Consider the following 41,804-nt stretch of genomic DNA (forward strand, 5'->3'; position numbering starts at 1 on the left):
GAGGCTTCCACGCTCCCCGCGGAAAGCAAGTTCCTGCAGCGGAAAGGAACGGGAAGCCTTATTAATCAACAGCAACAATCGATGCGAAAACAGCCATTAGAAAAGCGGAATCGCCTGGGCAGCGACAGATATCAAAACACAGAAATGTTTTGCCTGCATAAAACTTAAAAAACGACGAGTGCCCCCGTCGTTTATTCTATGTCTTCCAAATCTTCATCAATAATGCATTTTTCGAGTAAATAATCGAATGCGATATCTGCTATTGTATCCAGTTCTAGTTCTGAGGGAATGAATCCCCTTTTCGTCAGCTCATTGTAAAAGAATTCTGCCATTTCTTCTGTATCAATAATAACTTCAATTTCTTTCACAACATCGCCCCCTTAGTAATTGTTTATATGTCCCATTTTTCAAAACTATGTCTGGAATGAAAAAGCTTTCGATAAATTTTCCTGTTCATAATCTGTCCCTTCCTGCATACCATGAAAGTAAATGGACAAGCCAAAGAGGAGATGAATAAAATGAAGAACTTACAAGCGGTTACAAAAAAAGAAAATGAAAACAGCGTCCTTCAATTTATAGACGGTGAAGGCTTTGATCATTTGCTTTTGCAAACGATTAAATTCCTGCAGGGGGTCATGATATTTGGGTGTGTGCCGTATTTTATTTATTTGCTGATTTCATTGCTTTCTTAATGATCTTTTGTATATTTATTTAAACTATCGATGATAAAATCCATCATTTCTTTATACTCAGCATCGCCAAATATTTCGTACAATGATAAATAATCGTTATAAATATCAAGAAGTTCATCAACAATATCCCGTTTGCTGCGCTTTGCTTTGCGTGCAGCCGGTTCTTGCTTAGGCAGCTTTTCTTTGGCAAGGAGCTGTTCCATCGCTTTGCTTTCTGGAGAAACAATATGCATCAGGCTCAGCTGCTGCACAAATGTGCCTGCCTGTTTTTTCCCCATAACGAACACAAGCTCTTCCTCTGATGCTTCAAGCCATTCCCCGTCGTTGATGCGCATGAGTTCATAAATAATATCTTCCCAGCCATCCTCTGTATATCTCCAGATTTCTGTCCGGAATCCGACGACCTTGAACAATTCTTCATCATAGCCCTTTACTTGTACAATATCTCCAATATGATATTGAAATTCAATTTCTATTTTTTCGGAATCAATGACTTTTCCGTTGTATTCTGAGTATAGCTGGATCGCGTTTTCAAAGTATAAAATCTCGCTGTGATTCACCTCATATAGATAATGCTGATCGATCTGATGAACGTTTGTGACCGTTCCGACCGTACTATACATAACAATCACGACAATATCACCGACTTTATACTTCGGAATTTTTTTGTTCACTAAAAGATCCTCCTCTGCCGCGATTCATAAAAGTTAAAATAGTATATGCCGTTAAACACCAATGCGTAATAGGCAAATCAACAAAGGATTTTCTAAAATAATATCCAATTTCAACTCTGGGTGAGTCATTTTTTCACGTCAGTTGGAGACAGTAAAAATAAGCAATTATTAAAAGGAGGTCATTTTTATGGAAAACACATCTGATTTCGTTAAGGACTTACACGAAAAACAGCAAAAAGACGAACAAAACAGACAGCACCAGGGCAAAGGAAACCCGGGAAAGAAAAAGCCTAATAAGACGAATAAGTGATAAGAAAAGCGGAGCCGACTGTTTAGCCCCGACAGGCAGATAAGAATTCACCGGAAAAGTCCGGTTTTGACTTTTTCGGGGAATTTGTTCTGGCCGAGGGGTTAGGAGGCGGAGCTGGACAATGTGTATTACGAAATCCCCGTTTAGCTCAGGCAGACAGATAAGGATCCGGCTGGAAAAACGCTTTTTGCCTTTACAGACGGAGCCGTTCTGGCCGAGGAGTTGGGTGATGGAGCTGGACAATGAGAAAAGCGGAGCCGACTGTTTAGCCCCGACAGGCAGATAAGAATTCACCGGAAAAGTCCGGTTTTGACTCTTTCAGGGAATTTGTTCTGACCGAGGGGTTAGGAGGCGGAGCTGGACAATGTGTATTACGAAATCCCCGTTTACCGCAGGCAGCCGGAACCGGAAAAAAGCAAATCCCCCAAAAAGTCTGTTTTGACTTTTTAGGGGATTTTGTTTTAACTGAATCATCTAGGAGGTTCCTGGAAAAAAGAAAGTATTTCCACTAAATCGGCAAGTAACTTACCAAAACCGGCAAGTAAAAGATGCAATGTGGAAAGTATTTCACCCATTTCAGCAAGTAAATCAAACAAACGTCCTGAATCATTGTTTTAAATCCACACCTGAAATAGATATTGAACCAGTATGCCTTCAATCCATCAAGTTCTTTGTTCCTTAAATTTAATACACCCATATAAAAAGAGAAAACACACAATCATAATAGCCTCCATCCAAAGCAAATACCACGGCCAATCCCCGAGAAAATCTAAAAGTGAGGCATTTTCAGGTTTTTTCATGATATATAAATAATTTGAGCCGATTATTTTGTTAAAAAGATAAATGAATCCGGCATATAAATTGACGATAAGCACTGAAATCCACAAAGAGCGCCAGGATGGAAGAAAGTGATAGGCCACGATCATAAACAAGCATGCGAGAATCACCCCTCCGTGTGATAAGAAGAAAACGATATATTGAAAATGCGGAAAAGAAAACGGTCCAAGGTCCGGTGTAAGTATGGCCTGAATGGAGCTTGCAATTCCTGCGAAATACAGAAACTGAAACATCCTGAAGCTTTTCGCCATCAGCATGATGATGGCCAGAAGAACAGCAAGATCACTGAGCTGAAGCGGAAGTGAAGATTTAAGTGACCATGCCCTTTCGCTTATCAGCCACAGCTGCTGCACAAACATGGAAAGAAACAGAAGCACTGCTAATGCAATACGGACGGGGCCGCTTACTAATTTTACCCTTTCCTTAAAAACAACCAGAAGCACTGTCAAACATAGAATAATAACAAGTGTCCATATATGTTCCGCTGAAAACAAACGGAAATCTTCAAGCCTGGGGTCGTGCTGAAAGTATTCGTTCATTCATGCCACTCCGTTTTTCTGATTAGTTTGCGGCTATAGCGACAAGTCTATGCCGAAAAAAAGGGCAAAAAAAACGAGCTGACCCCAAAGTCAGCTCAGAATCCACTATTACGTTCCTGTACTCGCATATGCCCGAAGACCGTACAGCCAGAAAACATAAGCAAGCGCAATGCTCCCCGCTCCAACCAAAGGCGAGACTGCACCGACAAATGTGTATCCATTTCGGTCCAAAAACCACGCTGCCGGATAAAAGGCGGTAAAACCATAAGGAATGATCCATGTCAAAAATACGCGAATAGTTTTGTTATATATGGTAAGCGGGTATTTCGCAAATTCACTTAAATTAAAGACCGCATATACAACAGGAAGACTATCAACCATCCAAAACGAAAACGTCGCAAAAAATAAATTAATGGCGATGTAGATCAGACCGCTTGAGATAATCATTACAACAAGCATGACCCAGTCCATCACCCCGAATACAAGGTCCAAATGCGGAAAAGCAGTTGCCAAAATAATGATTCCAATCGCGAGCTGTCCAAGGCCATCCTGCTGCAGTCTGTCAGCACATACATGGAACAGCGGATTGATTGGTCTGATCAGCAGACGGTCCATTTGCCCCGGGCGGACGTACTGCCACCCAAGGGTCCATAAATTATCAAAGAAAATATGATGCAGGGATCTTCCCGCAGCTGCAATGCCATAGATAAATAAGATCTCATAAAACGTCCACCCATTGATTTGTTCGATATGGTCGAAGACAACTTTTACAAAAAAGATGCTTGCAAACTGCTGCAGCATAACACTGATTACACCTATAAAAAAATCCACTCTGTACTCCATCATGACTTTTATATGATTTTTTGCAAAAATATAATATAGTTTTGCGTAGCGTTTCAGCATAAATCCGCCCCCTTTACCCGCCAAAAATCGTTACCATTTTAATTGCCTGAGCCCAAATCAGCTTCATGACAAGGAACATTCCAAGGCACCATCCAAGCTGGATGAGCACGGCCAGATAGGCATCTTGCCCATCAATAATCCCTGTATATATAGACACAGGCGTGAATACCATCGCCTGAAACGGCAAATAAGAACTGATTGTCTCAAGCCAACCTGGAAAAAGAGTAATCGGTACGAGCGCTCCTGAGAAAAATGTAATAACCCCTTCTTTCAAAACCCGAAGACCCCATACGTTTACTGTCCAAAATGCAACAATTCCGATCATCAGATCAAAAAATGTTCCAATCCAAATGCCAAGCCCGGCACTAATCACAAATAATATCGCTGCTTCAGGCGAAGCAGGCATTGTAATATGTATAAAGATAAATGCGATGACCATAAGCGGAAGGGTTTCTCTGAATAAGTGAGTAATTTTTCCTCCAAAGTCCATAAAAATCAATTTAAAAATCACATCATAAGGCCTCATTAATTCAATGGCAATGTTGCCATGCCTAATTTCTTGTGCAAGCTCATTGCCGGCACCTGATACGTAACCTTGAATGAACATCGCAACAACGATGTAAGTCAGCATATCCTGAAGCGTCAAATGTTGAATTGTGTCTTTGCCGGCATATACGGCATGCCAGAAATAAAACATAATCATCAGGCGCATGACAGATGAGATCGTCCCGGCCCAATACCATGCAGAATAAGCTGTATTGATCTGCATTTGGGATTTGGCGAACATTAAGTATTTTGTCAACTCTCACACCCCCTAAAGTCCGCGATTATATATTTCTTCCACAATCGTCTCTATTTTTGGATCATTTAATGAAAGATCGATAATCTCATTTTCAGCCAGTACGGCAGAAATCACTTCTGATGCAGAAATTTGTTTTTGAGAAAAAGCAAGTATCACCTTCTGCTGCTGTTCTTCATCAATCATGCTCATTTCCACACGTTCTTTTATAGACTCTGGGTATGAAAACGATTGCACATTTTTCACTTCAAAATGGATTTCTCTTTTTGCAGCAAACTTTTCTTTAATGGCATGCAAATCCCCATCATATAAAATTGCGCCATTATCGATGATAATGATTCGATTGCAGATTTCTTCAATATCCTGCATGTCATGTGTGGTAAGCAGAACTGTCGTCCCAAAACGCGCATTCATTTCTTTAATAAATTTGCGGATTCTCACCTTTACGGCAACATCAAGACCAATTGTCGGCTCATCTAAATAAACGACATCAGGTCTGTGCAAAAATGCAGCAGCAAGCTCACATCTCATTTTCTGTCCCAGTGACAGCTGTCTCACCGGAATGGAAAGCAGCGGCTTTAGCTGAAGTACCTCCGTAAATAGCCTCAGTGTCTCTTGGAACTGCTCTTCCGGAACTTCATAAATGTGCTTCAGCAAATCAAATGACTCGGATACAGGAATATCCCAAAACAGCTGAGTCCTTTGGCCGAATACGGCCCCAATCTGCTTTGCATTTTGTTTTCTGTTTTTATAGGGAACAATTCCTCCTACCTTTACTTCACCGGATGAAGGTGTCAGAATGCCTGTCAGCATTTTTATCGTTGTCGACTTTCCTGCTCCATTTGCACCGATATAGCCAATCATTTCCCCTTTTTCTATCTTGAAATTGACCCCTTTTACAGCTGTCTTCGTCACATACGTCCGTTTGAAAAGAGATTTCATCGCGCCTCTAAGACCCGGATCCCGCTTCACCAGCTTGTATTCCTTCTTTAAATTTCTCACTTCAATCACCGTTAGATTCCCCCTTTCAGAATTAAAATTATAGAGTGATTTGAAATTTTTGTAAATCATTTTTTTATACGCTTACATTGAATAATCGAATTGAAATTAATAGATATATAGATGGACGCTCTTTTTTCTCCTGCCAATAACACCTGTGCAAAATCCTACTATAGTAGAATGCAGCAAAATTTTCTAAATGGTAAAATTCACTATATATACTAACAGTGAATGTGAGGAGTGAAAGGTATGAATAGGCGGATTTGTATAATTGGCAGCGGTACAGCAGGTCTTCATCTGGCATATGCTCTAAAAAATGATTTTGATGTGACAGTGATCTCTCATCGCACAGCCGAACAGATCAAACATGGCAGAATTCAGTCTACACAAGTGCATTTTGGCTCAACACTTGAAAGAGAAACTCGCTTTTCTATGCCAAAATGGAGTGCAGAAACACTCATTGAAAGCATCCATATAACGATTGGGCAGCAAAAACTGTTTGCTGGAATGCTGACTGAACCCGCACTTTCTGTAGATCAGCGCTTCTATTTTTCACAATGCATGGAGGAACTAGAAGCAAGTAAAGTAGATATTCTATGTAAAAAAATGAATGATGAAAATATCCATGAATTAATGGAAGAATTTGATTTGGTTATTGACTGTACTGGTAAAAAAGGTCCCCTTTTCCCCTTTCCTGTTGAAAGAGATTTAACCCCCTTTCATGTACCTCAGAGAAAATGCATCGTTGGATACTTTAAAGGCATAGAGCCGGTTACACCTCATGGAATAAATGTAGCTATTTTGCCCGGAGAAGGCGAAATGTTTGAAATACCTGCATTAACAGTTCAAGGACCGGTAACAATCTTATTTGTTATGGCCATTCAAGACAGGAAATTAGATGTATTTAAAGCAATCCGGTCATCAGCAGAATTCACACTAAAAATGTCGGCGGTTTTAGATGAATTTTTCCCGGCAATTGCAAGCCGCTTGGACAAGGAAAGCTTTGCTTTAAATGACGAAAAAGGGTATCTTCAAACAGCGGTCACACCTGTTGTTCGAAAGCCTTATACCCTGATTAACAATAAATTGGCAGTTGGGTGCGGAGACAGCGTGTTTCTGAATGACCCAATTACGGGACAAGGATGCAATCTTTCTTCTTATTGCGCTGAAAAACTTTATGAGACACTGATTGAATTCAAAAATGAGCCTTGGAATTCACAGCTTGGGGAATCATACTGGAAGAGAACGAAACCATTTGTCAAGCAAGTAACCGAATGGACAAATGCCATGACAATGCCGATGCCTGAGCATGTTATCGAACAGCTCCTTCAAGGTTCAGAGGATCAGACAAAAGCCGATCGAATTGCCGGCTGGTTTGCTGATCCAAGCACTGCTTATCAGGATATTTTTCAAGCAGCAAAATCAAGTTCTTAAAGATGAAGAAGGGTGAACCTCCGGGATTCACCCTTCTTACAAGTTAGCGGCATTACGAAAGCGAATAATGGAAAAATCCAAGGAAGATGAAAGAACATGATTGCAAATTGGATATAAGTTTGGAGTGAACCTCAGCTAGGTGTTTTCTTTCACTATCTTCTCCAATAAATCTCCTGCTGGCTGAACATGAACCGGCACAGATTCTTTAAAAGATACATAGTATCCGGCTGTTTTCGCTTCTTCAAACAGCTGGAATGAATCCGGATCAAAAGAATATATATATAAATTTGTCCTGCGGATCATTTCAAGCCAGGAGGTTTCAACAACAATAATCTTAGCTGCACTGCTATCCGCAAAGAATCTGGCTGAATCCTCTTCGCTCGTGTCTTCACCCTTCCAATAAATAACTCTTGGGCAATCACGCGGAAAATAATAATGAAGTGCATGCTTCTGATCTATCGCCCAGACAACCGGATGAAGGCCTGGATAAGCGGCTGATTGACGCGGTATAAATCGTTCAATATAGGGATCTTCACTAAAATGGTACAGCATTTATTTTAAACTCCTATTCTTTTTATTAAGGCTGGGCTTCCTACTCAAACATCATCACCCCAGGATCCTTGTGATAACAATGTACAAGAATCGCATGCAGCTGGCCTCGATGGTGATATAAATGGACGGCAATTTCTAAAAGCCATTCAAACCTGGTATAAACAGTACCCCAATAAGAAGTCATTTCCTGATGAAGTTCGGTTTCGTTAAATTGACTGAACCGTTCTGATAATAGACTGTAATTCTTCTTCAATTCTTCTTTTAAATCTTGCAGGTTATTTAAAGCAGCAGAAGAATAAAAGCTCTCCATCTCTTCCCTGCTTGCTCCTTCAGAAATCAGCAGATCTGCTTGACAGATCATTGCTATGTGTTCGAGCAGTTCTCCGATTGAATGCTTGTCTGCTGTAGGCCTTTTCAACAAATCATGATCTTCTAGCGAATCGATGATCTTAATAATCGTTTCAATGGCCACATCAATTTGGTTCAAAGCATGTTTAACATATGGATTCAAGCGTCATCTTCCCCCCCATCGATTTCACTCTTTTGATTAATTATCGGCTAATTTCCATTTCTTCACAAGAAAAAAGCCGCTCTATTCATTCGAATAAAGCAGCTGATTTAAAAGGTTAATATAGTTTGTTAATTAAATCATTTTCCAAAAACATCGTAGATAATTCGATGTCTTTATATAACTTATTATAATTCTCTCTGCATGCCTCAATGTCTGTTTCTTTTTGAGTTTGATTATCAATGCATGTACCGGATGAAAAGACCCCTTCATGTGAAGCGATGTAATCATAGTCATCCGAGTAGAAAGAATAGCGGGTCGTCTCATACGCAAAGCCCGCGAAGCCCTCATGTTCAGCATCAAGCGGTTTCCCGAACTGAATCAGCTTCTGATCAATGCCAAGCAATGACGTAATCGTTGGAAAGATATCCATCTGGCTTGCCGTTACTTCATTCACGATCCCCTCTGTCTGCTCTGGATGATGAATGATCAGCGGGATGTTGAATTGTTCTTTTTCATTAAAATCAACACCAAGCAGCGTCTTGATTTCGTCTTTATCCATTGGGAGCGGTCCATAGTGATCACCATACACAACAAAAATTGTATCATCCCACAGGTTTTTCTTTTTCAAATCTTCGATAAATAGACCGATTGTCTCATCAAAGTATTTTGTAGCCTGCAAATAATGACCTGTATTTGTACCTTCAAATCTTTTGGGAAGATTTAAATATTGATAATCTTTTGGCATAACAAACGGACGATGGTTTGTCAGCGAGACAATGAAGTTATAGAAAGGCTTTTTGTCTTCCGTATAAATCTCAGCCATTTGTTTAAAGATGCTTTCATCTGATATACCAAGCCCAATTATTTCATCGGCTTTGATTTTCGGATGATTCTTATGATAAAACGTTTGATATCCCTGTTCGGGATAAGCCTGATGACGATTCCAGAAATCAGGATTATTGCCATGTGTTGCACTTGTTGAATAGCCTTCACGCTTTAAAACATTCGCAAGTGACATGTATTCGTTAAATGGATAGGCATTATATACACCTTTAGGCGCCATCGGATACAAAGAATTATTGGAAACAAATTCAGCATCAGACGTGTTTCCGCGGCCTATTTGCAAATAGGCGTTAGGATAATAATGACTCTCTCCAATCAATTTATTCAGATTTGGTGTAATCTCTTCCCCATTCACTTTCATTCCAACCGGGAACGTGTTTAAAGATTCAGCTTGAACAACGACAACGTTTTTCCCTTTAAATTTACCGTAATAAGGCGACTCTTTTTGCAGCTCCTGATTTTCACTAAAATATGCCTGAAGTTCTTTTATTTGTTTTTTGTCATTCAGAAAAGACTCTCTGGCAAAAGCCTGTTTCAGCATATTTTGCTTTAAATCGTAAATGTGCGCAGGAAGAATACCTGTCAGGGAAACTTTATATTGATCGGAAAATGTGTCTTTCAAAGGATAAAAAGACGTGAACAATAGTGCTGCAGCCCCTGCTGCAAAAGCAAATCTGCTGAAAGCTTTTCTCGGTTCATCCTGTTTGATCACATAATAGACGATTAATAAAACAGCAAAGAGCACAACATCAATCCAGTAATAATAATCGGCCGGATAGATAAGGGATATAATCGAATCTTTCACATGCCCTAACTGATCAGCCTGTCCAAGAAGCTTTACATTTAAAATAGCATCATAATACCGTTCATACACAGCGTCTGCATATAGGAGAAATGACAGAATGAAATAGATAATGAAAGCGGTGAGAAATTTAAATTTGGATCTTCCTGTTACTAAGAGGCTCGTTAAACATAATGCAAAACCGGCAGAGGCAAGCAGGATATATTTCTTATGCGGTGATAATTCCAATTCGTTTACGAAGTATAGGGTTTTGAACATCCAAAAAATCGTAATAACCCCTATTGTCACAAGAAAAAGCACCATATTCTTTCTGTTGATCGATGACAATCTATATTCACACCTTTACGTAGATTAATAAGTAAATAGATCTTTATATTCAGTTAATCATAGCAAATCAAGTTACCTTTATAAAGACAATTTTAACAAAAACTTAATATACCTTTACAAATAGGTAAAGTGTGTGAAATCTATTTTTTACATAAACTCTTTAACTGTATAGGGATTCATGCTTATACAAAAACTTCACAAAACTTTAACACATTCAGGAATGAAAAATGAATAAATTTTATGATATAGTTTCCTTAGTCAAATTTGACCAAAGAATAAGGAGGACACCATTTATGTTCGAAAGTTTTCTCAAACGGGGAAAATTAATCATTATTTTATTTTTCGTCATTATTTTAGTTGGAGGATATTTATTTTATCAGCTTCCAAAACGGGAATTGCCGGAGTTTTCCGCTAATATTGTATCCATTTCAACTGTTTATCCGGGTGCGGATGCAGAGGCTGTTGAAATGGATGTGACGGAGGTTTTAGAAGATGCTCTCAAAAATTCAGAAGGCATTGAAAACATAAACTCCGTTTCCGCACAAGAATTTTCAACTGTCATCATTGAAGTGGATGACAGCGGGGATTTTGAAAAAATATCAAGTGAGATTAAACAAAAAGTCTCAGACAATGTTTCAAAACTTCCAGAGGATTCGCTGGATCCGCAAGTGAAAAAGGCTGCCACTGGTCTGCCAGTCGGTTCCTATATGGTTACTGCAGATAATGCGGACTCATTAAAAGAAAGCCAAGAGGAAATTCTTAATTTAAAAGAAAAGGTTCAGGATCTTGACGGTGTATCAGGTGTGACGATTAAAGGCTTTAAAGAAAAAGAAGCCATCTTAAAGCTTGACAGTGAAAAGCTTGCTGAAAACGGGCTGAATGCATCAGCGATTATTGAGGCCATTAATAATGAATATAAAACAACGCCTCTCGGTGAAACGAAACAAGACGGAGAAAATGTCCGCCTTTCTCTGAATCAGTATAAAGATATCGAACAAATAAAAGAACTGGCCCTTCAATCTCCGAACACGAAAGAGCTAATAAAAGTCGGTGATCTCGCGGACCTTGCTTTTGAGGAAAAAGACCAGGAAGATATCATTTCTTACAACGGTAAACCTGCTTATTCGTTTACAGTCACGATTGACGCAGGACTTGATATTCCCGCTGCTTTTACTAAAGTAGATAAAGAAATCAAGGATGAACTGAATTTGCCTGAAGGAGTAGAGCTCGAAACGTATTACTCGCAAAAAGCAGATGTTGATACGATTTTTGATGATTTGATCAAAGAGGCAGTCATTGCGGTGCTTGCCGTTATTTTGATTACAACTCTTGGATTAACATTAAGCGGGGCGTTTATCGTTTCTCTCGCCATCCCCTTATCCATTACCCTGGGGACACTGCCGCTGCCGTTTCTTGATGTTGATTTGAACCAAATCTCTGTGATAGGTCTGATTATCGCACTTGGTATTTTGGTAGACGATGCCATTGTTGTCAATGATAATATTTTGCGGCAATATAAGCTTCAGAAAAATGGAAATGCCCTGCAGGCAACGAAAGATGGCGTGAAAGAAGTGTGGGGATCGATTGTCACGTCAACGCTTGCAGTCGTATTTGCCTTCTTGCCGCTTACCTTGCTGTCAGGTTCTAACGGTTCCTTTATCCGGTCGCTTCCATCCGTTCTTATCTTAACGGTTGTGGCTTCTATGATTATCTCGCTGACACTTGTTCCGGTATATCAGTATGCGGTAAATAAGAAGAGAATACGGTTAAGCGAGAAAGAGCCTGGCTTTTTAGGAAAACCGCTTAAAAAGCTATCTGACTTTTACGCAAATACTCTCCTTGCGAAAATTGTAAAGCGTCCAGTCATAATAGGCGCGGGCGGAATTGCCGCCACATCTTTGATCTTTTTGCTGGCGTTCTACGTTCCGTTTGAGTTTTTCCCATCAGCAAATAAAAAAGAAGTAACGGTTACTGTTACAATGCCAACAGACTACACGCTCGAAGAAACAAACCGTGTTTTAGTAGAACTGGAAAAAGATTTGATTGAGATTAAAGAAACTGAAGAAACAGCGATTTTCACCGGTACCGGCGTTCCTGGCCTCTTTAGTGAAACGGTTGAAAATGCTGGTCCAAACACAGGTCAAATTGTTGCACGGATTGATAATGAAGCCGTGACGGCAGATCAATATATAGAAGAAAACACAGACGGCCTCAGGGAAAAATATCCTGATGCAGAAATTTTCTTAACCACAATTGTCCAGGGTCCTCCGACAGGCGCACCTGTTACCGTGAAATTAAGCGGTGAGGACTTTAACAAGCTGAATGATATTAAAAATGAGCTTGCGAGTGAAATTCAGAAAGCTGACAACGGGTTGATTATTGATAATGTAAAAGCACCCCTGTCATCTATTCAATATACTCTTGACCGAGATGCTTTAACTGAAAATGGTTTAGATCCAAAATTCATCAGTGATCAAATTCGTTTAGTAACAGAAGGTATTCCTATGGGCACGTTCAAGTCCAGCAATGAAAACTTTGATTTAGTGCTGAAGCAGGATACGGACATTCATCAGGAAGGCATACAGCTTGATGAAATCGAGGTTCCTCTTCAAACGGAAGGTCCTGTTCCGCAAACAGCGCCGATCAGTGACTTTGTGGATACAGATACAATTGAACAATATCAAACGATTCCCCATGAAAATGGCGAACGGACCATTACACTAAAAGCATATCCTGGTGAGTCGGAAACGTTTAAAGAAGACGTTTCTGCGATTGTGGATGAGTTTAAAGATCGATATACAGATGAAGGCTACAGCCTGACACTTGGCGGAGAAAATGACGATCAGACTCAGTTCTTTATAGAAATCAGTCTGCTCTTCCTCGTCGTACTCGTCCTGATTTACATTACGATTGCGTTCCAGTTCAATTCTCTTTCCCTGCCGCTGCTTGTCCTTGGAACGGTTTACTTAGCGGTAGCCGGAGCTGTAGCGGGACTGTTTGTGACACAGACTCCATTCAGCTTCATGGCAACAATGGGCATCGTATCGCTTGCAGGTATTGTAGTCCGAAACTCTGTCGTCCTGTTTGAATTTATTGAACAGCGGATCAAAGCGGGCTATGCCCCTGCTGAAGCTGTAATGGAAGCCGGAAGAGCAAGAATACGACCTATCCTTCTGACGGCATTCACTGCATTAGTGGCTCTTTTGCCTGTAGCATTCAGCAACGACCCATTATTTAAGCCGCTTGCAATCAGCATCGTATCCGGGGTCCTCTTCTCAACGATTCTGACGCTGCTGATCGTTCCTGCATTATATATAGTAGTTGATAAGCTTCGTGCGAAAAGAAGAAAAGGTTAAATAAAAAGGCTGCCTATTATTGGCAGCCTTTTTATTTCATAGTATAGTAAAATAATAGAAAAATCAGATTGGGGGATCTACTTTGTTCGTACATAAAATAGATAAGGAAGTTTCATTAAAATTAATGGATGTAAACGATGCAGAAAAGCTGTTCAGCCTCACCGATCAATCAAGACAGCACCTGCGTGAGTGGCTTCCGTGGCTGGATTTCACGACAAAAAAGGAGAATACAAAATCTTTTATTGAAGGCTGCCTGCGAGCTTATGCAGAAAATAAAAGTCTGAATGCAGTTATTCTATTTAAAGGCGAACTCGCCGGAACAGCAGGGTTCAACCAAATCAACTGGTCGAACAAAACAGCTTATATCGGCTATTGGCTCGGGTCAGAGTTTCAGGGCAAAGGCATCATGACAAAAGTTGCCGGAGCATTGACCGATATAGCCTTTCAGGAATACAGCTTGAACAAAGTTGAAATCCGGGCGGCTGTTTTGAACGGTAAAAGCAGAAGCATTCCTGAACGGCTTGGCTTTGTGCATGAAGGAACAATCAGACAAGCTGAATGGCTCTATGATCATTTTGTCGATCATGCGGTTTATGGCATGCTTGCTGAAGAATGGAAACAGAATTAAATCATCACGCACCTTTTTGGAGCAATACAATTAGCACTTAATAAATTGATAAAGACTCGTCATTGTTGACGAGTCTTTTTCTGCTGGCTAAGGTGGTCTGAGGATCATGTACTAATTAAATTTGTGTTTTTCTTAGAGTTTATTAAGTAGAAGCGGCTGTCTGTTTTTTTTGCACCCTTCTTCCCTTTCCTTCTAAAAGAGTTAGAATCATAGGCACAATCAGAAAAATGCTTGAAATCTGAAAAAGAACGGCTGTTTCAAGAAATTGAGCCAGCAAACCAAATACAATTCCGCTTAAACCAATCCCAAAATCAATCGCAGAGAAAAACATTCCGTTTGCCACACCCCTGCGGTTATCAGGCGTTTTGGAAAGTGTCCATGACTGCAGAGTCGGAAGCAGGGAACCGAAACCTATTCCAAATAAGATCCCGGCAATGGCAATACCTGCATTGGTGTGAGAGAAAGAAAGAGCCCACATACCAGCAAAGGTCAAAGCGCTGCAGACAACAATCAGCCCCTTAGGCCCTCTTTCGTCAAACCACTTGCCTGCAATTGGCCTTGAAAGTGAAGCCATAACCGCATTAAACAAGTAGAAAATAAAAATCTGGTCAATGCCGCGTTCTTCACCGAAAATCACAATGAATGTCACAACAGAACCATATCCGAACGTTGCTATCATTGTAATAAAAGCAGGATACCAGCTTGTTTTTTCAACGAGCGACCCAAGATAAGAGAATTTCAAATCTTCTTTTTTGGTCAGTCTGACTGATTCCGGCGTATAGTAGCGAACAGCTGCTAAAAGAATAATCGCAACGATCCCAAGAACACAGGAAATATAGATTAAATTGTTAAACGTTGTAACACCGAATAAAAAGATGCCGAGACTTGGCGCAATAATCATGCCGAGTGTTACAGAAAGACCAAAATAACCCATTCCTTCGCCAAGACGGGATTTTGGTATCACATCCACGGCTGCCGTCCCATTTACAGTTGTTGAAAAACCCCAGGCAAGACCATGGATAAACCTGAACATCAGGAAGATAAGAATCACATTTGAAAGCGGGTAAAAAATGGTGATCACAAGAAGCGCAACAGCTCCAATTAATACTAGCGGCTTTCGTGCTTTATATTCAAGCATGTATCCGATAAACGGACGGCTGAGAACCGCTCCTATTGAAAATAAAGCTGTTACTAATCCAATCTCAAGACCCGTAGCGCCCAAAGATTTAATATACGGCGGAAGTGTGGGAATCAGCATCTGAAACGACATAAAAGTAAATAAGTTTCCAAGCATAAGCATAACAAACGACTTCGTCCAAAGAGGTGCTTTCGTTAATTGATTCACTGTATCTCTCCTAAGTTAACTGAATACCTTATAAATTTATTTCGGATTACTAAATAATATCACAATCAAAGAAGCTATGAAATCAAAAAGTTTTAACTGTTCATCTGGCTATTGATACCAATAAAAAGGATTTTTGAACTTTGAGAAAGAAATAACCTAATAAAATATGGTTTTCACGGGAGAAGATGAGATTGAGATTGAAGATTCTTATTCTATTATTTTTACTATCATTGCTTATTGGATGTTCTGCTGATGAAGATCACTTGAAATGGTTTGCTGCGAAAGAAGATGCCATAATAAATGGTCTACAAGAAGAAGACTTATCAGCAGGCAATCTTTTAGGGGAAATACAATCAAATGGGGAACTGTTTATTTTTTTCAAAAGAGAAATGAAAGACGGAGAAGCAGCAGGCGTTGTCCACTTAAGAGAATCTAATGGTAAATACGCGTGGTATAAAACCAATGCTGAGGTACAGGTCAAGTATAAAAATAGAAAAAAGGCACCCCATGTCTCATTTGAATTAAGAACTCATTCAGACAAAGCTTATAAAGCCTATTTTGGAAGCGCTGATTCAGCTGACATGTCCATTTTTACAGATTATGGACCAAAGGTTACACCAGAATTTGATCAAAAAAGTCAACTTTATTTTTGCATTGTGCCAATGAATAATTACTAAAGAAAGGTTTTTTAAATTCATCAAAAACGGATACCAATCGCTCTGTGCAATCTGGTATCCGTTTCCCTCTGTTTTTTGATTTTACTTCATTATCTATCATTTATTAAAATGATAAACATCCCAAATATCCGAAGTTTCTGAGCCTATATACCAGGCAGCCGCTCCGCCTAAGTGATTTTCCTTCATCATCTTCATTCTAAGCTCAATGGATTTCTTGTCTTCTATCCAGAGTTGATGTTTTTCGCCCTTTTCAGTGAACTCGACATAGTATTGTGAAGCCTTTGGGTCCCATATTTTTTTAAGTCCTTTAGAAGAAAGGATCCGATTGACTTCCGGCATCGTGCGGTCGATGCTTCTCAATTTGTTAGAAGATAAGTCTGTCACCCATTCTCTTGTGTAAAATGGGACAGCGAGAATAATTTTATGTGTGGGAATGTCTTTCATTAAGAGCTTAATGCCTTCTTCCACCCACGGCAGGGAAGCAACTGAACCTGCTTTCGGCCCCCCGCCCCAATGCTCATCATACCCCATCATCACAATATAATCGGCAATTTTCCCGAGTTCTTTGCGGTCTAAGCTTCCAGACCAGAATGGGTCATCGCTCGTTCTTGTCACATCGACAGAAACAATGATTCCATGAGGCTTCAGGGCTGTTTTTAATTCCCGGATAAACGATACGTAATCCTGCTTGTTTTTTATATCAATGTTTTCGAAATCAACATTAATTCCATCACTTTTGCTTTTGATTAATGCAGTCTGAAGCGCAGAAATTAATTTTTGTCTTTTTTGCGGTTTGCCTATGATGGAATCTGTCAGAATGGGATCAAAGCTGTTGCCAAGGAGCGGCCAGACCTTTTTCCCGGCAGCATGTGCTGCATCTGAATAGGCGGAATCCATTTTAATAGAAACACCTGTTTCCGATTGATTTAACGTAAACCATCGCGGTGAGACAACATTTAGATTGGGTTTGTTTTTCATCTGCTGAATGTACGTATTGGCTGTTCCATTAAAACTCCAGCCCATCACGACACGTTTGCTGTTTTTAACTTGAATCTGAGATTTTTTGATCCAGCCTTTTTTCCCGCCGAGCAGCTGTACTTCATAATAATAAACGGGGATTTTTAATTTTTGCCCAATTTTAAGCTGAGTTGTTTTTAAACCATTAAACTTGGTCATATCATTGACAGTTACTCTATATTTGTTCGAAATTTTCCACAGTGTATCCCCTGAAGTCACTTGGTGTACTTGGACGGTCTGAGGAATCTTCAGTAGTTGCCCAAGAGAAAGCGCATCATTTTTTAAACCATTCAATTGTTTCAGTTCATGAACGGTTGTGCCATATTGATTGGCAATTTTCCATAATGTATTTCCGCTGCTAACTTTATGTGTAATCGGATCGGCAGAGTCACCCGCTGCAGTTTGAATAAGAGGATATTCATCTCCTTTTTGGAGAACAGCTGCCACCTCCGAGCTCAATTTCGGAGAAGAATAAACATTGACGCTGTTTCCTATTACAGATCCGATTTGCTGAATATTGGACTCAGCTTTGACTGTATGAGGCATCTGATTTAAAACCAGGAATAAAACTAGTAAACTGCTTAAAACCTTTCTCACTGCTTCATCTTCCTTCTATCATCTTTTACATAAAAGTAATCATACTCCCAGAAGATAGGAAATGAATAGTGGGATTTAGTGGGGATTTTTATAAAAAAACAAGATCCTTTTTCGGAATCTTGTTTTTATCATTTCTCGGTCATTAAAAACCTTTTCTAAAGTAAATCAGTGTAGTGCGGTCATTCAGCTTTTTCATGACTCCAGTTTCTTTGTAGCCTAATTTTTTGTACAAATAACCATTTCCTTCTTCCTCAAGAATGGTTGCAAGCTCGAAGCTTGAGGCCTGAGGAAACAGGGTTTCTGCAGCAATCATAGCTTTTTGGGCAATCCCCCGGCCCTGAAATTCAGGAAAAATAAAGATTGGACTTATCCAATATTTCGATGCCTCGCTTTTAAAATACAACCGTATTGCTCCTGCAAATGTTCCTTCAAAAATGATTTTGTAGAAACCTCCATTTGGCTCATTGATCCTGGAGAGGATTTTTTCAAGAGTCTCATTTGCAGGATTTGTATCAACATCTAAATACTTTTCAAGAAGCGGCGTGAAAGCACGCACTTGACCATCTAAAATAGCTGCTGCATCTGATTCTATGGCTTTTACTAAATGTACGGTCATATCATTCTCCTTTGTTATTGATCCTTATTTAATATTCTGCAAAACTTAAGATCCTCCTTCTTTCGGGATAGTGGTAATACAATTGGACTGACGCCACTCTTGATGATTTAATGCGTTCATTTTGGCAGCACTACGGCGAATGACGCCACTCTTTAGGATTTAATCCGTTTATTGTGGCTGCACTATGGCGAATGACTCCACTCTTTAGGTTTTAATCCGTTTATTGTGGCAGCACTATGGCGAATGACGCCACTCTTTAGGCTTTAATCTGTTAATTGTGGCAGCACTATGAGGATTGACGCCACTCTTTAAGTTTTAATCCGTTAATTGTGGCAGCACTATGGCGAATGGAGCAGCTTGTTCCACGTTAATCCTTTAAAAATGGTTTCATTATGAGACTGACTCCACTAAATATTTTCATACAAAAAGCAGGCTGAAAAACCGCTCTTTTTCCAGCCTGCTTCATTTTTAATCTAATCTCTCATTTTGGATCAATCTCTCTCCCGGTTTTTATGTCAATGACCTTAGTTGCATTCTTTGGAACAGGAATTGATCGGCTCTCAGGTGCTTTTCTGCCGTTTTCTACCCAATCTACCAGCATGTCGAATGACTGGTGAGCGTATGGAAGCAGAGGCTGCAGCTTCTTATTTGAGTCTGTCGATGTATTCCATACCAGACTGTCCACATGATTTCCATTTTCAATCGAATACATGCGGTGAAGTTTTTCCTTGCCTGCTTTTTTCACAAGTTTTTCATAGCCTTTGGCATGAACATTCGGGAAAATCAGCGCGTCCAGAGTTCCGGTAAAGCTGATAAGCGGAACGTCTATGTCCCCCGTATTGGCGATTTCTTTTATATTTTCTTTCACGCTTTTCGGACGGCTTTGATACTTGTAGTTTTCAAAAATAGAATCATAGCTTCTGTCCCTCACTCCGCTTGATGTGAAATTCAAGTAGTTTCTCCAGTCTATTCTGTTTGGGGCATTAGGATCGAAATGATCTCTGTAAATGTTCGCTGATATGAACCAATATATCTGATCATGATACGGCCACAATTCCTCTGACCCTTTTGGAAGGCCTGCTTTATACATTTCTTTCACGGCTTTCTCTTTTTCTTTTCCTGTGCCGTAAATGGCAGCTTCAGCATGGTTGACGACTGCAGTGAGAGAGGAAATTAAGTTTGGCTGCTTTTCTGTCCACAGAACACCTTCCCAGTCTACGCCTCCATCAAAAAGACGATTCTCTTTTCTCGCCCGGCCGTCATGTTCAAGGGCATACCTGACTACATATCCCCCATTTGAAATGCCCATCGCATAAGTTGGCACGCGGTGATGTTTCCTCACCAAATGATGGGCTGAATTTGATTTATCTTTTGCAGAAATAAGCTGCTCCCGGAAATTGTCTTCTAAATAAGAGTGAGCGGCTATCGTGATCTGCCTGAAACGTTTATGCCATTCTGCGACACTATCATCTTCAAAAGCAAGTGCATTTTTTGCTTTTGCTAATGGGTCATTCGTATCGGCTTCACCTTGTGTTCCTTTATCAATCGCTGCAAACGCATAACCTTTTTCAAGAACAAAATCACTGAACAAAAGATCTGTGGATGTTTCATTTCTAGTTGCAGGAATTCCAGACACTACTAGTTTTCCATTCCAGTTATCCGGGACGCGTATGACAAACTGAGCGTCTTCAAAAGCTCCGTTGATCTGAGTGCCGGTGATGGCGGCTGGTTTATTCATCAGATGCCAGCCTGTACCTTCATTAGCACTCCCCCAATTGGTCGGAGCAAGACCTAAGTTTCCATTCAAAATGGCATTTTGATATTGAATCGGATTTTTAGTAGTTAAATAATTTCCATTCACTCCGTCAAAATAAGTTTCAACAACATTCTGTGCCCCTGGTATGAGAGTTTGCAGCTGCGAGGCTTCTGCACGGACCGCATGATGCGGAATTGGCAGCGCGGATGCAATCATTGCCGCCGATAAAGTAAACGCTATCATTCCTTTTTTCAAAAAAACACGTCCTTTATTTAGAATTTTCTGTAAACTAAACAATTCCAGTTTACTCTTTTATGAAATGATAGACATGGTCCAAATGGCGCGACTAAGAAAACGATCGTTAGACCTATTTAGAATGGGATTATTTTTTTGAAATCATTCGATTTTATGAAAAATTTTTTATTATTAATATAATGAGCAAATAGAGGAATATAGCCATTTATGTCGAATTTGAATAGCATGAAGGGGTTGACCCAATGAATAAGGATAAATTACTGAAAAAAATTCATCATGAGAGCCGCGGAAATTTGTTTTCGATTGAAGTTCAAAAGGCATCAAAAGAAGAAGAACGGCAAATTAATGAATTCGTATCTGAACTAGAAAGAGAAGGAAAAATCAAATTAAGAGAATGTGTGCAGCGCGAATACTCCGTTTTTTTACATGGAATTGTCAAGTATGCATCCGAATAATCGGATGCTATTTTTCATTTATTAAATGTTAGAGCAGAAAAATGGCGCTTCCTTATGTGTAGCTTGCTTTCATTTATTTGCAAAAAAAATAACCTTTACGAAAAGGTTATTCTCATATCCTTATAAATTTGCTTTTTTAAGTCTCGCATCGAGAATCATGTTCCCAAATGGAATAAATGCCACAGCGACAGCACTGAATACCCATGCAAAGGACCATCTGATTTTATACGTTGTGTAGGCAATGATAAGTAAATACGTAATAAAGAAAAAGCCATGAAGCGATCCCACGATGGTTACGGCCATAGGGATTTCGGCCAGATATTTTAGAGGCATGGCAATGAAAAGAAGAATCAGCAAAGATGCTCCTTCAATGAATCCCATCAGTCTGAAGCGGCCAATTGGTGATTGAAGCATAGATGAACCTCCAGTACACTTTTTTCTTTTATTATAAGATAGGAAAGGTCTAAAAACTACTTTTACAGAGCAGACGTCATAGAATGTTCATTTCTATATGTATGTCCGCTAGATCGTTTTATTCTTTTGTTTGACATGAATAATGATTGCCATGTATAAAACTGAACAAAATCCAATGATTCCAAAGATGATTGCCATCATATAAGGGAGCGTGAATTCGAAATAGTAAATGCCTGGAATAAATGAGATTCCCACTAAAATAACCAGGAGCCAATGGCCGTATTTATTCAATGTTCAGGCCCTCTTTCTTTTCATAAAGGTAATATACGTAATCCAAAGGCACACCAGACACTCCCTGCTGCCTAAGCATGGCTGTGACGTTTCCGCGGTGATAGGTTCCGTGGTTTGCTACATGCTGGATCAATTCAAATACATTGGTTTCTAATTTACCATACTGCGGATGTTCAATTGTAAATGGTTTATCTGAATCTGCTTGTTGATTTAAAAATAGTTCATATTCGTTCCCGAGTTTTTCAAACATTCCTTCTAGTTCTTCCAAACTCCTATTCTCTGCTTCTTTCCGACAAATTCCCAGATAAGCCATTATGCTATCAAAAGAATCCTGCTTGATCACTTTCAGCCAAAGGGCATCCGTCAGATACATGTGAACCATAACATGGGACAGCGACGGAAAAACACTGACTATTTCGTTTGTATACAATTCCATAGGCAATTCTTTAAGACGGTTAAACACTCTGGTGTTTGACCACTTGTGAAAATCGTACAGCTGAACAGCATTTGACATTTTGGTCATCCCTTTCCTAGTTACCGAATTCTCCCCTTTTAATTATAGCTTATTTTGGGAAAAATTTCTTTTTGTATTTAAAAAACCAAGGCACTAAATGCGCCTTGGTTTCCATTAATTTTCGCTGCTCTGCAATTTGCCTGTGTTAATCTGCTTTTCTTTGTTTACAGCCGGCTGATCCTTTGCACTTCTCAGCGGAATTTCTTTAATAAAAAATGTTAAGAGAATGGCTATGGCCATCGTGATGGTGACAAAGATGAAAACACCAGATAGTGCATAGCTCAGTGAATCCTGAAGCTGATGAATAACGTTTTCAAAGAAGGGAATCGCCTCTTTAGGCAGTGTATTTTTGAGTCCATCAAGTTTTTCGTGATCCAGCAGCAGCTGCGGGTTTTGGAGAGATTCCAATTTGCCTGCAAGTTCCGGTGAAGCAGCCATTTGACTCGTGTCGCCAGTTTGACTTATGGACGCCATTTTATCCTTCATCCGTGAGTTAAGCAAGGTCCCCATGATGGCAACCCCGACTGTTCCTCCTACAGATCTAAATAGCTGTGACGAAGCAGTGGCTACACCCAGAAGCTTTTGATCAACCGCATTTTGAACGGTTAAGGTAAAGACTGTCATGCCGATTCCGATTCCAAATCCGACTAATGTTAAGTAAAAAACTAATAGATACTGTGATGTGTCAACACTCATTGTAGACAGCAAGTAAAGACCTATAGCTGAAATACACAGACCGACGATGGCCTGCAGCTTGTATTTCCCCGTTTTCGAAATAATCTGGCCGCCAAGCGCACTTGCAAAAACCAAGCCCAGCGTCATCGACATTGTCAGGAAGCTTGAATGCGTAGCAGAATAGCCGAGTACCCCCTGAATGAAGTAAGGAACGTACATAACGCCTCCAAACATGGAAACACCGATGACAAACCCAATTATATTTGAAATCGTAAAGATGCTGTTTTTAAATAAATCGAGTGGCAAGATTGGACTAACCGCTTTTCTTTCAACAAAGACAAAAATAATCAGAGACAGCGCTGTTGCCCCAAACAGGGATAAAATCTGAGCAGAATCCCAGTCGTATTTCGTTCCTGCCCATGAAAAAGCAAGCAATGCCGTTGTGATTGCTGCAGATAAAAAGACCGATCCAAGATAATCGACCTTCTCTCCTGCTTTTTTCACAGTTGAAGGGAAAAGCTTCCAAATTAAGAGGAGGGCTACTATACCAAGAGGCAAGAACACCCAAAAGACCCATTTCCACTCAAGGTTATCTACGATGTACCCGCCAAGAGTCGGACCAAACACACTTGAAATCCCAAACACGGCACTCATGGCACCCTGCCATTTTCCTCGTTCACGCGGTGCGAAGAGATCTCCTACTGCAGTAAAAGCTGTAGACATAATCATCCCTGCACCAAATCCCTGAATACCCCGGTAGATGATCAGCTGAAAGATATCCATTGATGTTCCCGCTAAAAATGCACCGACTGAAAAGATAAGGATCCCGATAATGATGAACGGCTTTCTTCCATAAATATCGGACAGCTTGCCAACAAGGATCGTTGTGATTGCACTTGTCAGCATGTAAATTGTAAATACCCAGCTGTAATAATCAAGTCCGCCAAGGTCTGATATAATCTTCGGCAAAGCATTTCCAACGATTGTTTGATTGACAGCAGCAAAAAACATTGCCGCAATAATGGCGATCATAATCGTGATTTTTTCTTTATGACTTAAATGTTCCATAATTCCACCTCTATTATTCTTCTAGTAATTTCGTTAATAATCGATTAAACATCATGATTTCTTCATCGGATACGTTTTCCAGTTTCTGATGAAAGTATTCTGTAATGGTCGTTTCCACTTCCGTCTTCACTCTTTCACCCGTTTCAGTCAGCTCCAGATAGACCACTCTTCTGTCATCCGCTGCGCGTATGCGGGTTAAAAAGCCCTTTTTGATCAGTTTCTCACTGACAGAAGTGATATGGCTCGCAGACACACTTAATTTCTCGGCAATCTGGCTTACATTTATTTGTTTTTGCTCATGAATCAGGCGAAGGACCATAAATTCATTGAACGGAAGATAAGTTTCAAGCAGTTCATTCAAATGGCTCCTGGTCATTTTATTTAACTTCCGGTAATTAGAGAGAAATGCATACGTAAGTTCCTGTCTTGTTTCCATTTTCCCCTCCCGTGCACTTAATGAAATTAATATTTAACCTGATTAACTATTAACTTTATTAAATATAAGATGATTCAAAGATGTTGTCAAGATTTATAGTTCAGTGTGCTTGTCTAAATGGTGTTCTGAATTATAAATTTCAAGTGCTCTACGTAATGGAGTTTTCAAATGGATTGTTTTAGGTGACCATTTGCTTTTCCAGGAGCTTTTCAGATAGTTTAAACCGTACACAATGTGCGTATTACGACAACAAAAAAACAACCTACATAGTAAGTTGCTTTAGTAAGTTGCTTTTTTAAGGATTTCGGTTTCATATAGGTCCCAGGCTTCATCGAAAACGACGAGGCAGCGGAGGTATGATCCGTTCAGTTCGAGGTAGGAGCTGATTTCATGGTAGTCATAAGAAGCCTTTGGGAAGCTGTGATCATCATAAGCGTCGTTTGCAAATCGGCTTATATCGTCGGCTGGTTTTGGATGTCGGTATTTCATTAAATAGTCGTAAAAAGATTTCAAGGTCAATCCCCCTGTCGCAATTACATATGGAAAGTGACCTTATTATAACGTTTATTGGATAAGAAGAAAACCTCAGAGGGTTATGAGATTTTAGGTGAAATCAAAGTAGTTGCGCTTCAGGTGACGCTTCCACTTCATCAGCTCTTCGTAAGTTACACGGTTTGGCAGCTCTTTTACGGCAATTAGAAGAAGCTGATTTTCGATTTCGTTAATGATCTTTTCGCTTTGATAGCTTATGCCGCAGTCCGGACAAGAGATGCAGGGCGTGTCTGAAATCTCGATGGCTCGGGATCCGTCAGGCAGCTCCCAATGGACAAGATTGGCTGAGTGCTTTGCATGCTGCGATTCACACCATTCACAGCGCTCACTCATTTTCTGCTGCCTTCTTTTCTTCAGATTTTAATAGCTGGGCCCGGTATTTTTTATCTTTTAATTCGTCGCGTTTTTCCCGCTTATCTTTTAATGTGGAGTGAGCAGGGTTTGTTTCAAACGTTTTTCTTCTATTGATTCTGCCAATCCCTTCAGGTATGAGATTGAACTGGGCATCCTCGTATAAACCTGCAATTCCTGAGAGTGATTTTTTGGATACTGAATCTGGATACACTTCATTAAAGTAATCATCTGCAAGACCAGGTGTATAATTTTCCGGCTCCGGATAGGTCGTGATGACGCCTTCAAAGTTACGGAGTACAACTTTGTCAGGACTTTGAGAAATTAAATAGTTTGGCTGCAGGGCAATTTTCCCGCCGCCGCCAGGAGCGTCAACGACAAATGTTGGAACCGAATATCCGCTTGTGTGTCCGCGGAGTCCCTCAATAATCTCAAGACCCTTTGAAACAGGTGCACGGAAATGGCCAATTCCTTCTGATAAGTCACATTGATAAATGTAATAAGGCCGCACTCTTATTTTAACAAGGTCATGCATCAATTTTTTCATGATTTGCACGCTGTCATTTATGCCTGCAAGGATAACGGCCTGATTTCCGACCGGTACGCCTGCGTTTACAAGCATTTCACATGCTTTCTTAGATTCTTCGGTAATTTCAATCGAAGTATTGAAGTGAGTATTCAGCCAGACAGGATGATATTTTTTCAGGATATTGCAGAGATTTTCTGTAATGCGCTGCGGGAAAACGACAGGCGCTCGTGTGCCGATCCTGATGATTTCGACATGATCAATTGCGCGGAGATTTTTAAGGATATATTCAAGGATCGTGTCATTAATGAGCAATCCGTCACCGCCTGAAATCAGCACATCCCGCACTTCAGGTGTCTGAGCGATATAATTGATCGCATCATCAAGCTGTTTTTTAGGCACACCCATGCCAATTTGACCTGAGAAACGCCTTCTGGTGCAATATCTGCAGTACATCGAACATTGGTTGGTTACTAGAAACAGCACACGGTCCGGATAGCGGTGAGTCAAACCCGGAACAGGCGAATCTTCATCTTCATGAAGCGGATCTTCAAGGTCATATTTTGTTTTATAAAGCTCCTGTGATATCGGAACTGACTGCATGCGGATCGGACATCTCGGATCATCTTCATTCATCAGCCATGCATAATATGGCGTTATATTTAAAGGGATGGTTTTTGTTGATATTTTAACCCCTTCTTCTTCATCAGGAGTCAGGTTTATTACTTTTTTTAGGTCACCCAGTGTGCGGATGGTATTTGTCAGCTGCCAGAGCCAGTCATTCCACTGTTCATCTGTGACATCTTTCCAGAGTTCGATGTCTTTCCAGTCGCGCTTCGGCTTGTATAGATCGTATTTCATGGCAGTTCCCCCATTTCGGTCTTTACCATTATTACATGCAAAAACCATGCCAACGTGACTGGAAGCCGATAAATTCACAGTTGATTATTAGATCTTCTGTTTTGGTGCCGAAAATTGGTCAGGAAAATATTTTTTCAGCTTATATTGAAGGGTTTGCCTCGGAATTTGAAGCAGCTTTGCTGTTTTTAAAATATTGCTTTCACATTCTGCAAGCGCTTCCTGGATGATTTTTCTCTCAATCAGGGATATTTTTTCATGAAGAGAATGCGGAATTTTTGCCGCCGCTTTCATATTCTGCAAGTACGGCGGCAAATGTTCGATATGAATACGATTCCCCTCACACATATTCATGGCATACTCGATGCAATGCTTTAACTCCCTGACATTTCCCGGCCATGAGTGGCGCTTTAACAGATCTTGCGCTTCATCTGCTAAACCTCCAATACGCTTCTGAAATTCGTGATTATACGATTTAATGAAAGAAGAAATCAATAAAGGAATGTCAAGCGGCCGTTCTCTTAGCGGCGGAAGATTGATGCCGAAGACGTTTAAACGATAATAGAGATCTTCCCGCATTTTTTGCTCCGAGAGGCATTGTTCAGGACTGATGTTCATGGCGGCAATCACTCTGACATTCACATGGATTGAATGACTGCTTCCGATTCTTCTGATTGTGCCGTCATCAATGACTCTAAGCAGCTTTGCCTGCAGATTCAGAGGCATGGATTGCAGCTCATCCAGAAAAAGCGTGCCTCCATGTGAAAGCTCAAATAAGCCAGCTCTGTCAACCGCACCTGTATAACTTCCTTTTGCTGTGCCGAATAATAAGCTCTCAAGCAAGGCCTCAGGCAGCGCTGCACAATTTTGGGCGATAAAAGGAGCATCTCTCCGCTGTGATTCGTTATGAATAGCCTGGACAATTAATTCCTTGCCTGTTCCTGTTTCCCCGTAAACGAGGACATTTGATGAGGTTTTAGCGGCTTTTTTAACAAGAGTTTTAGTCATGAGGAGGTTCTTGCTTGCTGTAATAATGTCACCTAGAACATACTTTGTGCCATTGGAACTCTCCGCTTTTGGAGGCTGATGCACTTGCTTTTGAAGATCGGCCAGACGCTCTGTCAGCCGCTTGATCGCCGAGTAATCTTTTGCAATCTCAACTGCGCCGATCACTTTGTCGTCTGATAAAATCGGCAGGCTCGTGTTCACCGTTTCAATTTTTTCGCCCTTTATAGTTATGTACGTTTGGGAATGGTGATAAATCGGCTTTTTTGTTTTAATGGCTTTCAATAGTGTACTCGTTTCCCCGGAAAGGGAAGGGAAGACATCAAATATATGCTTGCCGACAACCTCATCGACTTTCAGTCCATCATGATAAGCAGCAATCTCATTATAAAAAACGGTGATTCCATTCTCATCTACTGCATGAATTCCTTCATCAATCGTTTCTAATATATGATGAATGAGCTGCTCCCGATTTTGATTTGTCAAAAGCTCCCCTCCTTTAAGTAAGCTGCCGGATTTTCAGCATCAAGTGCTCAATTTCCGGCAGAAAGATCTTTGCACCATACATTCATGTTTTCAAGATCTGTGCTGATAACACAATTATTTGCGAGCCTGCCGGTATATTCGTAATCAAGCTGATGCAAAACGGCATTCATGCCGAATGATTCTGCTCTTGCAATGGAATAAGCACAAAAAATACCTTGATCACAAAGTTTTTCCTCAAGTAATAAGATCAGGCTTCTCATTAATTTATGTTTTCTGGCCTCAGGCAATGTTGCACAGTCTGTAATTTCAGCATTGTTGTAAGCAGAATTGATTTCAGCAGAAGCAGCGCTTACGATCATGTTTCCTTTTACTGCAAGATAATAGATTGTGCCTTCTCTCATTGTTTTTTGGATATAATCACTTGAATGAAGCGGTGTTGGATACACTTCAAATACGGCTCTGTATAATTCTGCAAGCTTCTCTGCGTCATGTTCATCTGCTGCACGAAATCCGTATGCGCCTGACTGCATGTGAACGGTTTTCTTTTTTTCATAGATTGCCGTGATGATGCTGTCCTGCTTTGTCCAGCAGTCGGTCTGTCTTCTTTCTTCACTTAAATATTTTGTGAAAAAATAGGCATCTTCACCGTGAAAATAATTCTTGATAATGGCTTCAAGCTGGAATTGTTCCTTTAATAGAACATGGATGTCACATGCTTTTCCTTTGATAATCACTTTTGTGAAGAGGTTATCTGCAGCTAATTTAGATGCATCTTTCAACATGGAGTCTGTCTTTCCGCGATAATCATCGATTCTGAGTCTTTTGTTAAAATAATCGAATACGGCTTCAGCACGATAATCCATTTTAGACAGCATTTTCATTTCAGAGTACGTTTTTTTCAAGGACGGATCTCCCTTCAGATAAAAAATCACCTTAAAAAATAGAGTGCAGTATGCCACACTCTATTCTTTAAGTTCAGAACTTGGCATGATTAAAAGAAATCAGCTTAAGTTCAGTCAGTTCTTCAATCGCATATTTAATGCCCTCGCGGCCGAAGCCGCTGTCCTTCACTCCGCCATAAGGCATGTGGTCAACACGGAAGGTTGGTATGTCATTGATCATGACACCTCCGACATGAAGGGCTTTAGCCGCTTGAAAGGCCAAGTCAACTTTATTTGTAAATACGCCGGCCTGAAGTCCATATTTTGAGTGATTGACTTCAGCAATTGCCTCGTCAAAGGTTTTGAAAGAGTTGATGATGACAATTGGAGCGAATGCTTCCTGACAGGAGAGGTTTACGTCAGACGGGACATTTAGCAATATCGTCGGCTGAACGGTCTGATTCTCACCGTTTTTGCCGCCGGACGCAATTTGTGCTCCCGCTCTCTCCGCTTCCTCAATCCAGGAAATCGCACGATCGACGTCTTCACCTGATATTAAAGAGGATACATCTGTTTCTTCATCAAGCGGATGTCCAAGCTTGAGTTTTTTCGTTTCCTCCACTGCTTTTTGGACAAATTCCTCAAACACATTCTCATGGACATAAATGCGCTGCACAGAGATGCAGACCTGACCTGCATAAGCAAATGCTCCTGTCACACATCTTGGTGCAATCTTGGATATATCCGTATCATCATCTACAATGACGGCTGAATTTGAACCTAATTCAAGCAGCGTTTTTCTCATGCCTGCTTCTTGTTTAAGCTTTTTCCCTACGTCAGGACTTCCCGTAAACGTAAGTGCTTTAATGCGTTCATCTGATGTAAAATATTTTCCGATCTCGCTGCCTTTACCTGTTACAATGTTGAGAGCTCCTTCAGGCAGACCCGCTTCATGAAAAAGCTTTCCGATGAAGTATGAACTTAATGGGGTTTGAGTCGCAGGCTTTAACACAACTGTATTGCCTGCCGCAAACGCCGGTCCAAGCTTGTGGGCGACGAGATTCATCGGAAAATTGAAAGGCGTGATCGCTCCAATGACACCGATCGGCTCCCTCACTGTGTAGGCTGTGCGGTTTTCTCCGCCTGGAGCTGCATCCATTGAAATGGTCTCACCGTTCAGCCGTCTCGCTTCCTCAGCAGCAAATGTATACGTCATAACGGTTCGGTCTACTTCTGCCCGCGCCGTTTTAATTGGTTTAGCGGCCTCTTTTGCAATAATCGCTGCCGCTTCTTCTTTTCGTTCAGCAAGGAGCTGGGCTGTTTTCAGTAATATATCTGCACGTTTATGGGCTGGTAAAGCGGTCATTTTACTGAACGCGCCACTTGCAGCGTCAACTGCCGCTTTTACTTGATCTTGACCCGCAAGGGCAACCTCTGCGAGCAGTTCATTCGTGTAGGGAGACTTTAATTCCTGATAGCTGCTTGCTTCCATATGCTGTCCATTGATCCATAAATGCTGCTTCATTTGCGAACACCTCAATTTTTTAGTCGTTATCTCCTGTTATTTACCCTCTCCGTCAGTCTGTAAAAACATCTCCTCTGATACTCCGCACCATTCCATTAAGAAAACAGCGAGAATTTTTGTGCATTCTATGATTTTATCAATCTCAATATATTCATTCGGAAAATGGGCCATCTCTGTTTCCCCTGGACCAAATACTATGGAAGGAATATCGCCTGCATGAGATAGGAGGCCTGCATCTGTACCCCAAGGAGAGGCTTCAATGATTGGCTCCTTATTCATGATTTCTTTATAGGAATCAATCAGTGCAGCCGTCAATGGATGATCGCCGCCGATTTCATTTGGAAGCCACCTTGCTCCAAACCATTCCAGTTCAACCGGATATTCTTTAAACCATTTATCCTTGGCAGAAAGATCAGACACCCATTCCTGAAATTCTGTCTGCACCTCTTCTATTGTTTCATTCGGAGCAATGCCGCACCTTCCTTCAAGAGTAACAAGATCTGCCACAGAAGACGGCCACGTGCCTCCTTCTATTTTCCCAATATTGATTGGAACTGGAATTGGAATGCTTTTATAAAGAGGATCGGTTATTTTTTCATTGCGCTTTTTTTCAAGCTCAAGGATGTGTTTTACAACGAGCGTACTTTTTTCAATGGCGCTGATTCCTTCATATCTTGTTCCCCCGTGTGCAGACCGCCCTTTTATTTTCAGCCTGAACCACATCGACCCCTGCTGTTTTTGAAAAATTTTCATTTTAGTCGGCTCTGGAATGATGGCTGCATCTGCTTTGTATCCGCGCAGTATGGCAGCGAGAGTTCCCGCTCCGCCGCTTTCTTCTTCAATGACACTTTGAAAAATAACGTCTCCTTTTAAGGAAATGCCAGATGCCTTAATCGCCTCCATTGCCATCAGCAGACAGACATTCCCGCCTTTCATATCCGTTGATCCCCGTCCGTAAAGACGGTTTTCTGTTACCTCAGCCTGATAAGGGTCGACATCCCATTGCTTTAAATCTCCTTCCGGAACAACATCGATGTGACCATTAAAAATGACGGATTTTCCTCCCCCAGTCCCTTTTAGAACACCGACAATATTGGGGCTGTCTTTAAAAGACGTTCTCGTTGCTACAAAATGCGGGTGCTGTTTGAGGAGTTTCCCGCCAGGCTCCCACAGATCAATATCCAGCCTCAGCTGCCGGCACTTTTCGAGCACGACCGCTTGGGCTGAAGCCTCCTGCCCCTGAACACTTCTTTGTTCGACCATCTTTTTAAGTAATTTAATTGACCGGTTTCGATTTTCGTCTATCCATATGCAAACTTGCTCCTGCAAGTTTTTCATCCTATCACCCCTTCAAAGATTCATGGCGATTTCAAGGTTTGCTCCTGTGCTTTTTATGACATCCTGTACAGTAAAAGGAGCCATGATTTCTTTTAAAATAAGTCCTGACTCTCTCACTTCTATCACTGCCATATCCGTAATAATCACATCGACACATTGTTTGGATGTGAGCGGCAGGGTGCAATCTGTGAGGATTTTCGGATCGCCGTTTTTATTCACATGATTCATGACGACAATGACTTTTTTTGCTTTGCCGGCAAGTTCCATGGCTCCGCCCATTCCAGGGACCCGCTTGCCTGGCACGATCCAATTGGCGAGATCTCCTTTTTCGCTTACCTGAAGAGAACCGAGTATCGTCAAATCGATGCAGCCCCTTCGAATCATGCCAAATGCAGTTGTTGTGTCAAAATAAGATGCGCCTTTTTCCAGTGTGACCGGATAGCCCGCAGCATTGCACAGCGTCTCCTCTTCTTTGCCTGGGACGGGTGTCGGCCCAATTCCGAGAATGCCGTTTTCTGCCTGTATCATCACTTGCGGTTTATTCTTTAAATAATTCGGCACAAGAGAGGGAATGCCTATGCCAAGATTCACAATCATGCCGTTTTCAATTTCCTGTGCTGCCCGTTCTGCGATTTTTCCTCTTATTTCGGCTCCCATACCCACTTCCAGTTCACCCCTTCACTTTGTACGACAGCTTGAACAAATACACCGGGGGTAATAATAGCTTCCGGGTCAAGCTCCCCCAAGCTTACGATAGTTTCAACTTCTGCGATGGTGTAATCTCCCGCCATAGCCATCAGCGGATTCATATTGCGTGCACTTTTTTTATAGATGATGTTTCCAAATTCATCTGCTGTCTTGCCGCATATGATCGCCACATCAGCTGTCAGGGCTGTTTCAATAAAATATGTCCGGCCATCCACCTGAACAAGCTCTTTTCCTTTTTCTGCAATCTCGCTTCCCATTCCTACATCTGAGAGAATGCCGCCTAGACCCATCCCGCCAGCGCGGATTCTCTCGCCAAGAGTTCCCTGAGGTGAAAATTCTACCTCCATCTTGCCTTCTGACATCAACGTTCCGGCAATCGGATTTGAGCCAATATGCGAAGCAATCACTTTGCGGACACGTCCGGCAGAAATCAATTTCCCGATGCCGATATGCGGAAAACCGGTGTCGTTGCAGATAATTTCAAGCTCACGTACTCCTTTTTCCAAAAGCGCGTCAATTAAAGACGGAGGCGTGCCAACACCGCCAAAGCCTCCTGCCATTAATGTGCAGCCGTCATTGATTTTGCCAATAACCTCATCAATTTGCCTGATTTTCTGAAATGAATTTGCGATCATACAGATTCTCCTTTTTATGTCATCGGCAGCACTTCTGCTTCTATTTCTGAAATCGTTTTTGAAAATAGCTGGACAAGTTCGCTCAGTTCCTCGTCATTTATGGTCAGCGGCGGGGCAATTAAAATCGCATCACCATCACCGCCTTCAATTCCTGCTGCAGACGGATAAACAAGGAGGCCGTTTTGCTGTGCTTTTTTAATGACGCGGCTTGTAAGATTGTAAGATTTTGAAAACGGCTGTTTTGACGTTTGGTTCATAACAAATTCGATTCCTATTAATAATCCTTTTCCCCTGACATCTCCAATAATCTCTGTTTTTTTCTGAAGTTTCTGAAGCTGTTTAATCAGCGTTTTTCCTTTTTCACAAGCAGCATCATTCAATTGATTTTTTTCAATATAATGCAAGACTGCAAGACTTACAGCTGCAGATTGAGGATTTGCGCTGTAAGTATGCCCGCTCATAATTAATTTTGATCCCTGCTGAATTGGCCGCATCACTCTGTCGCTGATCAAGGTTGCCGCTACCGGTGCATATCCCGCACTTAATCCTTTTCCGAGTGCAACGATGTCAGGAAGGGCTCCCCAATGCTCCATCGCCAGTGTTTTTCCGGTTCTGCCTATGCCTGTCATTACTTCATCCGCGATGAACAGAATGTCGTTCCGATCACAAATATCACGGATTTTTTCGTAATACCCTTCCGGCGGGGTAATCGCTGCACCCGCTGCACCGACAACCGGCTCTGCCACAAATGCTGCAACGTGATCAGCACCGACCCTTCTTATCGCGGTTTCGAGCTCTCCTGTACATTTCGCTTTGCAAGAAGATGGTTTTAAACCATATGGACAGCGATAACAGTACGCCGGAGAAACAACCGGATTTGCTTCCAGCAGCTGCTGAAACCGGAAACGGCGTTCTGGATAGCCAGATAGCGACAGTGCACCGATCGTAATCCCGTGGTAGCTCATCCACCTGGAAATAATTTTTGTTTTTTTCGGCATATTTTTTTCCTGAAAATACTGAATCGCGGTTTTCATGGCCGTTTCAATGGCTTCAGATCCGCTGTTGACAAGGAAGGTCCAGTTAAGGTCTCCCGGCGTCATCTCTGCAAGCTTCTTTGCCAGTCCCTCTGCAGCATAGCTTGAAAATTGGGACCGGTAGACAAACGATACCTCACGCGCCTGCTCCATCATGGCCTCTACTATTTCATTAACACCATGTCCAATTGAACAGGTTACAGCACCAGATGATCCATCCAAGTATTTCTTGCCAGCTGTATCGTATAAATAAACACCTTGTCCATGACTGACTTTTTTATAGCTTTCATCAAGCATAGGTTTGATTAAGTACTCCCTCGCCATCTGGAAACCCACCCCACTTGCAATCTGAATATCGTGCTCCTTTCATTCTATGTGAAGGATAAACAGGTTATTTCTATAGTTGAAGGAAGCATAAAATTAGATCTTGCACATGATTTGAAAGCGTTATCATTTTTATTAATGACATCTGTACCGCCTGTTTGTGCTGAAGCATAGGATGTATGAAAAAGGTAAAAGGTGATATTCTTTGAAGTGGATTATAAATGGGGTCTTCCTGCTTTTATTCATGCTGCTTGCTTTCTTTGGAATTGGTCCTGTGCTGTTTTCAGACGGAGCTTTGGATGAACGGATTGTCACAGCATTTTTTGTTTTAATGACGGCAAGTTTCCTTGGAGTTGTGCATCATTCTTTATTAAAGAATTTCTTTAAATAAACGCTTGGAAGCCATCCAAGCGTTTACTCTTTGTTCTTTGCTGTGTTCGAAATGATTGTCTTCTCCTGCATTGAGTTCTTCATTGTGCTCTTTTCCGAGCGTTTAAATGGAGTAGGTCAGAAAATCTCCCTTTTTGCCCCCCATTTTTTCATAAAATCTCTGTGCTCTTGCATTATCGTTCGCTGTTTCCCAGATCATGGCAGCGTATTGGTGCTCCCTGCTGTATGTGTGGCAGCTTTTAAAAAGACGTTCAGCAGCTCCAGTTCCTCTGAATGCTTCACGTACATAAAGATCATTCATAATCGTTATAGGTTCAGCTCTTGTAGTGCTGTAAGTGAAATACAGAGTCGCAAATCCTGCAGCCTTGCCGTTCACCTCAGCCAAAAATTGAATGCCTCTTTCTTTTTGGAGGAGTGTCATTATCAGCTTATGAATTTTATGTTGTGGAGGTTTTGGACACTGATAAAAATCGACAATGTATTCATACATAAGTTCTGTCAGAGATTCTAGATCCATTCGGTTCGGGTGACGTATGATAAAAGACAAATTCATCTCTCCTATTCTATTCTTTTTTCCCCCGTGAAAACCCTTCAAAAAATCTGCCGCCGTGCGGCTTTAAGATTGCATCCGCCAAAGCAATGACTTTATCTTTGCAGCCCGTACGGTAATACTCGTCAAAAGCCAAAGTGAATTCATCCGCAAATTCAGGATCAAATTGCATGAGCGCCCGCGGAATCCATTTTGATTTACCTATGAATCTTCCATTTGTCAGCAGGACAAATTCATGAATCAGCTGTGCGAGTACTCCTGCAATAAAAATTTCTTCAGAGCGTTTATTGCTGCCAATGAAATCATCAAGTGCATCTGTCAGGAAATAGCGTCTCGTTTCTATTTCTTTATCTGAAAGGGGATCCGGTCCTTTTTCTAAAAGCTCATGCGCTTCCTTTTTAATTGGCTGCAGCAGTTTTTCTCCTTTTAAAATATGGCCCTCAAAAACCATCCTGGGCATGGAAGGAGCCCCGCTTTTCCAGTCGTTTTGGAAAAACTGGCGATAGGACTCAAAGTTATGGACAAAAGCTTCAACTGGCCATCCAAAGGCAATAAATGATTCCCTGTAAGAGGATGGAAGGGATTCTTCAAAAATAACGAGATCAAGATCCGATGTATTTGTACCTTCGCCTCTTATTACACTCCCGGATAAAACAGCAGCACTGCATGTAGGAAAGTGTTTTTCGATGATTCTTTTTGCTGCTTCTAATGGCTCCATTTTCATGTTTTTCACGTTCGCTTTATGGTGTCTTTAGCACATTGATGAAATCTGAGTGATTCTTATGTTCTGCTATTTCTGCAGCACTCCCCTGTCCTGCATTTAGTGTAATGTCTGCTCCGTTATGTATTAATAAACTTGCAATCTCTGTATTCCCTTCAAATGCGGCTGTTTGAATCGGAGCATGCCCATCACTGTCGATTGCGTTTACATTTGCACCGTTCTGAAGAAGCAGCTTAATAAGCTTTGGTGACTGTTTTCCGGCAATGGCTGCATGCAAAGCCGTATTTGATGGAATAAATGAAAGCTTAGAATGGGAAGCGGCATTGATGTCAGCCCCCTTGTTTAAGAGCATTTCTACAAATTCAGCTTCCCCATAATGACAGGCTAAACCTAGCAGCGTGAGTCCATTGTCATTTTCTGAATCTGCTAAACTGGCATTTTCATTGAGCAATTCATTGAATCTGGCTAAATTCTTTTTTTCAAGTGCTTCAAATATTTCAGTTTTCATTAATTCAATCATGTCCATCACCTGTCTGTTTGAATTTTTTTAAAATCATGGTTTGAAATATTCCAATTTCATTCCCTAGAAGGTATAGTAGATTTTGCGGCTCTTGCACCTAAATTGATTATACCAATTTTTTCAATAATTGTAAGTTTGCAAAATTCCTAGTAATTATCATTAAAATTGATTAAGTTCACCTAAAAAGGGTATATATACAACAGAATTTTATCAGCATCAGCATAGATTAATATCCAGCAAAAGAGGCGTTATTTATGTCAAAGGAAGCATTATCTAAATTTAGAGATTTGTCGGGACTGCTGATCTTCCCTGTTCTTGGGATGATCTATGAAATATTAAATGCCAGCAAGCTTGGAGCTGAAAATATCGGGACGGTATTTGATTCCTTCATCCCATTTGTTCCAGTTTTCATCCTTCCATACATCTTCTGGTATGTTTTTATGTTTGGATTTCTGCTTTATTTTTGGTGGAAAAATCCGTCGGTTTATTGGAAAACGATCATTGCCATCGTGATCGGTGAAATCATCTGCTTTGTCACTTATTTTTTCTTTCAAACTACGGTTCCTCGGCCACAAATTACAGGTGACAGCTTTCTCTTGCAGCTTGTATCCATGATTTACAAGGCAGATGCGCCATTAAACTGTTTTCCAAGCATTCACGTTTTGACGACGATGATTATTATGCTCTCTTTTACTAAAATAAAGGATACTGGAAAAAGGATGAATATTTTCACACAATTTACAGGAATCCTCATCATTCTTTCTACCTTATTTGTCAAACAGCACGTCATTTATGATGTCATCTCATCCGTGTTTCTTGCTTCAGGGCTTTGGATCATCCTGTTTGAACGAAAAGCAGTTGCCTGGAAACTGGCAAACATAAAAAACAAAAGAGAAAATACAACAGAAAAAAGCGGCTTATCAAAGGATCTTCCCTATTGATAGGCCGCTTTTTTATGAATTTTTATTGAACGGACACCTTTTGAATGCGTCCTTCTGCTTTATATTCAAAAGGATTATCAAGGGTTTTTACATAATCTGCTGTTGCCTGTAGATCCTCAGGACCAACTTCCATACCTGTTGAGAGTGATCCGATTCCATACTTCAAGTTGCCGTACATATAGTTGTTTACCGTAACTGTATATTCTTTTGCCGGGTCAATCAGGCTTCCGTCAGGTAACAAAATATCCGCGACTTTGCCTGTTAATGCTGTGCTGTCATAAGTATATGTGTACTTGAACCCCGCTACATGAAAATCGAGGCCGCCAGCTGTGATTTGATTATTTAACACTGTTTCTAAATCTGCACCGCTTAATGTCACTTTGTTCAGAACGTTTCCAAATGGCTGAATCGAGAACAAATCTCCAAAATTGACTTCGCCTGCATCCAGCTGCGCTCTTACTCCCCCGCCGTTCATTAAGGCAAAGTCAGTTTTCATTGCCGCCTTCATGCCATCAGCGATTAAATTTCCAAGGGCAAAGTCCCCAAACTCAGTTGTATGCGATGGATACCCTTTTGGCAGTGTTGTCACGGATTCACCCACCACTTCCGCTTTTATTGGAGCAACTAAATCTTCGTACTTTTTCATGATGGAGGTAACTTCAGCATCAGGTGTGAAATCCTTTTGGAAAACCGTCACAACTTCTGCTTCTTTTTTCACAATTTCTCCTGAAATCGGGTCAAGTTCAAGATCTAAATCTGAAAAGGCTGATCCGTATGAATAAGCTTGAACGATTAATTTATTGTCTGTGAGTTTATCGACATTTACATGGTTATGAGCGGCAAAAATAACATCTACTTCGTCATCCACTTTCTCTGCAAGTTCTGTTGCATCGAACGCATCTGTATATCCGTCTTGAACAGCAGGATTATGAGCCAGAACGACGATTGCTTCTATTCCTTGTTTTTTCAGTTCTTCTGAGTATTTATTAACTGCTGCTATTTCGTCTGTAATCTGCAAAGTTTCATTTCCTTTTCTGACGATCATGTTTGGAGTTTCCTGTGTCACAACACCGATGAATCCAATCTTTTTGCCTCCTGATTCTTTGACAACGTATGGCTCTGTGATTAATTCACCTGAATCAAATGCATTGGCTGCAACGAGCGGAAAGTTCATCCCGTCATAATTTTTTGTGCCATTCGGATGATCTCCGCCATTCATCATTCTGCGAAGTTCATCAATGCCTTCGTCAAATTCGTGGTTGCCCAGGGTTCCTACATCCATTCCGAGGGATTCCATGACCTCAACAGTCGGTTCATCCTGAAAAAGCGCTGAAATGAGCGGACTTCCGCCAATCATATCACCTGAATGAACTAAAAGGGTGTTTGGATTTTTTGCTTCATGCTGTCTGATGGCTGCGGCTGTAAATTCCATGCTGCCCGCAAGCTCTGTTCCAACCTTTGTATCCGTGTCCAGCTGGCCATGTAAATCATTTAATCCGAGAAGCTGAACTTTAATGTTTTCTTTTGGCCCAAGTTCTAATTTATAAATGCCGAAGCCCTGACTGTCTGTTTGATTAGTAAAGGAAATATTGCTTTCCGCTTTAATATAGCTTTCAGCAAGCGGAGAAGACGTAAACGTGACGTTTACATTTCCATCAATCGCTGCAATGGACCAATTGTTGTCGGCTGTTGGAGTAATCTCTTTCATTTCAGAAATGTAATCCATCAAAATTTGGCGGTTTTCATCTGCAGAGTCAACAACCAGCTCGCTTCCTTTTACTCCAGGAAAGTTTCCGCCTCCTCCGGCACGATAGTTATTGGTAACAACGATGAAATCCTGATCATGATCCACAGGCTGTCCATTATAAGTCAGCTCTTTTACACGGCTAGATTCCGGATTGATCACATTTCCGTTTGGGTCATATTTCGCCGGCTTAGTTACATCAATTTGATACTGCACACCGTCAATTACATCAAAATTATAGACTGGGAAGGAAGGGTTTAATATGGCTTGAGTTTCTGTTTTGTCTGGATCGATTGTATTGAATTTTCCGGCAGACATTTCAACCCATTCCCGAACGACAGAGCCTTTCACTTTGATTGCTTTTAATGTGTTGTCATACAAGTAAAGATCTCCTGCACTGCGAATGGTTAAGTCGCCCTTTTTAATTTCTGTGTACTCAGCAGGACCATTGCGTCCAGCTTTAAATGGAGCACCTGCTGACAGAATCGGGAGGTCTTTGTATTCTGGTTTTTTCTCCGTGACATACTTCTCAACAAACCATTTTTGCGCATTTGTCACTGTTTGGATGGAAGGATCATCTTGAACGAGAGAAAAATAACTGTGAATGTCATCCGTTGTTTTGCCAATAGGCGTATTTACATACTGAATGGTTGCCTCATGATCCCCTTTTACCGCCTTTTCAATCCCGCTGTCCGGAGCTGCAGTGCTTTCAGTGACTGTCTTTCCTGTAACCGGATCTTTTATATCACGCCAGATTTCACGAGTAGAAGATTGAGAGTTTGAGATTAACCATTTCCCTTTTGTTTTCTTTAAATATAAATCAATAATTCCCAGTGAACCTCCGCCGTATCCTGCTTGTACAGCCGGTACACCGTTGATTGTTCCTTTGGCATTGTCAACACCAGGCAAAGGCTTTTTATCAGGCCCTAAAAATAAGCCATCTAATGCTGCTTCTGATTTGGCAGGGAACACCTTATGCGTATGTGAAAACGTAATGGCATCAATTCCTGCAACTTCACTCAGGGAGTATATGACATCTTCTGTATTCCCTTTGTTGCTGCTGAAACCGGAGTGAGCCATAGCAATGACAAGATCTGCTCCATCCTTCTTCATTTTAGGAACAAATTTCTCTGCCGTTTCAATGATATTCTTTGTGATGACTTTACCGTCTAAGTGCGCTTTATCCCACTCATTAATTTGAGGCGGAGCGAAGCCGATTACACCTATTTTAATAACATGGCGCTTTCCATTTTCATCAAGTACCGATTTTTTCAATATTTTATATGGAGCGTACTTGTTTTTGTCATTGTCAGGATTATCATCATGATCATCCACATAGACGTTTGCATTTACAAAAGGAAAATTTGCATCGTCATATGCTTCATCAAGAAAATCAAGTCCATAATTAAACTCATGGTTTCCAAGTGTTGCAATGTCATAGTCCATTTGGTTCATGGCAGCAAAGACAGGATGAACTTCACCTTCTTTTAAAGGCTTTATTTTCGCTTTATATGTACCAAGAGGCGTTCCTTGAATGAGGTCTCCATTATCAACGAGAATATGATTCTTTGCTTCTTTTCGTGCCTGTTTTATGAGTGAGGCGGTCTTCGCAAGCCCCACCTTTTCATAAGAGGCATTTTTGTAATAATCATAGTTTAGTAGATTTGTATGAATATCCGTTGTTTCCATGATGCGAAGCTTAACCGTGTGATCTTTTTTGCTCTTCTCTTTTTTCTCTGGTTTGTGTTCATTTATACCTGAAGCTGCTGCATTTTTCCCATGCTGTTCGGCAGAAGTCTGTGCCGATAAGAAGGGTGAGGATAGAAGTGCGATTGCCAATGAGGCGGAGACTGCGATCTTTGCAGGACTATACGTTCTTTTTTTCATTTGATGTTCACCTTTCTAGTGAAAAATTTGATTTAGTAGAACAATTTCCCTGAGTTGCTAGAAGTTCTTTACTAGTATAGAAAATAAATCCTTCTAGTTGTAAGTGAATAAAGTCATGTTTCTTTGCCCATATGAATTTAATAATTTCTTAATATATGAGGGGTTTATTACTTAACAATGAAACAAAAGCGCATTTAAAACGAAGATTCTTTACATTCTTTCTCACGTAATAAAAGGAATGTTTCCTTTTATTTCTAGAGGGGTATATCTAGAATCATAATCATACATATAATATTGAGAGCTTCTTATGAATGAGGAACGAACACCGATAAAAGGAGGCTGCGAAGATGAGAGAATTTGAAGAAAAAGAAGATCTGTGCGACGAATGTTCTTTTCATAAGAAATTGACATTCTCAGAAGCGGAAAGTTTATGGTTATGCGATACTTGTTCAAATGAAGAAAATTAAACAAAAGAAAGCCAGTTTCTGAAGTGACCCCAAAAAGTT

The 41,804-nt window shown here is 40.8% G+C and carries 40 protein-coding genes and 1 pseudogene; 9 read left to right on the forward strand and 32 right to left on the reverse strand.

Annotated elements, in window-relative coordinates; translation table 11 throughout:
* Positions 1 to 191 precede the first annotated feature (191 nt).
* Positions 192 to 368 (reverse strand): YozD family protein, encoded by a 177-nt coding sequence (locus ABEQ24_RS13540; protein ID WP_070875964.1) that lies wholly within the window; start codon positions 366 to 368, stop codon positions 192 to 194.
* A 150-nt stretch (positions 369 to 518) separates the two neighbouring features.
* Between ABEQ24_RS13540 and ABEQ24_RS13545 the strand changes: the two genes are divergently transcribed.
* Positions 519 to 692, forward strand: a complete 174-nt coding sequence (locus tag ABEQ24_RS13545; RefSeq protein ID WP_430007282.1) for a hypothetical protein — start codon at positions 519 to 521, stop codon at positions 690 to 692.
* On the opposite strand, the gene ABEQ24_RS13550 is transcribed toward ABEQ24_RS13545, so the two are convergent.
* Complete coding sequence (locus tag ABEQ24_RS13550; RefSeq protein ID WP_430007316.1) at positions 689 to 1,315, reverse strand: hypothetical protein; 627 nt, start codon at positions 1,313 to 1,315, stop codon at positions 689 to 691. The genes ABEQ24_RS13545 and ABEQ24_RS13550 overlap by 4 nt on opposite strands.
* A gap of 238 nt (positions 1,316 to 1,553) precedes the next feature.
* On the opposite strand from ABEQ24_RS13550, the gene ABEQ24_RS13555 reads away from it, so the two are divergent.
* A complete protein-coding gene (locus ABEQ24_RS13555) occupies positions 1,554 to 1,676 on the forward strand; it encodes a DUF4023 domain-containing protein (protein WP_430007283.1) in 123 nt (40 codons plus the stop codon).
* Positions 1,677 to 2,338: 662 nt separating this feature from the next.
* On the opposite strand, the gene ABEQ24_RS13560 is transcribed toward ABEQ24_RS13555, so the two are convergent.
* The 4 genes from ABEQ24_RS13560 to ABEQ24_RS13575 form a co-directional block, all read right to left on the reverse strand.
* Complete coding sequence (locus ABEQ24_RS13560) at positions 2,339 to 3,052, reverse strand: TIGR02206 family membrane protein (protein ID WP_430007284.1); 714 nt, start codon at positions 3,050 to 3,052, stop codon at positions 2,339 to 2,341.
* 108 nt (positions 3,053 to 3,160) lie between these two features.
* On the reverse strand, positions 3,161 to 3,955 hold the full coding sequence (locus tag ABEQ24_RS13565) for an ABC transporter permease (protein WP_430007285.1): 795 nt from the start codon (positions 3,953 to 3,955) through the stop codon (positions 3,161 to 3,163).
* Positions 3,956 to 3,968: 13 nt separating this feature from the next.
* Positions 3,969 to 4,757, reverse strand: a complete 789-nt coding sequence (locus tag ABEQ24_RS13570) for an ABC transporter permease (protein WP_430007286.1) — start codon at positions 4,755 to 4,757, stop codon at positions 3,969 to 3,971.
* 12 nt (positions 4,758 to 4,769) lie between these two features.
* Complete coding sequence (locus ABEQ24_RS13575; RefSeq protein ID WP_430007287.1) at positions 4,770 to 5,765, reverse strand: ABC transporter ATP-binding protein; 996 nt, start codon at positions 5,763 to 5,765, stop codon at positions 4,770 to 4,772.
* A gap of 237 nt (positions 5,766 to 6,002) precedes the next feature.
* Between ABEQ24_RS13575 and ABEQ24_RS13580 the strand changes: the two genes are divergently transcribed.
* The gene (locus ABEQ24_RS13580; protein ID WP_430007288.1) at positions 6,003 to 7,187 is read left to right on the forward strand and encodes a styrene monooxygenase/indole monooxygenase family protein; all 1,185 of its coding nucleotides are present in this window, start codon (positions 6,003 to 6,005) and stop codon (positions 7,185 to 7,187) included.
* A gap of 36 nt (positions 7,188 to 7,223) precedes the next feature.
* On the opposite strand, the pseudogene ABEQ24_RS13585 reads toward ABEQ24_RS13580, so the two are convergent.
* The 3 genes and pseudogenes from ABEQ24_RS13585 to ABEQ24_RS13595 all read right to left on the reverse strand — a co-directional run bounded on the left by ABEQ24_RS13585 (position 7,224) and on the right by ABEQ24_RS13595 (position 10,222).
* A pseudogene (locus tag ABEQ24_RS13585) lies at positions 7,224 to 7,739 on the reverse strand (DUF6886 family protein).
* 40 nt (positions 7,740 to 7,779) lie between these two features.
* A complete protein-coding gene (locus ABEQ24_RS13590) occupies positions 7,780 to 8,250 on the reverse strand; it encodes a DinB family protein (RefSeq protein WP_430007289.1) in 471 nt (156 codons plus the stop codon).
* A 115-nt stretch (positions 8,251 to 8,365) separates the two neighbouring features.
* Positions 8,366 to 10,222: an LTA synthase family protein gene (locus ABEQ24_RS13595; protein ID WP_430007290.1), complete on the reverse strand. Its 1,857-nt coding sequence runs from the start codon at positions 10,220 to 10,222 to the stop codon at positions 8,366 to 8,368.
* A 293-nt stretch (positions 10,223 to 10,515) separates the two neighbouring features.
* Between ABEQ24_RS13595 and ABEQ24_RS13600 the strand changes: the two genes are divergently transcribed.
* Positions 10,516 to 13,578, forward strand: coding sequence for an efflux RND transporter permease subunit (locus ABEQ24_RS13600; protein WP_430007291.1), 3,063 nt, complete (start codon positions 10,516 to 10,518; stop codon positions 13,576 to 13,578).
* A gap of 82 nt (positions 13,579 to 13,660) precedes the next feature.
* Entirely contained in the window at positions 13,661 to 14,206 is a 546-nt protein-coding gene (locus tag ABEQ24_RS13605) for a GNAT family N-acetyltransferase (protein WP_430007292.1), read from the forward strand.
* A 142-nt stretch (positions 14,207 to 14,348) separates the two neighbouring features.
* Here the strand turns inward: ABEQ24_RS13605 and ABEQ24_RS13610 are convergent, their stop codons facing one another.
* The gene (locus tag ABEQ24_RS13610; RefSeq protein ID WP_430007317.1) at positions 14,349 to 15,506 is read right to left on the reverse strand and encodes an MFS transporter; all 1,158 of its coding nucleotides are present in this window, start codon (positions 15,504 to 15,506) and stop codon (positions 14,349 to 14,351) included.
* A gap of 236 nt (positions 15,507 to 15,742) precedes the next feature.
* On the opposite strand from ABEQ24_RS13610, the gene ABEQ24_RS13615 reads away from it, so the two are divergent.
* On the forward strand, positions 15,743 to 16,228 hold the full coding sequence (locus ABEQ24_RS13615; RefSeq protein ID WP_430007293.1) for a hypothetical protein: 486 nt from the start codon (positions 15,743 to 15,745) through the stop codon (positions 16,226 to 16,228).
* Positions 16,229 to 16,324: 96 nt separating this feature from the next.
* On the opposite strand, the gene ABEQ24_RS13620 is transcribed toward ABEQ24_RS13615, so the two are convergent.
* The 3 genes from ABEQ24_RS13620 to ABEQ24_RS13630 all read right to left on the reverse strand — a co-directional run bounded on the left by ABEQ24_RS13620 (position 16,325) and on the right by ABEQ24_RS13630 (position 20,469).
* Positions 16,325 to 17,842 carry a LysM peptidoglycan-binding domain-containing protein gene (locus ABEQ24_RS13620; RefSeq protein WP_430007294.1) on the reverse strand — a complete coding sequence of 506 codons (1,518 nt, stop codon included), beginning with the start codon at positions 17,840 to 17,842 and terminating at the stop codon, positions 16,325 to 16,327.
* Positions 17,843 to 17,984: 142 nt separating this feature from the next.
* Complete coding sequence (locus ABEQ24_RS13625) at positions 17,985 to 18,458, reverse strand: GNAT family N-acetyltransferase (protein WP_430007295.1); 474 nt, start codon at positions 18,456 to 18,458, stop codon at positions 17,985 to 17,987.
* Positions 18,459 to 18,939: 481 nt separating this feature from the next.
* On the reverse strand, positions 18,940 to 20,469 hold the full coding sequence (locus ABEQ24_RS13630) for an alpha/beta hydrolase (RefSeq protein WP_430007296.1): 1,530 nt from the start codon (positions 20,467 to 20,469) through the stop codon (positions 18,940 to 18,942).
* 242 nt (positions 20,470 to 20,711) lie between these two features.
* Here ABEQ24_RS13630 and ABEQ24_RS13635 point away from each other — a divergent pair, with 242 nt between their 5' ends.
* A complete protein-coding gene (locus ABEQ24_RS13635; protein WP_430007297.1) occupies positions 20,712 to 20,924 on the forward strand; it encodes a hypothetical protein in 213 nt (70 codons plus the stop codon).
* A 120-nt stretch (positions 20,925 to 21,044) separates the two neighbouring features.
* Here ABEQ24_RS13635 and ABEQ24_RS13640 read toward each other — a convergent pair whose 3' ends face one another.
* The 15 genes from ABEQ24_RS13640 to ABEQ24_RS13710 form a co-directional block, all read right to left on the reverse strand.
* Positions 21,045 to 21,338 carry a DUF3817 domain-containing protein gene (locus tag ABEQ24_RS13640; RefSeq protein ID WP_070875978.1) on the reverse strand — a complete coding sequence of 98 codons (294 nt, stop codon included), beginning with the start codon at positions 21,336 to 21,338 and terminating at the stop codon, positions 21,045 to 21,047.
* A 108-nt stretch (positions 21,339 to 21,446) separates the two neighbouring features.
* Complete coding sequence (locus ABEQ24_RS13645) at positions 21,447 to 21,629, reverse strand: hypothetical protein (protein ID WP_430007298.1); 183 nt, start codon at positions 21,627 to 21,629, stop codon at positions 21,447 to 21,449.
* Positions 21,622 to 22,143 (reverse strand): DinB family protein, encoded by a 522-nt coding sequence (locus ABEQ24_RS13650; protein WP_430007299.1) that lies wholly within the window; start codon positions 22,141 to 22,143, stop codon positions 21,622 to 21,624. Before ABEQ24_RS13650 ends, ABEQ24_RS13645 begins: the two co-directional genes overlap by 8 nt.
* Before the next feature lie 114 nt (positions 22,144 to 22,257).
* Positions 22,258 to 23,886, reverse strand: coding sequence for an MDR family MFS transporter (locus ABEQ24_RS13655; RefSeq protein ID WP_430007300.1), 1,629 nt, complete (start codon positions 23,884 to 23,886; stop codon positions 22,258 to 22,260).
* A gap of 13 nt (positions 23,887 to 23,899) precedes the next feature.
* Complete coding sequence (locus ABEQ24_RS13660) at positions 23,900 to 24,322, reverse strand: MarR family winged helix-turn-helix transcriptional regulator (protein WP_430007301.1); 423 nt, start codon at positions 24,320 to 24,322, stop codon at positions 23,900 to 23,902.
* 279 nt (positions 24,323 to 24,601) lie between these two features.
* The gene (locus ABEQ24_RS13665; RefSeq protein WP_430007302.1) at positions 24,602 to 24,835 is read right to left on the reverse strand and encodes a YozE family protein; all 234 of its coding nucleotides are present in this window, start codon (positions 24,833 to 24,835) and stop codon (positions 24,602 to 24,604) included.
* A gap of 90 nt (positions 24,836 to 24,925) precedes the next feature.
* Complete coding sequence (locus ABEQ24_RS13670) at positions 24,926 to 25,207, reverse strand: YokU family protein (protein ID WP_430007303.1); 282 nt, start codon at positions 25,205 to 25,207, stop codon at positions 24,926 to 24,928.
* A complete protein-coding gene (ablA, locus tag ABEQ24_RS13675; protein ID WP_430007304.1) occupies positions 25,200 to 26,612 on the reverse strand; it encodes a lysine 2,3-aminomutase in 1,413 nt (470 codons plus the stop codon). Before ablA ends, ABEQ24_RS13670 begins: the two co-directional genes overlap by 8 nt.
* A gap of 87 nt (positions 26,613 to 26,699) precedes the next feature.
* Positions 26,700 to 28,100: a sigma-54 interaction domain-containing protein gene (locus ABEQ24_RS13680; protein ID WP_430007305.1), complete on the reverse strand. Its 1,401-nt coding sequence runs from the start codon at positions 28,098 to 28,100 to the stop codon at positions 26,700 to 26,702.
* Between the two features lie 47 nt (positions 28,101 to 28,147).
* Positions 28,148 to 29,002, reverse strand: coding sequence for a putative beta-lysine N-acetyltransferase (gene ablB / locus ABEQ24_RS13685; protein ID WP_430007306.1), 855 nt, complete (start codon positions 29,000 to 29,002; stop codon positions 28,148 to 28,150).
* A 73-nt stretch (positions 29,003 to 29,075) separates the two neighbouring features.
* Positions 29,076 to 30,506, reverse strand: coding sequence for an aldehyde dehydrogenase family protein (locus tag ABEQ24_RS13690; RefSeq protein ID WP_430007307.1), 1,431 nt, complete (start codon positions 30,504 to 30,506; stop codon positions 29,076 to 29,078).
* 36 nt (positions 30,507 to 30,542) lie between these two features.
* Positions 30,543 to 31,844, reverse strand: coding sequence for a peptidase (locus ABEQ24_RS13695; RefSeq protein ID WP_430007308.1), 1,302 nt, complete (start codon positions 31,842 to 31,844; stop codon positions 30,543 to 30,545).
* Between the two features lie 12 nt (positions 31,845 to 31,856).
* A complete protein-coding gene (locus ABEQ24_RS13700; protein WP_430007309.1) occupies positions 31,857 to 32,507 on the reverse strand; it encodes a 3-oxoacid CoA-transferase subunit B in 651 nt (216 codons plus the stop codon).
* The gene (locus ABEQ24_RS13705) at positions 32,486 to 33,184 is read right to left on the reverse strand and encodes a CoA transferase subunit A (protein ID WP_430007318.1); all 699 of its coding nucleotides are present in this window, start codon (positions 33,182 to 33,184) and stop codon (positions 32,486 to 32,488) included. The genes ABEQ24_RS13700 and ABEQ24_RS13705 overlap by 22 nt, the downstream gene beginning before the upstream one ends.
* Before the next feature lie 17 nt (positions 33,185 to 33,201).
* Positions 33,202 to 34,545, reverse strand: coding sequence for an aspartate aminotransferase family protein (locus ABEQ24_RS13710; RefSeq protein WP_430007310.1), 1,344 nt, complete (start codon positions 34,543 to 34,545; stop codon positions 33,202 to 33,204).
* A 205-nt stretch (positions 34,546 to 34,750) separates the two neighbouring features.
* On the opposite strand from ABEQ24_RS13710, the gene ABEQ24_RS13715 reads away from it, so the two are divergent.
* Positions 34,751 to 34,936, forward strand: a complete 186-nt coding sequence (locus ABEQ24_RS13715) for a DUF6954 family protein (RefSeq protein ID WP_430007311.1) — start codon at positions 34,751 to 34,753, stop codon at positions 34,934 to 34,936.
* A 102-nt stretch (positions 34,937 to 35,038) separates the two neighbouring features.
* On the opposite strand, the gene ABEQ24_RS13720 is transcribed toward ABEQ24_RS13715, so the two are convergent.
* Genes ABEQ24_RS13720 through ABEQ24_RS13730 form a run of 3 tightly spaced genes read right to left on the reverse strand, consistent with a single transcriptional unit; the run spans position 35,039 to position 36,726 of the window.
* Positions 35,039 to 35,488 (reverse strand): N-acetyltransferase family protein, encoded by a 450-nt coding sequence (locus ABEQ24_RS13720; RefSeq protein WP_430007312.1) that lies wholly within the window; start codon positions 35,486 to 35,488, stop codon positions 35,039 to 35,041.
* A gap of 10 nt (positions 35,489 to 35,498) precedes the next feature.
* Positions 35,499 to 36,203: a nucleotidyltransferase domain-containing protein gene (locus ABEQ24_RS13725; protein WP_430007319.1), complete on the reverse strand. Its 705-nt coding sequence runs from the start codon at positions 36,201 to 36,203 to the stop codon at positions 35,499 to 35,501.
* A gap of 22 nt (positions 36,204 to 36,225) precedes the next feature.
* A complete protein-coding gene (locus ABEQ24_RS13730; protein WP_430007313.1) occupies positions 36,226 to 36,726 on the reverse strand; it encodes an ankyrin repeat domain-containing protein in 501 nt (166 codons plus the stop codon).
* Positions 36,727 to 36,980: 254 nt separating this feature from the next.
* On the opposite strand from ABEQ24_RS13730, the gene ABEQ24_RS13735 reads away from it, so the two are divergent.
* The gene (locus ABEQ24_RS13735; RefSeq protein WP_430007314.1) at positions 36,981 to 37,667 is read left to right on the forward strand and encodes a phosphatase PAP2 family protein; all 687 of its coding nucleotides are present in this window, start codon (positions 36,981 to 36,983) and stop codon (positions 37,665 to 37,667) included.
* A gap of 22 nt (positions 37,668 to 37,689) precedes the next feature.
* Here the strand turns inward: ABEQ24_RS13735 and ABEQ24_RS13740 are convergent, their stop codons facing one another.
* Positions 37,690 to 41,298, reverse strand: a complete 3,609-nt coding sequence (locus ABEQ24_RS13740; RefSeq protein WP_430007315.1) for a bifunctional 2',3'-cyclic-nucleotide 2'-phosphodiesterase/3'-nucleotidase — start codon at positions 41,296 to 41,298, stop codon at positions 37,690 to 37,692.
* Positions 41,299 to 41,804 lie beyond the last annotated feature (506 nt).

Origin of the sequence: Metabacillus idriensis (assembly GCF_050483325.1) — a bacterium.
Taxonomy (GTDB): domain Bacteria; phylum Bacillota; class Bacilli; order Bacillales; family Bacillaceae; genus Bacillus_P; species Bacillus_P idriensis_A.

Coding starts and splice junctions, on each gene's coding strand:
- ABEQ24_RS13545 (WP_430007282.1), top strand. CDS start 519: ATGAAGAACTTACAAGCGGTTACAAAAAAAGAAAATGAAAACAGCGTC.
- ABEQ24_RS13550 (WP_430007316.1), bottom strand. CDS start 1,315: ATGTATAGTACGGTCGGAACGGTCACAAACGTTCATCAGATCGATCAG.
- ABEQ24_RS13555 (WP_430007283.1), top strand. CDS start 1,554: ATGGAAAACACATCTGATTTCGTTAAGGACTTACACGAAAAACAGCAA.
- ABEQ24_RS13560 (WP_430007284.1), bottom strand. CDS start 3,052: ATGAACGAATACTTTCAGCACGACCCCAGGCTTGAAGATTTCCGTTTG.
- ABEQ24_RS13565 (WP_430007285.1), bottom strand. CDS start 3,955: ATGCTGAAACGCTACGCAAAACTATATTATATTTTTGCAAAAAATCAT.
- ABEQ24_RS13580 (WP_430007288.1), top strand. CDS start 6,003: ATGAATAGGCGGATTTGTATAATTGGCAGCGGTACAGCAGGTCTTCAT.
- ABEQ24_RS13600 (WP_430007291.1), top strand. CDS start 10,516: ATGTTCGAAAGTTTTCTCAAACGGGGAAAATTAATCATTATTTTATTT.
- ABEQ24_RS13610 (WP_430007317.1), bottom strand. CDS start 15,506: ATGCTTATGCTTGGAAACTTATTTACTTTTATGTCGTTTCAGATGCTG.
- ABEQ24_RS13625 (WP_430007295.1), bottom strand. CDS start 18,458: ATGACCGTACATTTAGTAAAAGCCATAGAATCAGATGCAGCAGCTATT.
- ABEQ24_RS13635 (WP_430007297.1), top strand. CDS start 20,712: ATGAATAAGGATAAATTACTGAAAAAAATTCATCATGAGAGCCGCGGA.
- ABEQ24_RS13640 (WP_070875978.1), bottom strand. CDS start 21,338: ATGCTTCAATCACCAATTGGCCGCTTCAGACTGATGGGATTCATTGAA.
- ABEQ24_RS13650 (WP_430007299.1), bottom strand. CDS start 22,143: ATGTCAAATGCTGTTCAGCTGTACGATTTTCACAAGTGGTCAAACACC.
- ABEQ24_RS13655 (WP_430007300.1), bottom strand. CDS start 23,886: ATGGAACATTTAAGTCATAAAGAAAAAATCACGATTATGATCGCCATT.
- ABEQ24_RS13660 (WP_430007301.1), bottom strand. CDS start 24,322: ATGGAAACAAGACAGGAACTTACGTATGCATTTCTCTCTAATTACCGG.
- ABEQ24_RS13670 (WP_430007303.1), bottom strand. CDS start 25,207: ATGAGTGAGCGCTGTGAATGGTGTGAATCGCAGCATGCAAAGCACTCA.
- ablA (WP_430007304.1), bottom strand. CDS start 26,612: ATGAAATACGATCTATACAAGCCGAAGCGCGACTGGAAAGACATCGAA.
- ABEQ24_RS13690 (WP_430007307.1), bottom strand. CDS start 30,506: ATGAAGCAGCATTTATGGATCAATGGACAGCATATGGAAGCAAGCAGC.
- ABEQ24_RS13695 (WP_430007308.1), bottom strand. CDS start 31,844: ATGAAAAACTTGCAGGAGCAAGTTTGCATATGGATAGACGAAAATCGA.
- ABEQ24_RS13710 (WP_430007310.1), bottom strand. CDS start 34,545: ATGGCGAGGGAGTACTTAATCAAACCTATGCTTGATGAAAGCTATAAA.
- ABEQ24_RS13720 (WP_430007312.1), bottom strand. CDS start 35,488: ATGAATTTGTCTTTTATCATACGTCACCCGAACCGAATGGATCTAGAA.
- ABEQ24_RS13725 (WP_430007319.1), bottom strand. CDS start 36,203: ATGGAGCCATTAGAAGCAGCAAAAAGAATCATCGAAAAACACTTTCCT.
- ABEQ24_RS13730 (WP_430007313.1), bottom strand. CDS start 36,726: ATGATTGAATTAATGAAAACTGAAATATTTGAAGCACTTGAAAAAAAG.
- ABEQ24_RS13735 (WP_430007314.1), top strand. CDS start 36,981: ATGTCAAAGGAAGCATTATCTAAATTTAGAGATTTGTCGGGACTGCTG.
- ABEQ24_RS13740 (WP_430007315.1), bottom strand. CDS start 41,298: ATGAAAAAAAGAACGTATAGTCCTGCAAAGATCGCAGTCTCCGCCTCA.